The 57,671-nt window shown below is 40.6% G+C and carries 52 protein-coding genes and 1 pseudogene (1 of these 53 cut by a window edge); 27 read left to right on the top strand and 26 right to left on the bottom strand.

Annotation, left to right across the window (positions count from 1 at the left end; translation table 11 throughout):
• From FO442_RS02660 to sucD, 3 genes are all read right to left on the bottom strand, one after another.
• Positions 1–50 carry the start of a 7-carboxy-7-deazaguanine synthase QueE gene (locus FO442_RS02660; RefSeq protein ID WP_144331587.1) on the bottom strand. 565 nt of this gene lie to the left of the window's left edge, so 50 of the gene's 615 nt are visible here — the first part of the coding sequence; it begins with the start codon at positions 48–50; its stop codon lies beyond the left edge, outside the window.
• 80 nt (positions 51–130) lie between these two features.
• On the bottom strand, positions 131–1,072 hold the full coding sequence (locus FO442_RS02655; protein ID WP_144331586.1) for an ion channel: 942 nt from the start codon (positions 1,070–1,072) through the stop codon (positions 131–133).
• 142 nt (positions 1,073–1,214) lie between these two features.
• A complete protein-coding gene (gene sucD / locus FO442_RS02650) occupies positions 1,215–2,093 on the bottom strand; it encodes a succinate--CoA ligase subunit alpha (protein ID WP_144331585.1) in 879 nt (292 codons plus the stop codon).
• A gap of 281 nt (positions 2,094–2,374) precedes the next feature.
• Here sucD and FO442_RS02645 point away from each other — a divergent pair, with 281 nt between their 5' ends.
• Complete coding sequence (locus FO442_RS02645) at positions 2,375–3,271, top strand: hypothetical protein (RefSeq protein ID WP_186279845.1); 897 nt, start codon at positions 2,375–2,377, stop codon at positions 3,269–3,271.
• Positions 3,272–3,329: 58 nt separating this feature from the next.
• Entirely contained in the window at positions 3,330–4,256 is a 927-nt protein-coding gene (locus FO442_RS02640; protein ID WP_144331583.1) for a hypothetical protein, read from the top strand.
• Here FO442_RS02640 and FO442_RS02635 read toward each other — a convergent pair.
• From FO442_RS02635 to FO442_RS02605, 7 genes are all read right to left on the bottom strand, one after another.
• Positions 4,222–4,677: an FKBP-type peptidyl-prolyl cis-trans isomerase gene (locus tag FO442_RS02635; RefSeq protein WP_144331582.1), complete on the bottom strand. Its 456-nt coding sequence runs from the start codon at positions 4,675–4,677 to the stop codon at positions 4,222–4,224. The two genes, FO442_RS02640 and FO442_RS02635, sit on opposite strands and share 35 nt — an antisense overlap.
• Before the next feature lies 1 nt (position 4,678).
• Complete coding sequence (locus FO442_RS02630) at positions 4,679–5,524, bottom strand: TraB/GumN family protein (protein WP_144331581.1); 846 nt, start codon at positions 5,522–5,524, stop codon at positions 4,679–4,681.
• 1 nt (position 5,525) lies between these two features.
• On the bottom strand, positions 5,526–6,242 hold the full coding sequence (locus FO442_RS02625; RefSeq protein WP_144331580.1) for a class I SAM-dependent methyltransferase: 717 nt from the start codon (positions 6,240–6,242) through the stop codon (positions 5,526–5,528).
• Between the two features lie 91 nt (positions 6,243–6,333).
• On the bottom strand, positions 6,334–6,873 hold the full coding sequence (locus FO442_RS02620; protein ID WP_144331579.1) for a plasmid pRiA4b ORF-3 family protein: 540 nt from the start codon (positions 6,871–6,873) through the stop codon (positions 6,334–6,336).
• Positions 6,874–6,965: 92 nt separating this feature from the next.
• A complete protein-coding gene (locus FO442_RS02615) occupies positions 6,966–8,384 on the bottom strand; it encodes a CCA tRNA nucleotidyltransferase (protein ID WP_144331578.1) in 1,419 nt (472 codons plus the stop codon).
• A 30-nt stretch (positions 8,385–8,414) separates the two neighbouring features.
• Positions 8,415–8,972 (bottom strand): L-threonylcarbamoyladenylate synthase, encoded by a 558-nt coding sequence (locus tag FO442_RS02610; protein ID WP_144331577.1) that lies wholly within the window; start codon positions 8,970–8,972, stop codon positions 8,415–8,417.
• A 20-nt stretch (positions 8,973–8,992) separates the two neighbouring features.
• The gene (locus tag FO442_RS02605; protein WP_144331576.1) at positions 8,993–9,331 is read right to left on the bottom strand and encodes a winged helix-turn-helix transcriptional regulator; all 339 of its coding nucleotides are present in this window, start codon (positions 9,329–9,331) and stop codon (positions 8,993–8,995) included.
• A 233-nt stretch (positions 9,332–9,564) separates the two neighbouring features.
• On the opposite strand from FO442_RS02605, the gene FO442_RS02600 reads away from it, so the two are divergent.
• The 5 genes from FO442_RS02600 to FO442_RS02580 all read left to right on the top strand — a co-directional run bounded on the left by FO442_RS02600 (position 9,565) and on the right by FO442_RS02580 (position 13,460).
• Positions 9,565–10,248 (top strand): response regulator transcription factor, encoded by a 684-nt coding sequence (locus tag FO442_RS02600; protein ID WP_144331575.1) that lies wholly within the window; start codon positions 9,565–9,567, stop codon positions 10,246–10,248.
• Positions 10,245–11,612: a HAMP domain-containing sensor histidine kinase gene (locus tag FO442_RS02595; RefSeq protein WP_144331574.1), complete on the top strand. Its 1,368-nt coding sequence runs from the start codon at positions 10,245–10,247 to the stop codon at positions 11,610–11,612. Before FO442_RS02600 ends, FO442_RS02595 begins: the two co-directional genes overlap by 4 nt.
• A gap of 93 nt (positions 11,613–11,705) precedes the next feature.
• Positions 11,706–12,188 (top strand): adenine nucleotide alpha hydrolase family protein, encoded by a 483-nt coding sequence (locus tag FO442_RS02590; RefSeq protein ID WP_144331573.1) that lies wholly within the window; start codon positions 11,706–11,708, stop codon positions 12,186–12,188.
• Entirely contained in the window at positions 12,185–12,646 is a 462-nt protein-coding gene (locus tag FO442_RS02585; RefSeq protein ID WP_144331572.1) for a hypothetical protein, read from the top strand. Before FO442_RS02590 ends, FO442_RS02585 begins: the two co-directional genes overlap by 4 nt.
• Before the next feature lies 1 nt (position 12,647).
• Complete coding sequence (locus FO442_RS02580) at positions 12,648–13,460, top strand: YoaK family protein (RefSeq protein ID WP_144331571.1); 813 nt, start codon at positions 12,648–12,650, stop codon at positions 13,458–13,460.
• Here FO442_RS02580 and trmD read toward each other — a convergent pair whose 3' ends face one another.
• Entirely contained in the window at positions 13,461–14,153 is a 693-nt protein-coding gene (trmD, locus tag FO442_RS02575; protein ID WP_144331570.1) for a tRNA (guanosine(37)-N1)-methyltransferase TrmD, read from the bottom strand.
• A gap of 264 nt (positions 14,154–14,417) precedes the next feature.
• Here trmD and FO442_RS02570 point away from each other — a divergent pair, with 264 nt between their 5' ends.
• On the top strand, positions 14,418–14,621 hold the full coding sequence (locus FO442_RS02570) for a hypothetical protein (protein WP_144331569.1): 204 nt from the start codon (positions 14,418–14,420) through the stop codon (positions 14,619–14,621).
• 198 nt (positions 14,622–14,819) lie between these two features.
• Here the strand turns inward: FO442_RS02570 and FO442_RS02565 are convergent, their stop codons facing one another.
• Positions 14,820–15,695, bottom strand: a complete 876-nt coding sequence (locus FO442_RS02565; RefSeq protein WP_144331568.1) for an EamA family transporter — start codon at positions 15,693–15,695, stop codon at positions 14,820–14,822.
• A 301-nt stretch (positions 15,696–15,996) separates the two neighbouring features.
• Here FO442_RS02565 and FO442_RS02560 point away from each other — a divergent pair, with 301 nt between their 5' ends.
• Entirely contained in the window at positions 15,997–18,417 is a 2,421-nt protein-coding gene (locus FO442_RS02560; protein ID WP_144331567.1) for a TonB-dependent receptor, read from the top strand.
• A 41-nt stretch (positions 18,418–18,458) separates the two neighbouring features.
• On the opposite strand, the gene FO442_RS02555 is transcribed toward FO442_RS02560, so the two are convergent.
• From FO442_RS02555 to FO442_RS02535, 5 genes are all read right to left on the bottom strand, one after another.
• On the bottom strand, positions 18,459–18,944 hold the full coding sequence (locus tag FO442_RS02555) for a YcxB family protein (protein ID WP_144331566.1): 486 nt from the start codon (positions 18,942–18,944) through the stop codon (positions 18,459–18,461).
• A 130-nt stretch (positions 18,945–19,074) separates the two neighbouring features.
• The gene (locus FO442_RS02550; RefSeq protein WP_144331565.1) at positions 19,075–20,163 is read right to left on the bottom strand and encodes a methyltransferase; all 1,089 of its coding nucleotides are present in this window, start codon (positions 20,161–20,163) and stop codon (positions 19,075–19,077) included.
• A gap of 20 nt (positions 20,164–20,183) precedes the next feature.
• A complete protein-coding gene (locus FO442_RS02545) occupies positions 20,184–24,449 on the bottom strand; it encodes a T9SS type A sorting domain-containing protein (RefSeq protein ID WP_144331564.1) in 4,266 nt (1,421 codons plus the stop codon).
• Positions 24,450–24,481: 32 nt separating this feature from the next.
• Entirely contained in the window at positions 24,482–25,288 is an 807-nt protein-coding gene (murQ, locus tag FO442_RS02540) for an N-acetylmuramic acid 6-phosphate etherase (protein WP_144331563.1), read from the bottom strand.
• A 122-nt stretch (positions 25,289–25,410) separates the two neighbouring features.
• Positions 25,411–25,905 (bottom strand): phosphoribosyltransferase family protein, encoded by a 495-nt coding sequence (locus tag FO442_RS02535; RefSeq protein WP_144331562.1) that lies wholly within the window; start codon positions 25,903–25,905, stop codon positions 25,411–25,413.
• A gap of 199 nt (positions 25,906–26,104) precedes the next feature.
• Here FO442_RS02535 and FO442_RS02530 point away from each other — a divergent pair, with 199 nt between their 5' ends.
• From FO442_RS02530 to FO442_RS02520, 3 genes are all read left to right on the top strand, one after another.
• The gene (locus tag FO442_RS02530; protein ID WP_186279843.1) at positions 26,105–27,013 is read left to right on the top strand and encodes a toxin-antitoxin system YwqK family antitoxin; all 909 of its coding nucleotides are present in this window, start codon (positions 26,105–26,107) and stop codon (positions 27,011–27,013) included.
• Positions 27,010–27,513, top strand: a complete 504-nt coding sequence (locus FO442_RS02525; protein WP_144331560.1) for a hypothetical protein — start codon at positions 27,010–27,012, stop codon at positions 27,511–27,513. The genes FO442_RS02530 and FO442_RS02525 overlap by 4 nt, the downstream gene beginning before the upstream one ends.
• Positions 27,514–27,580: 67 nt before the next feature.
• Entirely contained in the window at positions 27,581–29,011 is a 1,431-nt protein-coding gene (locus tag FO442_RS02520) for a hypothetical protein (RefSeq protein WP_144331559.1), read from the top strand.
• A 181-nt stretch (positions 29,012–29,192) separates the two neighbouring features.
• Here the strand turns inward: FO442_RS02520 and FO442_RS02515 are convergent, their stop codons facing one another.
• Positions 29,193–29,693: a hypothetical protein gene (locus tag FO442_RS02515; RefSeq protein WP_144331558.1), complete on the bottom strand. Its 501-nt coding sequence runs from the start codon at positions 29,691–29,693 to the stop codon at positions 29,193–29,195.
• Between the two features lie 304 nt (positions 29,694–29,997).
• On the opposite strand from FO442_RS02515, the gene carB reads away from it, so the two are divergent.
• Positions 29,998–32,814 (top strand): carbamoyl-phosphate synthase large subunit, encoded by a 2,817-nt coding sequence (gene carB / locus FO442_RS02510; protein WP_144331557.1) that lies wholly within the window; start codon positions 29,998–30,000, stop codon positions 32,812–32,814.
• Positions 32,815–32,829: 15 nt separating this feature from the next.
• The gene (locus FO442_RS02505) at positions 32,830–33,102 is read left to right on the top strand and encodes a hypothetical protein (protein WP_144331556.1); all 273 of its coding nucleotides are present in this window, start codon (positions 32,830–32,832) and stop codon (positions 33,100–33,102) included.
• Between the two features lie 138 nt (positions 33,103–33,240).
• Here FO442_RS02505 and FO442_RS02500 read toward each other — a convergent pair whose 3' ends face one another.
• A complete protein-coding gene (locus FO442_RS02500) occupies positions 33,241–34,041 on the bottom strand; it encodes a hypothetical protein (protein WP_144331555.1) in 801 nt (266 codons plus the stop codon).
• Between the two features lie 183 nt (positions 34,042–34,224).
• On the opposite strand from FO442_RS02500, the gene FO442_RS02495 reads away from it, so the two are divergent.
• The gene (locus tag FO442_RS02495) at positions 34,225–35,559 is read left to right on the top strand and encodes an APC family permease (RefSeq protein WP_144331554.1); all 1,335 of its coding nucleotides are present in this window, start codon (positions 34,225–34,227) and stop codon (positions 35,557–35,559) included.
• 106 nt (positions 35,560–35,665) lie between these two features.
• On the opposite strand, the gene FO442_RS02490 is transcribed toward FO442_RS02495, so the two are convergent.
• The 6 genes from FO442_RS02490 to FO442_RS02465 all read right to left on the bottom strand — a co-directional run bounded on the left by FO442_RS02490 (position 35,666) and on the right by FO442_RS02465 (position 44,343).
• A complete protein-coding gene (locus FO442_RS02490) occupies positions 35,666–36,121 on the bottom strand; it encodes a hypothetical protein (protein ID WP_144331553.1) in 456 nt (151 codons plus the stop codon).
• A 21-nt stretch (positions 36,122–36,142) separates the two neighbouring features.
• Positions 36,143–36,556 (bottom strand): hypothetical protein, encoded by a 414-nt coding sequence (locus FO442_RS02485; protein WP_144331552.1) that lies wholly within the window; start codon positions 36,554–36,556, stop codon positions 36,143–36,145.
• 354 nt (positions 36,557–36,910) lie between these two features.
• Positions 36,911–37,264, bottom strand: coding sequence for a hypothetical protein (locus tag FO442_RS02480; protein WP_186279841.1), 354 nt, complete (start codon positions 37,262–37,264; stop codon positions 36,911–36,913).
• Between the two features lie 3 nt (positions 37,265–37,267).
• Positions 37,268–41,938 (bottom strand): T9SS type B sorting domain-containing protein, encoded by a 4,671-nt coding sequence (locus FO442_RS02475; RefSeq protein WP_144331550.1) that lies wholly within the window; start codon positions 41,936–41,938, stop codon positions 37,268–37,270.
• A 334-nt stretch (positions 41,939–42,272) separates the two neighbouring features.
• Positions 42,273–43,139, bottom strand: coding sequence for a type IX secretion system membrane protein PorP/SprF (locus tag FO442_RS02470; RefSeq protein WP_144331549.1), 867 nt, complete (start codon positions 43,137–43,139; stop codon positions 42,273–42,275).
• A gap of 4 nt (positions 43,140–43,143) precedes the next feature.
• On the bottom strand, positions 43,144–44,343 hold the full coding sequence (locus FO442_RS02465; RefSeq protein ID WP_144331548.1) for an alpha/beta hydrolase family protein: 1,200 nt from the start codon (positions 44,341–44,343) through the stop codon (positions 43,144–43,146).
• A 258-nt stretch (positions 44,344–44,601) separates the two neighbouring features.
• On the opposite strand from FO442_RS02465, the gene FO442_RS02460 reads away from it, so the two are divergent.
• From FO442_RS02460 to FO442_RS02420, 9 genes are all read left to right on the top strand, one after another.
• Complete coding sequence (locus FO442_RS02460) at positions 44,602–45,720, top strand: T9SS type A sorting domain-containing protein (protein WP_144331547.1); 1,119 nt, start codon at positions 44,602–44,604, stop codon at positions 45,718–45,720.
• Between the two features lie 61 nt (positions 45,721–45,781).
• Positions 45,782–46,654 (top strand): Dph6-related ATP pyrophosphatase, encoded by an 873-nt coding sequence (locus FO442_RS02455; protein WP_186279838.1) that lies wholly within the window; start codon positions 45,782–45,784, stop codon positions 46,652–46,654.
• 67 nt (positions 46,655–46,721) lie between these two features.
• Positions 46,722–47,558, top strand: coding sequence for a hypothetical protein (locus FO442_RS02450; RefSeq protein ID WP_144331545.1), 837 nt, complete (start codon positions 46,722–46,724; stop codon positions 47,556–47,558).
• A 176-nt stretch (positions 47,559–47,734) separates the two neighbouring features.
• Entirely contained in the window at positions 47,735–49,678 is a 1,944-nt protein-coding gene (locus tag FO442_RS02445; RefSeq protein ID WP_144331544.1) for a DEAD/DEAH box helicase, read from the top strand.
• Positions 49,679–49,832: 154 nt separating this feature from the next.
• Positions 49,833–51,632 carry a translational GTPase TypA gene (gene typA, locus FO442_RS02440; protein WP_144331543.1) on the top strand — a complete coding sequence of 600 codons (1,800 nt, stop codon included), beginning with the start codon at positions 49,833–49,835 and terminating at the stop codon, positions 51,630–51,632.
• Between the two features lie 124 nt (positions 51,633–51,756).
• The gene (locus tag FO442_RS02435) at positions 51,757–52,134 is read left to right on the top strand and encodes a hypothetical protein (protein ID WP_144331542.1); all 378 of its coding nucleotides are present in this window, start codon (positions 51,757–51,759) and stop codon (positions 52,132–52,134) included.
• A 234-nt stretch (positions 52,135–52,368) separates the two neighbouring features.
• A complete protein-coding gene (locus FO442_RS02430) occupies positions 52,369–53,259 on the top strand; it encodes a tyrosine-type recombinase/integrase (protein WP_144331541.1) in 891 nt (296 codons plus the stop codon).
• Between the two features lie 130 nt (positions 53,260–53,389).
• On the top strand, positions 53,390–54,412 hold the full coding sequence (locus tag FO442_RS02425) for a hypothetical protein (protein ID WP_144331540.1): 1,023 nt from the start codon (positions 53,390–53,392) through the stop codon (positions 54,410–54,412).
• A gap of 3 nt (positions 54,413–54,415) precedes the next feature.
• Entirely contained in the window at positions 54,416–55,315 is a 900-nt protein-coding gene (locus tag FO442_RS02420) for a hypothetical protein (RefSeq protein ID WP_144331539.1), read from the top strand.
• A gap of 19 nt (positions 55,316–55,334) precedes the next feature.
• Here FO442_RS02420 and FO442_RS18830 read toward each other — a convergent pair.
• Positions 55,335–55,478: pseudogene (locus tag FO442_RS18830) on the bottom strand (helix-turn-helix domain-containing protein); the annotation flags it as partial.
• Between the two features lie 139 nt (positions 55,479–55,617).
• On the opposite strand from FO442_RS18830, the gene FO442_RS02410 reads away from it, so the two are divergent.
• From FO442_RS02410 to FO442_RS02400, 3 genes are all read left to right on the top strand, one after another.
• Positions 55,618–55,806, top strand: a complete 189-nt coding sequence (locus FO442_RS02410) for a SymE family type I addiction module toxin (protein ID WP_144331538.1) — start codon at positions 55,618–55,620, stop codon at positions 55,804–55,806.
• A 606-nt stretch (positions 55,807–56,412) separates the two neighbouring features.
• Positions 56,413–57,177, top strand: coding sequence for a hypothetical protein (locus FO442_RS02405; RefSeq protein ID WP_144331537.1), 765 nt, complete (start codon positions 56,413–56,415; stop codon positions 57,175–57,177).
• A gap of 149 nt (positions 57,178–57,326) precedes the next feature.
• Positions 57,327–57,671 (top strand): Imm26 family immunity protein (locus tag FO442_RS02400; RefSeq protein ID WP_144331802.1); only part of this gene is annotated, 345 nt, incomplete at its 3' end.

Genomic DNA, 57,671 nt, shown 5'->3' with positions numbered 1-57,671 from the left:
GTGTAGAAATGTTCCATAACCGGGTACAAAGTAGAACTGTATTGTGCCATACTTCAAAGGTAATTAAATTATCAATTAGCAATTATCAAGTGCGGGAAGGCTTGATAATTTAATCATTGCTCATTGATAATTAAGAAAGTACTTCCAAATCGCTGATCTCGTTTATGTTGAGAACGATGGTACCGCTTTCATCTGCACTGAAGTTCTTTTTGAATTTGACCCCTGTTGCCCATTGATGTTCAGCATAAGAGTGTTTGCGGATCACTGTTTGCGAATAAGTCTCATCAAATGCCTCAATAATGATAAACAGCTCTGCCAATTTCCCTCTTATTTCCGATAAAGTCAGGTCGTACAAGGGAGAATCATCATTGATGCTGTGGACTAAAGTCCAGGTTAAAGGAAAATAACGAACAAAATCCACCTCCAGGGGAAGTGAATAATACTGTCGCTTCATCATATTGGATTCCGAATCCTCATCGACTAAAGAAAGGTTGACATGCACTTTGGTATTTAAAAGTACACTGTTACGTTGATTCACGATTTTAAACATCAGTGCCATGTTATCCTTATGAGGAGTAATAATGACATTGTGGGAAAATGCAATTTTGGTGGAAGGCCGGGAGAACCGGCCGTAGATCAAACCGGTTGCAATGGCGAAAGCGATCAAACCTACGAAGGCTTCCATGGCTGCAACGAAGGAGGTTAAATTCCCGACAGGAGCAATTGCACCGTACCCGACGGTTGTGAACGTTTGAGCGCTAAAATAAAAAGCTGCAACGAATTCATTTTGGTTTGGATTGATCCCATGAAGGTGTTCGGTTCCGATCCAGCAATAGATCGCGGCAAAGAAAAGATTAGCAGCCAGGAAACTACCCACGAGAAAGAAACCGAATTTCCAGGCATTGAGATCAACCAGGAATTTGTAAAAATCCTTGAGCATCCGAATCGTTCCGACGCGTTTGATATTGTAAGATCCGTCTTCGTTCAAAATACGTTTGACGGACTTTTGATAAGCAGTACCTAAACCCGGGTCTTGTGATTCGTATTGTTTGTATTTGCGCTGTTTGTCCATGTTTGTAATCGAATGATAACTTGAAGGTAATTAATATGATGATTTTTTTGGACGTAATTTTGCAATATTACATCCACCTTTCAAAAAATAAAAAATCCCGACTCGTTTGAGAATCGGGATCTTGTAGTATTAATTAGAGCGATTACGCTGTAACTCCTAAAATTTCAGCCATTTTCGAACCGATGTGAGCAGGGGAGTCCACTACGTGAATTCCACACTCGCGCATGATTCGTTTTTTAGCTTCTGCGGTATCGTCATCACCACCAACGATTGCACCTGCGTGACCCATGGTACGTCCTTTCGGTGCTGTTTCACCGGCGATAAACCCAACAACAGGTTTGGTACCGTTTTCTTTGATCCAGCGAGCCGCGATTGCTTCCAGGCTACCACCAATCTCACCGATCATAATAATTCCTTCTGTTTCAGGATCGTTCATCAACAATTCCACTGCTTCTTTTGTCGTTGTTCCGATGATCGGATCTCCACCGATACCAATCGCGGTTGTGATTCCCAATCCTGCTTTCGCAACCTGATCTGCTGCTTCGTATGTCAATGTTCCGGATTTGGAAACGATACCGATTTTTCCTTTTTTGAAAACGAATCCAGGCATGATACCCACTTTCGCTTCACCGGCAGTAATTACACCCGGACAGTTTGGCCCGATCAAACGAGCACCTGTTCCTTTCAGGTATTCTTTTGCACGTACCATATCGTTTACAGGAATACCCTCGGTAATACACACGATCACTTTAATTCCTGCATTTGCTGCTTCCATAATGGCATCGGCTGCAAATGCCGGTGGAACGAAAATAATAGAAACATCAGCGCCGGTTTTAGCTACTGCATCAGCAACTGTATTGAAAACAGGACGATCCAGGTGATATGCACCTCCTTTTCCCGGAGTAACACCACCAACAACGTTTGTTCCATAATCAATCATTTGACCTGCATGGAAAGTACCTTCACTTCCTGTGAATCCTTGTACAATTACTTTAGAGTTTTTATTAACTAGAACACTCATGTTTGAGAATTTAGATTTCGTTTTTAAAATGCGATTCAAAAATAGCGGTTTCTTTTCGTTTTAACAATGTTTTGAGTGATTTTATGTTTCGAATTACTGCTTTTTTTACGAATTTTTGAAAACACATGAAAATGAGCTTTTTAGAGTTGTTTAAAGCTGCTTTTTTGTTAGTGATAAAGGTAAATCAGCGTTGTCTTTACTCCTTATTTGGGATCGGGCTTTTGATATTTAAACACAATAAATAAGCAATTACGCTGTTAATCAGTCATTAAAATTAATTTATGAAAATCTGCATAGTTTTATTATCGGTGTTAATGTCTGGAATTGTTTTTTCCCAGCAAGGCGATTCGTTGAATACCAAAAATCCCCGTTTTATTGTCAAGATGACACATGGAATGGCAAACAGCGTTGTATTTGATTTTACGCGATCTCAATGGGATAAAATGACTCCGGGCTTTGAGATTCCGGATTCTTTGACGACCGGATTTAACGGAGTTGAGATCAAGGATAATATCCATACGACTTCCAGCAATCAATATTATCTATTTTCTTTTTCACTGATAAACGGAGCAGCTAAACAACCCGGGCGTAAATTCCTGGCAACAACAACATTTCATTTAGGTTACGGGCCGGAGTTGCGAGCTGAAAATCGCTGGTATCACGAAGACAGGGAGATTATTGATACGCTGACATCCAGTCAAAACGGACAAGAGTATTATGTTTACGGAAACAGGAACCAAACGATCGCAAAAAGATATACTTCGAAAAGTATTGTATTTGGAGTAGGGGAGCATATTGCAACCAATCCCAATCGTTTGTTCCAATTTGAAACCGGATTTGATTTGCTGTGTATGCTGAGTATTGTTAGTGAGGTTAGGGCATCTTATTTAGATAGTTACCTCTTGGAAGGATTACCGAATGAAGGTCAGGGATATGCTTATCCGCAACCTTTACTGAATGAAACCAAGGCTCAAACATTTTCAAATAAACTTACTTCCGGGGTGATCATGCGAGTACCATTGGAAATGAGCTTTAAGTTATCCCGAAAAAGTCCGGTGGCAAGTCGTATGCGTTTAGGCGCAGAGCTGAATCCGGGATTGGCAACTGTTTTTACAGGAGGTTTGATTACTACTAATTTCAATATTACCGGAGGAATGAATTTCCGTTTTGCTTTTTAACTAATCTTAAGAAGAGATAGAGATTTAATTTCTAATTTTGGAGCATTGTAACCAACTAATGAAAACCTTTATCTCTTATGCGTTCCTGTTAATCACAGGAGTAAGCTTTTCTCAAAAACAAGATTCCATTAAGGGGAAAACAATTTCCTATGTTTTTAAAGCCGGTACCGGTGTCATCAACGCCAATAAAATTGCTTTTTCAGATGATACCTGGGATCAATTAACTCCGGGGTTCCAGATTCCTGATTCATTTCTGATAAACCCGAATGGCACGGATTATTTAGGAACAAAAGTGGATGATGGTTATACTTTGTTTTCCTTTTCTTTCGTGAATAACAAAGAAAAACGGGCCGGTAAAAATTTCAGGTTCTCCACTACCATTCATTTCGGGTATGGACCGGAAGCACAGGTTTCCAGGTACTGGTTTCATGAAATCAAAACCATTATTGACACTTTAAATTCCAGCCAAACCGGGAATCCCTATTATGTAATCGGTAATAGGAGACAAGATATCCAAAAATATTACCGAGTCAAGTCAACCATGATTGGTTTAGGAGAACGATTTGCATTAAGACCGGATAGGATTTTCCAGTTTGAGACCGGTTTGGACGTATATTTCTTGTTTGCAAAACCTTCAGTTGTTCAGTCTCAAATCAGGGATAATTATTATGTGGAGGGTGTGAACGAAAACAATTACCAGTCACCGGTTCCGACACCTGTCTTAAATGAAACACAAACCACGGATTATACCGCGAAAATGGCTAAAGGGTTGTTGGTATCCGTGCCTTTTGACATTAGCTTTGCTTTGTCAAAGAAAAATAGGTTCTTCAAAAGAGTCAGATTGGGATTGGAAGTGAATTATGGAATTGCTTTTCAATTTACACCAGGGAAAACGAGCTGTAATTACAGCAAAAACGGGGCATTGAATTTACGATATGAATTCTTTGAATTTAGAAGACCTTTTCAATCGAAATCTCAAAAATAAGAGTTGAATTGGATGGTATTTTATCTAAAGCGTCATCTCCGTATCCCAAATGCGGAGGAACTATCATGCGCAACTTTGTACCTGAAACATGGCCTAAGAGACCTAGCTGAAATCCACCGATCAATCCTTTTAAATTGGATTGAAGTGGTTTCCCAGGTTCTGTTTGGTCGAATTTGCTGCCGTTTGTAAGTGTTCCCTTGTAGGTTAATTCCACTTCACTTCCCGATTGGATTTTTTCTGTTCCGGTTCCTTTTTCCAGCACTTCAACGACCAAGCCTCCATCGAGAATTTCGTAATTCCAGTGATGCTTTTTGGCATATTGTTCCGCTTTTGAAACAAACCCGCTTTTTTCTTCTTCCGAATAAGTATTACAACTTAAAACAATCGAACCGGTGAGTAAAATAATTAATAAATTGCGCATATTAATATCGAACAGGTGTTACTTCATATCCTCTTTTTCGAAGTAATTCGATTACTCCGTTTGAACCTCCCAAATGTCCGGCACCGACTGCAAAAAAGCACGATTTAGCTTTCATCAATTCTTCCATTTTGGGAATCCAGTTGTGATTTCGTTTATCGAGTAGTTCCTCGGCAGAACTGCCCAGTTCATCGCTTTCCAGGATTAAATTGGCCAGACTTTCCAGGTCCTGCTGGTGGTAATAGTGAACCATTTTCTGAAAGTTTTCTTCCCCTTCCTGCGGATTCCGTACTGTTTCCATAATAAAACCTGCGAGTTCTCCGGGTGGGATTTTGTCAAAAATAGACAATTGGTACTCAACCGTTTCAAGCCCGCTTACTGGAATTTTATTTTGCTGGGCTTTGGACTCAATTTCCATATCAACCATCCGGACTTTTCCCGATATCATCTTCTGAAAACTCAATTGTAACAGGGTAAAGGGTTTTCTTTTTTCAAAGCCTTTTTCAAATTGGTCGGGTTTAATACCCAAAAGATTTGCACCCCAATTCAAGACCGAATCTTTTTGCTGCGGAGTAAAGATATCGAAACAGGAACCTGAATCGAGCAGCATGAGTTTCATGACGGAACTCTGGTTCGAAAGATTGGCGATTTCAAGAATCACTTCATCCGATTTGGAAATGATTTTATCCAATTTTCCAGGGAAATAATACAGCGAATCCGGGATCATATGGATTGTTCCAAAAAGGTAAGAAACTTTTTTGTCCTTGCTCTTTACCTGGTATAAAAGCGAGTTGCTTTGTCCGAAAACAAAACCGGATAAGAATACGAAGATCCAGGTGAGAAAGCGCATCTTATTTTTCGAGTGTTAATTCTGCCAGGTAATGATCGTCTTCTTCCAAAACACGAATAGCTTTCAATCCGACTTTCTTGGCCGCTTGAAAAAGATTGTCGAAATCCACATAAAGCCAGTCAAACCATGGTCCTTTTTGCTTTTTGTATTTCATTTGAAAGCGGAAGTTTCCGTAGTATTCCGTATTCAGATCCACCCAAAGTGCTCCGTCTTCATCTTCATACAGAGAATGAATGTCCGAAGAATCACATAAAATCTTTCCTCCCGGATTTAACAAGGATTTTGCGTGCTCCAGGGTTTTTTCCAAATTGGACAGTTTTCCTGCAATTCCGATTCCGTTCATAAGCATGAGAATCGTATCGTATTTCCGATCTTTTAATGAGAAAAAGTTGATACGCTCTGCATTCAGATCGTTGCTTTTCAAATATTCTACGGCTCCCTCTGAAATGTCAATGCAATCTACTTTGAATCCGAGATCCTGTAAGTAAGTCGCATGAATCCCAGCTCCGGCTCCTACATCCAAAACGTGACCGCGTGCCAACGAAAGCGCTTTTTGCTCAATTTGTGGCATTTCATCGTGTTTTCGGAAAAGGACTTCCAATGGAATGATATCGTCTTCACAAATATTGGAGGAAACAATGATATCTTCCGGGCGTCTTTTGTCTGCGTATTCTTTGATTGCTGCCCCGATCGGATCGCCGTATTTTTTTTCGTTCATTTTTCTAGACTGTAGGACTCAAGACAATAGACTTAAGACAAATTGACAGTGAAACTGTCTTTAGTCTTTGGTCTTATGTCTATTAGTCTTGTTAATAATCGTATTCTTCGTAACCGGATAAATCATCTTCGTCATACCCATCTCCGAAATCTTCGTCAAATTCGTTGAAGTCTTCGTCTTCCTCTTCTCCGAAAAAAGCATCGTCCTGGATCATTTTTGAATCTTCGGGAGGAGCCGTTCCAACCGCTAATGCAATTTTTGGATTATCTAATGTTTCATTCGTACGTTCCTGTAATTCGATCAAAAAGATCCACATGCGAAGGAAATCGTAAACCAGAATAATTTTCTGATCCGGTACTTCCATGAAATCAGCCAGCTTTGCTTCAGACATCACGCTTGTTATTTCAGGATCCTCATCGGAGTAACTCATATCCATCAAACTGATCTCATGACCTTTGTCCCATTCATCATTCGACATAAAGAACGAACCGATCTCCTGTCCCTCAAAATTGAAGGAATTCAATATAACCCGATAGAAAGATTCAAAGTTGTCATCCTCATTGATCAGAATATCTCTGAATATTTCCTGATCTTTTTCGGAATCTAATAACACGCGAAATTTTAGCGCCATGCAGTTGTTTTTTTTACAAAGATAAGTTTTAATGCAGAATGTAGAATTAAGAATGCAGAGACATTTTGCTCTTAATGCTACATTCTTAATTCCTAATTGACTTTCAATCCCAGTTCTTCACCGATTTGCAGCATCAATTTTTTTGCCGTTTCAAAATCATTCGGAATTTCTCCTTCCAGAATGGCTTCCTTGATCCGGGTTTTAATGACTCCGATTTCACCGCATGGTCCGATATTGAAGGTCGACATGATCAATTCTCCGGAAATTGGCGGCTGGAAGTTCCTGACATGATCTTTTTCTTCTACTGCTTTTAATTTTTCAACAACCAGTTCGAAATTCTTTTTGTATTTCTTGACTTTAAACTCATTTTTCGAGGTGATATCTGCATTGCATAAGGTCATCAAATCGTCAATATCGTCGCCCGCTTCAAACAATAAACGTCTTACGGCTGAATCGGTCACATTACTTTTAACCAATGAAATAGGTCTTAGATGAAGCCGAACCAGTTTTTGGACGTATTTCATTTTATGGTCTAAAGGCAACCTTAATCGCGCAAAGATCTTCGGAACCATTCTTGCTCCCAACTCTTCGTGTCCGTGAAATGTCCAGCCAACTTGTGCATCGAATTTCTTGGTCGGCGGTTTGGCAATATCATGCAGAATAGCACTCCAACGCAGCCATAAATTATCGGAATGATGTGCAACGTTGTCCAACACTTCCAGCGTATGATAGAAATTATCCTTATGACTTTTTCCATCCCTGGTTTCAACTCCATGGAGGGCGATCATTTCAGGAAAGAATTGGTGAAGTAATTTGGTGGAGTTCAATAATTCAAATCCCCTGGAAGGCTTTTCAGCCAGGATAATCTTATTCAATTCATCCATGATGCGCTCTTTTGAAATGATTTCCAGCCTAGAGGCATTTTCAAGGATTGATTTCAAACTGTTGATTTCAATTTGAAAATCAAGTTGCGTGGCAAACCGGATAGCCCGCATCATGCGCAATGGATCATCCGAATACGTGGTATCCGGGTCGAGTGGTGTTCGAAGAATTCCTTTTTCCAAATCAGACAAACCATTGAAGGGATCGATCAGGTTGCCGAAAGTTGCTTCACGCAAATCCAATGCAAGTGCATTGATGGTAAAGTCCCGTCTTTTTTGATCGTCACTCAATGTCCCGTCTTCAACTATGGGTTTCCTGGAATCTCTCTGGTATGATTCTTTTCGTGCACCGACAAACTCGACATCCAGGTCTTTGTAATTAAACTGTGCCGTCCCGAAATTCTTAAAAAGATTGACTTTTTTTACACGCAACTTTTCTCCCGCTGCTTGTGCCAATTCCATTCCATTGCCCACAACTACAATGTCAATGTCCTTGGATGTCCGATCCAATAATAAGTCACGTACAAACCCTCCGATCACATAAGCTTCCAAGCCTTTTTCGGAAATAATCTGAGAAACAACCTTAAAAACAGGGTGTTTGAGTTTGTGTGCGAAATTTTCTGTTTGCATGCGGGTGCAAAGTTACTGAATTTAGAATAATCAGCTTCTGATAACCTGAATGGAACTGTCCAACCCAATTTTAATGATTTGCGAAGGACTGGAAAGCAGTTCATCTGTTCTTAATTCCAAAATGGCATCCACGCGGTCTTTAATTTGGGGATCAATGCTGCTGAAATTGGTTGGAAATGGTTTTCCGGAAATATTTGCTGAAGTAGAAACCAGGGGCTTGCGGATACCTCGGATCAATGAAAGACAAACAGGATCTTTTGTGAGCCGAATTCCAACGGAACCGTCCTGAGCTAAAACACTGGGAGCCAATCCTTGGGCATTCGGATATATAATGGTTAAGGGTTTATCAGACAAATCAACCAAATCATAACACACATCCGGAAATTCAGGAATGTACTTTTCGATCATTTGAAAGCTATCTGCCAAAAGAATAAAACTTTTGTTTTCCGGTCGCTTCTTAATCTCAAGAATTCGTTGACATGCTGCTTCATTCGTAGCATCGCAACCGATTCCCCAAATGGTATCAGTAGGGTAAAGTATCGTTTTGCCTGCTTGGAGGGCTTCAATGATCGTTGGATCGAGAACCATGAATTGAATTTTTCGCAAAGTTAATCCAGAAGACTCAAATGATAGGCTTTTTTAGGTTTGAAATCGAATAATGTTTCCAGTTTTCGATACATTTCTATTTGTTCTTGCGTGATTTCGACGCAAAGTGAGTGAGGGAAATAGCTGACATTGATCAAGCCTGCGTCCCAAAGCTTTGTTAAATGATCATGAATAGTCGATTTGGACAAATGAAGCCTTTCTGTTAATTCCCTGTTGGTTAGTTGAGGATTTTTGATGAGTAATTCAATCATTTTAACTCTGCATGGATGCGCAATAGCCCTTCCTACAAGAGAAATTGAAATTTGTTTTGGGGTGTAATCAAGAGGTTTTAATGTTGGCATAACTTGTTGTTAATTAATTAAATAAAGGTGTTTTTTATTTAAGTTAATAAAAATGATGATCTGGAAAAAGTTTTTTTGGAAATAATGAAATACGGGAATTTGGAAATTCGGGTGTTCCCAAAGATACGAACAGATTTATTTTTAATTATTTGATTTTTAATTGTTTAATGTTTTGTCTGGCGCTTATTTCGATCAATTCTTTTTTCTTAATTTTATCATCCAATCGGATTTCTGTGAAAAAAATATTGATAATTGAAGATGATCCCCAAATCAGTGCGCTGGTTCAAAAAGGTTTAGCCGAAGAAAATTTCAATACGAAAGTTGCCAATAACGGACTGAAGGGATTGGACGAGTTTCATTTTTGGAATCCGGATCTGATTATTCTGGATATTATGCTTCCCGGATTGAATGGGATTCAGGTTTGCTCAAAGATCAGAGAAACCAGCCAGGTGCCGATTTTAATGCTTACGGCACTGGGAACTCCCGAAAATGTTGCGATTGGATTAGATTCCGGAGCTGATGATTATTTACCCAAACCATTCAAGTTCATTGAGTTGAATGCACGGGTCCGATCACTGCTCAGAAGAATTGAAAGCCAGGTTTCAAATACGCATATGCTCTTTCAGTTTGATGATTTGGTTATGGATGATGATCGAAAAACAGTTACGCGAAATGGAAATCCCGTGAGTCTCACTTCAACCGAATACCGCTTATTATTGCTCTTTATTATGAATCCCGGAAAGGTGTTTTCCCGCATTGATATCCTGGAAGATGTTTGGGGAGTCGATTTTGAATCCGGGACAAATGTCGTGGACGTGTATGTTAATTACCTTCGTAAGAAACTCACGCAGTTCGGCGGATCTAAACTGATCCATACCGTGATCGGAATGGGGTATGTAATGCGCGAGGAAGAATGAAAATCCGTACCCGCATTATTTGGCTGTTGAGCAGCACATTTGCCGTGTTGGTGTTCCTTTTCGGCGCGATAGTGTATGTCTTGTCTTCCAATTATGTGTTCAATGATTTTTACGATAGGTTAGAAACACGAACAAATACAACGATCCGAATAGAACTGGATCATCGCGGAGACAAAGAGTTTGTAAAAGAATTCAAACAGGAATACCTGGAAAAACTTCCCGACGAGAAAAGTATTGTGGTGGAATTGGATGAGTTGGGAAACCCAATTCTGAATAGCAAACAGGCGAAAGATGATGCCCGTTTCATTCAGAAGGTAATACAACATAAAAATGCGCAGGAAAGGAAGGGAAATCTCCTGAAATATGGAAAATGCTATGTTTCAAAACAGGGGAGAAAGTACGTTGTCTATACAACTGCCCGGAACATGTACTACACAAAGTATAAAAATTACCTGGGTGGCTTGCTCATTTCCCTGTTTTTTTCAGCAGTGTTTTTAATTATTATGGTTTCCCTATGGCTTTCAAAGCGACTGATCAAACCTATTAGTGATTTGAGTACAAGTGTACATACTATCGGAACGGAAAATTTGCATTTCAGAATTGAAAATAAGCAGGAGGGCGATGAACTGGGGGAACTGATTCGGACAATGAACAATATGCTGGACCGCCTGGAGACCAGTTTTGAGACCCAAAACAATTTTATAAGCAATGCTTCACACGAGTTAAATACACCGCTTACAAGTATTATTGGGCAAGCGGATTTAATGCTGAGTAAAGACCGGAGTACGGAAGAATACAAAACGGCATTAAACCGCATTTTGGAAGAAGCAGAGAAATTAAATAAGAAAACCAAAGCATTATTGTTTCTGGCTCAAACGGGCTTTGATGGCAAAAAAATGACCATTGAAAGTTTGCGGGTCGATGAGCTTATTTTTGAAACAATAGAAACGGTGAATCGGATTATTCCGGGAAATAGGATCCGGTTTGATTTCGGAAGTTTGCCCGAGAACCTAGACGTACTGGAAGTAAAAGGGAATTCACAATTGCTCCAGTTGGCCTTATCCAATGTACTTTTAAATGCCAGTAAATACTCTGAAAACCAGGAAGTAAGAATTTACCTGACATACAGTAAGGAAAGCATTTCTATTCATGTTCAGGATCATGGAATCGGAATTCCTCCCCAGGATTTGGGGCATATTTACGATCCGTTCTTTCGGGCTTCCAACACGACATCTTTTGAAGGTTACGGAATCGGGTTACCTCTTACACGAAACATTATGCGTCAGCATAAAGGTAAGATCATTGTACATTCGGAAGAAGAAAAAGGTACCTTGGTAAGTCTTGTCATTCCCTATAATTCTTAAAGAAACGTTAAAACTGAAATTCTAATCCCGTTTTAATCCGGTTCTTATCCCGTCCTTATACGCGCCCGCTAACTTTGTTCAAAACAAATAAAGATGGGAACAACAATTCTGATACCGACAGACTTTAAAGAGTCTTCATTGGAACCACTTAAAGCATTACTTCAATTTCAAACGGAAGATTCGATAAATGTACTCTTAGTGCATGGGATCTATCTTTCCAATTCGGTTTCGGACCTGCTTTTTTTTGATCAGAGTGATTTGAAAATTGAAATGGCCGGAAAGGAATTTTTGAAAAAACTATACGATTTGGAAAAAGAACTGGGACCAAAGGTAGCCTCCATTCAAATCGTTTTCTTCAGCGGATTTACTCAAAGCTCGTTTGAACAGTTTACCGAAACCAATAAGATCGACCGGATTATCATTCCGTATGAATTAAGGTTCGACTGGTCTCACAAAAAGAGCATGGATGTGATCCCGTTTTTACACAAATCAAAAATCAAAAAACAGCTGATTGCCTGGGATACGAATCAGTATTCCAATAAGTCCAACAAAACGTATATAACCGCTTTAACATGAAACGGAAATTAGTGCTGTCAGCATGTCTTGTAGTAATCACCCTGAGTTCATTCGGATATTACGTATTCAGTCATTCCGATTACCCGGAAGTGGCTATTGTGGGAGAATGGAGGGAAGTTTCATGGGTCTATGACAGGAACAATCTGGACGAGAAGGTGAAGCAGGAAATTGGTTCGGATGAACGGGTAGATATTGCGAATCATCTGGTCATTCACGAGTTTGAAAACTGGACTTTCAGAAAGGATTACAGTATCAAATTACACGAGCGTTCGGGGAAAGAACATTTCGCAAAATGGCGTTTGAAAGACCGGGGAAGAATTCTGACCCTGCTCAATGATGATGAGACGGTTGAGGTTTATTCGGTTGAATCCTTAAAAAAAAATGAATTGGTTCTTCATTTCGACACGGATGTGCATGCACGCGGAATAGTGAAGATTACACTCAAAAAAATAAAGTAGTATGTTACGCAGATTTAGCAATAGCAGAACTTTCCAGGATAATTTAAGATTGGGAGTTTTTACAGCACTGATCGCCGGCATGGTGAACGTCGCTTCGTTGGTGTTATTTTATTCTTTTACGTCCAACTTAACCGGGCATTTTGCCATTCTGGCCCAGGAGATTGCAGATGGAAAATGGTTCCAGATGCTGGTGGTACTGTTTTGGATTGTTTTGTTCTTCTCTGGGAGCTTCCTGTCAAACAATCTGATTATTAACAGCACGCGGAAAAATGCCTTTGTATCGCACAGTATCCCGATGGTACTTGAAATCGGGTGTTTTATATTTGTGGGGATTTACGGACAGTTTTTTTACGCCGAAACACTGACTCAAACAGAAATTTTGGTCGCCGTGCTTTTATTCTCCATGGGACTTCAAAACGGGTTGACAGCGAGTATTTCCAATTTCCAGGTAAAAACAACACATTTAACAGGGCTGACAACCGATTTGGCGATTCATTTATCTTTATTGACCAAGAAGAAATACCGAATGAACGCACAGGTGGTAGAAAAAACAAAATTAATGGCTGCGATTATGAGTGCTTACCTGGCGGGAGGCGTTTTCTCGGGATTGATTATTCAATCGGTTCATTTTCAGGTGTTCTATTTTATTTCTGCAGCTATGCTGGGAGTGTTGACTTATGATTTTGTCAAAACCTACGTTCCGTTCTATGTGAACAAGAAGAAACACGATATGATCCTGAAAACCAGGTTGGAGAAGATCCAAAGCACGCTCAAGAATACGGCAAAGAAAAACGGGGTGTTGGAGAGTAAATAATCAGGCTTCTCCGGTAAACTTTTTGTACAGATCAGGTCTTCGGATTCGCGTTCGTTCGATAGCCTGCTGTTCTCTCCACTGCTCAATTTTTCCAAAGTCCCCGGATAACAGAATGTCGGGGACTTTCCATCCGTTAAATTCCGGCGGACGCGTATAAACTGGGGGCGAAAGCAGGTCGTCCTGGAAACTGTCTGTTAATGCAGAAGTTTCGTCATTCATAACACCCGGGATTAATCTCCCGATGCTGTCAACCAACACGGCTGCAGCCAATTCGCCTCCTGTCAGAACGTACGACCCGATTGAAATTTCCTTGGTGATGTAATGTTCCCGAATGCGTTCATCTACCCCTTTGTAATGTCCGCAAAGGATCAGGATATTCTCTTTCAGACTCCAGGAGTTACTGTGTCGTTGTTCCAGTAATTCTCCGTCGGGGGTCATGTAAATGATCTCATCGTAATTGCGTTCCGATTTCAATTTCTCAATCAGTATAACAATCGGTTCAATAGCCATTACCATTCCGGCTCCGCCACCGTATTGGTAGTCATCCACATTCTTATGCTTATCGGTAGAGTAATCCCGGATATTGTGAATATGGATTTCCAGGAGTCCGCGTTCCTGTGCACGCTTCATCATGGAGACATTGAAAGGACCATTTAAGAGTTCCGGAAGTATGGTGAGAATATCGAATCGCATGAAGCAAAGTTAGTGAAATTCACCTGACCGGCTATTTTTTCTTCGCTTTAAAATAGGTGAAAATGCCCCTTTGAATCCAGTGAATAATATTCGTTATGGCACCAAAAGCTTATCGACTGGAGGAAGACCAGCAAAAAAGTAAACAGGTAGCGCACTGCACTTCAGTTTGGGTTTGCTGAAAAACACAAAAAACGAATTGAAAATGAATGAATTGAGTATATTCGCCAAATAATTGAAACTATTTACGAAAACCGAACTGTTCACATGAAAACCCTTTTTGCCCTTGCTCTTGCGTGTTGTTTCTCCTCCGGAGATGGAACGGTCTATGTTTGTGACTCACCAAGCTCTGTTGCCTATCATTATAAACGCGATTGCCGCGGACTCAATAACTGCAAACACGAAGTGAAGAAAACGACTGTTTCCGAAGCCGAAAAATTGGGGTTGAAATTATGCGGTTGGGAGGATTGATTATTTCTTCTTATCCTGCGTAGATTGAATGTGAAGACTTTTATAGTAATCAATTAGTGGTTAGCACCCTGTTGACCGGTAGGTACCATCAAAATTTGTGCATTTGCAGTAAAAAGAAAGAGCTATACCGCAAGTGGAGATCGTGATTATGTATTCCTTTTGCGTTCCATTGTGCATCTGTGTGGGAATAAAAGGGGGTTAATTCGTTTTTCTGGCATTAATCACCACAACCGTTGCAATGATGATCCCAACTCCCAGCCATTGAATACCTGTTACGGTTTCACGCAGGATTAGCTGTGCAGAGCAGATCGAAACAGGGATCTCGATTGCGGCCAAAATTCCCGCTAATCCCAAACCGGTTTGCGGAATCCCGATATTGAACAGGATAGGAGGGATTACTGTTCCGAAAAGTCCCAGTATAATTCCGAATTGAAGAAAAATCACCCAGTCCCAGTGTTCCCAGATCTGGATATTCCAATAGACCGTCACGGTAAGCAAACTTCCTACGATGAGCCAAAAACTGCGTACCACGCTGGATAACTGCGTTTCAATGTGGTTGGAAGCATGCATACTGACTGTGTACGACAAGGCTGCCAGCAACCCGTAAATGATTCCTTCCATCGAAATGTGTACATCTTCTTCCATCAGATTTGTAGCCAGGACGGTTCCGCCCAATACGCAGAAACTCCCCACAATCTTAAGCCAGTGAGCCATTTTTTGTGTTTGAATCATTTCCCACACCACGCTCATCCAAATAGATTGCATCAATAGGATAATCCCGATGGAAACAGAGATTGTTTGGATGGCGATGTAGTAAAAACAGCTTGTCAACCCCATGGATATGCCGAAAAGGATCAGTTTTGATTTGGATTTTAAACTTGCTTTTACCGGAGTTTGCTTTGTTTTGGCAAATTGCATCAGAATAAACAAAACGATTACTCCGGTTAGTGATTGGTAAAATGTAAGAATACTGGTGTGTGCGTCCTGGTTGTTGGCATACTTCACAATGGTGGCAAGAATTCCGTAACTCGCTGCTCCAAATCCTACAAATAATGCGCCTCTAAGCTTGCTCATAAATCTCTTTGAAACCTAAAATTACTCCTTTTTTCGACCGGGATTACATGCCTGTTCAGCTAAAGCGATATAGTAATCAAATTAATTTTGATCGCAAAAAATAAAGGAGGTAATGCGTTTAAGTTCGCCGGATCCCGATAAGGTTATTTTATCGGTTTGGATCATTATAGAACCGATTGTTTCAACGTTGGACTTATTCTTTCATCCGCACAAAAAACCGCTCAGCAATCACTAAAAACAGCTGGTAACAAATAAATAATTGATAAATCAATTAAGTGGATCTTTGTTCAAATCAATTTCAATGAAAACAAGACTGCTTATTTGTTTGCTCGTTTCTTTTCAATCCTTTTCACAGGAGAAAGCATGGATAAAGGGCCGCATTTTCAATCCCGAAAATGAAAGTGTGGCAGATGCTGTATTGTTTATCTATTCGGCAGATTCCACCTTGTTATCTATGGCGGTCTCGGAAGAAGACGGGCATTTTGAGGCGGATGTGATCCCGGTGGATACTGTTTTTATTCGTGTAACTCACGAGAATTTTACAGAGTTTACTACGCCGGCGATTCCATTTTCAGCTGCATCCGAACTCAATTTGGCTTTCCGGAATAAGACCAGGCAGGTAGAAGAGGTGACGGTTTCCGCTTCAAAACCAATGATCGAACGCAAACCGGGTATGATGGTACTGAACGTGGAGCAATCGTTGAGTGCAACAGGTTCTTCCGCTTTTGAGATCCTGGAAAAATCGCCCGGGGTAAGTGCCAGTTCGACAGACAATATCAGCCTGAACGGAAAAAGTGGAATTATTGTTCAAATTGACGGAAAAGCACAGCCCATGTCGGGAACAGATCTGGCTAATTATTTAAGAGGAATTCCTTCTTCAGCGATCGACAAAATTGAACTGATCAGCAATCCTTCCGCAAAATACGATGCGGCAGGTTCGGCCATTATCAATATTCGTTTGAAGAAAGATACGCGCCTGGGTACGAACGGGACAGCAACAGTTAATTACGGCCAAGGAGTTTATCCGAAGGCCGGGGCAGGAATTTCGCTGAATCACCGGAATAAAAAAGTAAATATTTTCGGGTCGTATAATTATGCTTACCGGAAAGGCTTCAATCACCTGATCCTGGAACGGCGGTTCTATCAGCAGGATACTTTTGTTGGAGCGTATATCCAGGATAACGATCTAAAATTCCCGGTTTCCAATCACAGTGCCCGGTTCGGAATGGATTTCCAGTTAAACATGAAAAATGCGCTCAGTTTTGTGGTAAACGGAATGAGTAATGCCTACACGATAGACGGAATCAACAAATCGGATGTACAAATGCAACAGGATGTCAATTCTTCCCGTTTTGAAACCACCAATGACCGAAAGGAAAAATGGTTCAACGGTTCTGCGAATGTGAACTACAAGCACGTACTGGATTCTAGCGGTTCCGAGGTGACGGCGGACTTGGATTATGCGGCTTATCAGAATGAAAACAATCAACGCTTCCATACGGGATATTATGACTTAAACGGAACTCCTATTCAAAATGCGTATATTCTTACAGGTGATTTGAACGGAAAACTGGCGATTCATGCCGCCAAAGTTGATCTGCACAAAGTGCTGAATGTGAAAAATTTCCTGGATGCGGGAGTCAAGTCCAGTTATGTTATTGCAGATAACGACCTGGAGTTTTATGACCGAAGTACCGGTACACCTGTTTACGACACCACGAAAAGCAATCATTACATTTACAGGGAAACCATCGGAGCGGGGTATCTGACCTGGAATTACGAAGGGAAAAAGTGGTCTTTTCAATTGGGAGCACGTGGAGAGTATACCCATGTAAAAGGAATCCAGAGAACGACCGATGCTGTTTCCGATACGGGCTATTTTCAATTGTTTCCAACAGCTTATTTAGGTTTCAATCTCTCGGAAAAACAGCACTTTGAACTAACGATGAACCGTCGAATCGACAGACCAAGTTACGATCAGTTGAATCCGTTTAAATTCTACCTGGATCCGTCTACTTATAGGGAGGGAAATCCTCATTTGCGTCCACAGACAACCTATACCTTTGAATTGGGGTATTCCTTTAAAAATGTACTGTTCGTGAATGCGGGAATTGCCACGACCAAAGATAACATTACCGAGGTCATTGCTCCGCTGACACAAAATCAGAACGTAACGGTTCAGACAAATATCAATTTGAGCAGGGCAGACTTGGTATATGCCAATATTTCTGCGCCGGTTCAAGTAACCAAATGGTGGAACAGTGTGAATAATATCAATGCATATGTAGCGCTTTATTCCGGGAATGTGGCACAAACGAATCTCAAAAACCGGGGTTCGGGAGTGTTGATCCTGGGTACAGTGAATACATTTACCCTGAAAAAAGATTGGTCGATTGAATGGAATGCATCGTATCATACACCTGAAATTTATGCTTTTGATCATATTAAGGAGATTTGGCATACGGGAATAGGCGTCCAAAAGAAAATCCTGCAAAGCCGCGGAGTGATCAAATTTGCTTGGACAGACATATTCTATACCAATTATATCCGGGCAAATGTTTCTTTCACGAATTACAAGGAATATTTTGATGTGAAACGGGATACGCGTGTTGCCACTTTAAGCTTTACCTACAAGTTCGGGAAAGCGAGTGTTGCCGGAAGCCGAAGAAGAGGAACCGGTGCAGATGACTTGAAAGGACGTGTCAATACGGGTGGAGGTTAGTCAAAAAAGCAAGTCTAAAAGTCAAAAAATAAATGATCTATTCAAAAATTCGATGGAACATTTTTTTTCCGAATAAGGCTTTTGATTTCATCCAGTTGTTGTGGAGTTACATCCTTTGCCGAGATCACATTTGCGACCAGTTTGTTCTGCCAGATTAAAATCAATCCCGCTTTTTTGCGAATGCGGATAATCTCGTTCCATTTAATGGTGGAAGAAAAGCCTTCTTTCGCAATTAAAACACCTTTGTCAGAAAAGTCATAAGTCGTCTCCTGCCGGATGCGTGGGTTGTTTTGGTAATGTCGCTTGGCATTATTGAAAATACTGAATGCAAATAATCCCAAGAATACGACTGCTACAAACACCAGCATGTATGCATCCTTATTGTGAAAGAAAAAGATAGCGATTAAGGCTCCGATAATTAATCCCAAAACTGCCAGAATGAGAAAAAGAACCTGAAGTCTTTTGAGTAATAAAATTCCGGTAAGTTTCGCGAATTGGGATTGTGTGAGTGTTGTTTTGATTTGCATTTTTCAAAATTACGAATTATGAATTGTGTAAGACAGACATTTTGGTTCTAAATTCGTTCTAGGGTTTATAACCCTAGAAGGGTGATGTCAAAAAAAAGAAGTATATTATTGTAGCGCGCGCGAAATGATCTTAGCGTCTTTCATTTAATTTCAAAATCCAACACTCTACAAATTCTTTCTGGCGCCAATTTATTTTGCGTGTTGTCTTTCCGGATGCCGGTGCAACTTTTTTTGTCGTTTTTTCAATCAAAACAAATCTGTTCTGCTCCAATTCCTGTTCAACCGGGTGAATAAAGCCGGGGTCCATCAATCCGGCGAGGTTGGAGAACAGAATCACCACTTGTCCATCCGGTTTTAAATGTTTGGAGGCTTCCTTAAAGAATCTCGGAAACAATTCCTGATCGTAATAAATCGCCAGGTCAATCCCCGAAACCTCTTTTGGAAGCGGAATCCACGGCGGATTGAAAGCAATAACATCGGATTGGATGCCCGATTCAGCAAACAGATCCCCGAAATACAAGCTTATCGGTTGATGTTCTTCGTGCTTTGACTCCCGGAGGATCCCGATCAATGCATTTGGGTTAATATCCGAAGCGTGAACTTCCTTAAAATCAAACTGATGGAATAATTTACTTAAAATCCCGCTTCCGATTCCAACATCAAATGCACGGTCTTTTTTACCGGAATAGTTCTTCAGGTAAGAAACAAATAACTCAATGTGTTCAAAACGGGTGGGGAAATAGGTTCCGTAAAACGGATGCAGCATTTGGTTTAGTCCCGGAATGCGAATTCCCTTTTTATACCACTGCCACGAACTGTTTAATCCCTGGACATCCGTGAATGGAAGAAAAAAATCCGTAAGTTCAGGATAAAGGATTTTGATCCAGCCAATTTCAGGAGCTTTCCGCACATGCAGTTGGTGATCCGAAATTTCAATGAGTAATAACTGAGTTGCTTTTCTAAAAGTTTCGCGATAGGTGCGCTGGGATTGAAAGGAATCAGTAATTGTTTTTTTTGAAAGTCGTTTTTTCAAGGCCTCAAGCACTGAAATTCCACTGCTGAACTGATCTGCGATTAACACATAATTTCCTTCCATCAAGGCTTCAACTGCGTATTTCGGATCAATGTTCTTCGAATATTCCAGTACCGGAATGTTTTCCGTTATCGGTTCCGGACGATTGACTGTTAAGTCCCTTGTGTGTTTGATCAATCGTCCCATTTCATGCTTTTAATAGTGCTCTAATTTTTTACAAGAATAAACTCCGATTGGTTGTTTTCCTCTGTTCTGATGCGAACAAAATAGGTTCCTTTTTCAAACGGACTCAGATCCAGTTCATACTGTATGATCCCTTCCGCCGGTATTTCAAGGATTTTTCTTCCGTCACCGGAATATACTTCAATATTAGCTGATCCGATAATATTTTCAAAAGTAATCAATGCTTTATCGGTTGTCGGATTCGGGTAAACGGAAATAGATTGGTCCAGTTCGTTGATGGAAAGATTCGTATACAGGAAACAAGCTGATGTGTCGCTGCATCCGTTATCTGTGACGATGACTGCATAATTTCCATTTGCTGTAGGAGTAAAGACTGGCGAAGTTTCTCCGGGAATTGCAGCAAAGTTTGCATTACAATTAACCCATTGAAAGGAAGCTCCGCTGAGATTACTGGTGTACAGGCTATTTCCCGAGAGCGTAATGTCTGTGTTCAATGCTGCAACCTGCATTGCAACACTGACTAAACTATCACATCCGCTAACACTTTGAAGTGCAATGATAACCTGTTGGCTTGTTTGAACATTGGTGATAATACTTCCGTCGGGGAGTATGACATTTTCTCCCTGACAAGCGGATATAAAGTGAATGGCTGAAGCGGCAGGAGGCGGAGTTACAAAGAAGTGGTAGTGTGCAAAACTATCACAGGCATTCGGGGAAGAAATGATTTGAGTATATGAATAATTCGGTTGAATTCCTGTAAGTATTGTGTCATTGGGAATTTCGTATTCTCCTCCCTGACAGATCGTAATATAGTGATCAGATTCATGATTTAAAGGTACGGATACCTCATATCGGATAATGCTGTCCATCCCGTTCAATGCTACCAGGGAATCAATGTGCACGAAGGGTGCAGTTACATGAGGAATTTCACTTCCGTCGGGGAAAGCGTATGTGTAATTGTAACAAACGGAATCAATAACCAACTGGAAATAATGCGGATTAAATACTACACCCTGTTCCAGTTGAAACTTCATATGTATGCCGTTAGTATGTGGAGTATAATTTAAGGAATAACCGAAATCAGATCCATTTGGTTGTAATGTATCCGCATTAAATAACCAGATAGCTTTGGTCATTAAAAAATATCCGTCATCCAAACGAATTAGATTTGAATTACTGACCGGTGTTAAGTCAAATCCATTGTAGGCACCTGTAGTCTGACTCAGGTAAACGTTTGAAATATTTCCGTTCAGATCATACTTTGAAATGAAATAACATAAATCATCTGAATTTATTGGAACAGACAAGCTGTTTTGTCCCAGCATTTCACACTGAACAAATGAAGTTCCTGAGGTTGTTGAATTGTTAAAGACACTTCCCAGGACAAATAAAGTGTCCTCATCCAGCAGAAGATCCAGTCCCCAGCCATAATAACTGTTGTAATTTCCGTTGATCCATTGGGTAATTCCATTCGTGTTTACTTTTGCCACAAAGAATTGTCCACCGGTGAAATTACTGACGCTATTATCAGCGTTTATAAATTGCATGTTATTTTGAAAAACCGGATTGAAGGTATTGTTCCCGGTGAAATAAAGATCTCCCAGCGCATCAATTTTTAATGTTGCAATAGAATTCTCTGCATTTACACCTGAAGTTGAACCGGAAAATCTCCAGAGGTAATTTCCTGAAGGATCAAATTTACAAATAAACAATTGGCTGTTTAAGTAGGTAGTATTTAGCATGATCGTATCTATACCGGAAGGTTCGTGTATCACGATATTGGATTGTCTGCTTCCCCACAGATAAAGATTATTTGCAGAATCAAATGACAGTTTTGCTCCAAAATTACCTCTGCTTTCAATCATAAAGTCAGATAGTGTTGTGCCGGTTTGGCCATCCAGTTTTAGGATTACATTTTGTCCCATGCAATCACTACAAATATGATCACTGTTTGTGATAGTCTCGACAAGCAAACCGTTCAAGTAAAAAGGTGCAGAAAGCAATTGAACAGGTGTAGTATAATTTAAGAAAGTAGTTGAAATGTATACATCATCGTTGGCGTCAGTTTCCATAGAGTATATTCTCAAATCATAGAAAAGTGAAGTGCCCCGGTACCAGATCGTATTTCCAAGTGAGTCAAGCTTTACCACAAAAGATTGATTATTCGCTATTGAATCCCCTTTGTTGTCAACTAAAACTGTCGGGTTATCTCCGATCATCAAAATATTTCCCTGGCTATCTTCTTTGATACTGCTGTAAATTTCAGAAAATCCACCACCGGAATTACCAAATGAAGTTGTTCTGACACACCATTTTAAGATTCCATAATTGTTGTATTTCGCAAGATAACCTCCCTTTGCAGGAAGACTCAATGAATCCCCAATACGGGACTCCAGGATTCTGTCGACATAATTTCCTAATACAAAATAACCTCCATTCCTGCACTTGATCATTTTTTTGATATCTCCCGGAACAGTTTGGCTTGGCGCCGTAAGCGGGGTAACTATTTTATTTCGGAATATCCACGAAGAATCTGTTGAGTAGGGCTGGTAAATAAACGGTCCGCGAACGGTTGTGGTATCGTAACAATTATTAGCTGTTCCTGCAATCAGGGTAACTTGTGAAGAACCCAGTCCTGTAAATGAATTAACGGGTGTTGGATTATTCGAAGTTGTTAGTACAGGGCTATTTGTAAACTGCCATTCAAAATTACTGGCATTTACACAGCGTTGGTAAAAACGTACATCTTCATTGACTTCCGCATTGATGATATCGAAATAAACGCGTGCAACAGGTTTCTCTACAGTTATTGAAATGGTATCCGTGAAATTCTTGTAACAGGCAGGCACATTGGAATTAGTTGCACGCAAATAGAAATTGCTGGCCTGGTTGAATGTGATGGACTGGAAGTTTAAGTCGGTTCCGTCTCCATTCCCTGATGTGCCGTAAATAGTTGGACTTCCGGTTTTTAAAAGGGTATAAAAAATCCCGTTCTCAGAATTGTGTATCGTAATATCCAGATTTCCCTGTTTGCAAAGGATCGTATCCAAAACATCGGTTGGCAAATTAATTTGGGGAATAGCAACTATGGTAATCGTTTTGGTAATTGTTTTGGAATAGCCTCCGTTGGAAACCACCAGTTTGATGGTATGCGTGCCGGGAGTTGAAAATGTATATCCATAATTGGAACAGGTCGAGGTAATAAGCGTGTTATCGACATAATTGGAACAACTGCTAACCGTTCCTTTGGTAGAAGAAATGGATTGTGGAGTATCCAGACATCCTCCGTTGTAATCGATCTGAGCATATGGCTCAACTGTGCCTCCCAAATCTGTTGTGAAAAGAATGGTTCCGTTATTTCCGCAAGCCAATAAATTTGTACTGGTCACGTAGGCAATATCGTAAATGGTGTACCCTGTTGAAGTCGGTTGAAACTCCATGATATTGCTGGAAGAATACGACTTGTAAATGCCATTATCCGTTCCGATATACACCTGATTGGTGTTGTATGTGACCGAATTTCCCATTAAGGAATCCCGGTAATATTGATGTGCTTCTGTTATTGTATTACCACTTTGCGTGCGGGCATAATTTTTCCCCACGGCATACATATTGAATGAGCCAATTTGGATCACATCCCGAAAATTCCTGGACGGTAAATAGTTTTGAGAAAATGTAATGATATTGGGAGAAATGTTATCGATTGTTCCATTTATCAGGTAATCATCTGCTCCGATTAGTAAGGTGTTTGTTGCAATACTTATTGATTTTAAATCAAATGAATAAGTAGTTGGAATGTAATTAACAACAGGATTTGATTCACTGAAATAGACGAGGATTCCATTATTTCCCACCACATAGATATGGTTGGTGTTTGGTTTGCCAGTGATCTTATAAAATTTGCTTCCACCGGTATGGACCAATTGAAGGTTGTTAGTGCCTATATTGTAACGAAAAATCACACCGACTGAGCTGACAGTGTCCTTTCCGCAGAAGTATATAAAATTATTGGAACTCATGTTGGCTCGCACCGACGAATAAAATTGACTATGATTGTAAATAACGGAATCAGACGGATTGACAAAGTTTTGTATTCTTGTCCATGTGCCGGCAGTTGCGCCTACATTCGTGGACATGTACGCACCTTTCTTTCCGGTCATGAGTCCTACATTACCTTTGAAAGAAATGCTGGTAAAATCGTCATTAATACCTGTATTTACCGGGTTCCAGCCACAAAATACCTGTGAGGTAAATAACAGAAAAGAGAAAATAGCCAAAAAAGTTTTCATATACTTTGATTTAGGTAGTGTAAAGATATTGATTATTTGTTAAATGCTTCCACAGCAGCTCTCACAGAACCGTGTTTCAACAACAATTCGTTTGCTTTTACTTCGTCCAGTCCGGTCGCATCCATGACCATTTTTGTACCACGATCAACCAGTTTCTCGTTGGATAATTGCATGTCCACCATACGGTTTCCTTTCACACGCCCCAAACGGATCATAATAGCAGTGGAAAGCATATTGAGTACCAATTTCTGGGCAGTTCCGCTTTTCATACGGGTACTTCCGGTAACGAATTCAGGACCCACAACAGGGGTAATGGCGATATCTGCCAGCTGACTCAATGGTGAGCCTGGATTACAGGAAATTCCACCGGTTAAAATGCCCTTTCGTTTAGCCTGTTCCAAAGCTCCAAGAACATAAGGAGTCGTTCCCGAAGCTGCAATGCCTACTACAATATCTTTTTCTGCGATCTTAAATGCTTCCAAATCTTTCCAGCCCTGTTCCCGGTCGTCCTCTGCAAATTCAACTGCCTTGCGGATTGCCTGGTCTCCGCCGGCAATAATCCCGATGACCATTCCATGGGGAACTCCGAATGTGGGAGGACATTCACTTGCATCTACAATTCCAAGACGACCGCTTGTGCCGGCGCCCATATAGAACAACCGACCTCCGTCACGCATGCGCTCAACACATTCGTCAACCAATTTTTCAATTTGCGGAATTTCTTTTTCTACTGCCAATGGAACAGTGTGATCTTCTTCATTGATCCCGATCAGCAAATCTCTAGTGGACTTACTGTCCAGGTCGTGATGATTGCTTTCGGATTCTGTTATTCTTTTCATGCTGAAAGTTCAAAGTTCAAAATGCTTGCGCTAAAGCTTTCGCATCGGCGCAGAGTTCAAAAGTTTAAAAAGTCATTGTCCGGAATGGAGGTTGAACTTTTTGAACCATTGAACTTTTTTGGTTATACCAAAAAAGCCTCAAGCGAACCATTCGAGGGCATCACCTCCACGCGTTCACCCAAAGTGGTCGTTAATGTCATTCCTACAAAATCACATTTGATAGGATATCTGCGGTGCATCCTGTCAACAAGGGCAACCGTTTTTACACTGCGTACAGGCTGTTCCAGAATTTTCATCACACCATACTGCATCGTGGTTCCCGAATTGATCACATCATCTACCAGAATAACCAGTTTCCCGTTAAATAAAGCCGGGTCAATAGAGCAACGGATGCTTGAGTCCAGCGGATGATCCTTATCCAATTCGATTTTAAAGTAAGTAACTTCCTGCGAACTGTTCCTGCGAATGATTTCGGTGATTTGTTGTGCAAACGTTTCTCCGTTCCCAATAATCCCGCCAATGAATAATTCCGGAATACCGTATGTGTTCTCTAAAATTTCGTGCGCCAGGCGCATGATTTTTTGCTCAATCTGATGCTGATTTAAAACCAATTTCATGGAATCAATAATTTGGTATAAAAGTAGTCAATTTTAAGAGAGTTCAGGGGGCTGACGTGTTCAAAAGTTTAAAAGCTCAAGAGTTCAAAATGTTCCACAGAGTTTAAATTTCATTGTTGAAATAAACTTTGAACCTTCTTTGAACCTTTCAACTTTGTTTGAAATGATTAATTTTGATCAAAATGAATTATCACCTGAAATGAAACTCAAATTAACACTTCTTTTTGCCGTTGGATTTACACTGAATTCGTTGAGCCAAAATCTGACGTTTGTCATGGACAGCATCATGAACGTTTATATGAAAAACGGTTATGCAAATGAGCATTTCAGACCTAAAGGAAAGGAGGATTCAAAGGGAAACAGACAGGGAAACTGGAAAGACTACGAAGTCAGTGAGGATTTTATGTATCTGACTGAAAATGACATCCCGATACGGTTGGTTGGTTTGTACCTGCTTTACGGGGAAGGGAAGTTTGTAGATAGCCTGCGGGAAGGCCCCTGGAAGTTTTATGTACTGGAGGATAAAACATTTCGGAAGATTCTTCAAAAAGAAGTGACATATACCAAGGGGAAGAAAACAGGAGCATATACCTACTTTTTTCCAAATGGAAAAGTAAGTATGACGGGTAGTTTTGATGAAAACAAAATGACGGAGGTCAAGGTATATTATGAAGATGGTAAATTGTTCAGAAGTACTTTCGTGCTTGCAGGAAAGCGGACAGGAAAATCGACTAATTTTTACCCGGATGGAAAGCCAATGCTGGAATGCACGTACATGAACGACACCTTAAACGGTTCTTTTCATTCTTATTATCCGAATGAAAAGGACGAAGAAGTATCCTTTTTTAAAATGGGCCAACCCGATGGGACCTATAAGTACTATCATGAAAACGGGCAGTTATGGATTGAAAAGGAATACAGTAACGGACTTTTGCTGAACGTCAAATGCAATTACGATGAATCCGGGAAGCTGCGTGATCCCGGAACATTGAAGGATGGGAACGGAACTATTTACTATTATACAAGAACTGGCTACGTTTACAATGTTCAAACCTATAAGAATGGGGTCATGATCTCGGAAGCCGCCAAATCGGAGTTTGACCGATGAAAATAATCGGGAAATGTTCACTTAAGCTGATCATCCTGCAATGTCTTTCGCTTTCCTTGTTTGAGGTGGTGTTTTTCCGGTTTCACACGTTTTTGAATGCAGATCTTTACGAATGTTTGATCAGGAGTAAGGGAGATCCTTCCACAGGATGTTTGGAACAATTTATGGGAACAGATGTAACGATAGGCCAGGTAATGTCGCAGATGTTTTATTCCCTTTTCTATGGATTCTGTTTTGGTGTTGTTTCGGTAATCGTGATCAATTTGATCCGGAAAAAATCAGTTTGGAATACGGTTTCAGTGGTATTGTTGTATTTGATTTTGTTTTTTACGGGCGCTTTCAAAAACAGGATTTTGGATTCCCTGATTTATTCCTTTGGAAGACTTTTTTCGGAGAAAATAGGAATTTCTAACTTAATTACATCACAGGTGGCTCTCCTAATTGCTTTGGTATTACTTTGGTTGAGTGTAAAAGAAAAAGAGCGGGTTTACAAAAATTGACAAGGAAATCGAACGATTGACGTCACTTTTCTGAAAAAACAGACACTAACCTTATTAAATTAGATTTATGAAAAAATGGCTTATTCTTACTTCCCTTTGTTTGTTGATACAACCGGCATTTGCCCAAAATATCGGTTTTCAATTTAAGATCAGCAAACCGTATTGCATTTTCAATTTCTTGGAAGCGTCGATTTACAGTCATACCACTTCACGGACATTGCAGCAGTTTATTGATCAGAAAACAGCAGGGGATAAGGAGTTTGCGCAACTGGCAACAGACTTCAGTCACATTCAATTGGATTACCAGTTCAAAAGAGAGGAGTTTCCGGCACTTCGACGTCAGATTCGCTCAACGTATGATCTAATTGATATTGCTTTGGTAAATTCGTCTACGATTGCTGAATTCAGGGATCGGATCATAGGAATACTTCCCAACAGCGAACTGGAAAAGTTAATTACGATTATGCAGTCGGCAGAAACCTATTACGATCGTATTATCTGGAAAGACAATGAAGCAAAATTGAACGCACAACGCATTGCTTTGGAAAAATATGCTGCTCAATGTTCCGAATCATTTACAAAGATCAACCGCTTTTACAATTCCTGCTGGATTAAAGAAATGCCATTTGTAGTGGCTCTTTATCCGATTCCGGGAGCAAGTGGAAACAGTACTGCAACACCGCACGCAAACAGTTTATGTATTGGAGTGCTCACGGATGAAACGGATCACGTGGGAAGAATCGGGGTGGTGTTGCACGAAATGTGTCATGTACTTTACGACGAACAACCAAGCGATTTCGAACACAAACTGGAAGGATACTTTGCAGAGAACAAATCGCCGTATAGCCAGTTTGCATACAATTTCTTTGATGAAGGGTTGGCCACTGTGTTAGGAAATGGTTGGGCTTACAAGTATTTGAGTGGTGAATTGGATCCGAATCCGTGGTACGATAATGAGTATATCAACGGTTTTGGAAAAGCTTTGTATCCGATGATTGAAGAATACATTGCCGGAAATAAGCAAATCGACCAGGATTTTGTGAACAAGGCAATTGATTTGTTTGGGAAGACTTTCCCGAATTCAATTACCGATTATGGGATTCTGTTAAACCGGGTGGCTATTTACAACGATGCAGATTCCGGTCCGGCGATTGATGAGGTAATGAATGGAGTAGGGAAGTATTTTCAATTAACCAATTCGCACTTTTCCTCTCCGATTTTAGATCCGATTGCCCTGGAACAATTAAAGACCGGAGATCAAACACAACTAATCATTGTTGACCGCAACCATCAGGCAACGCTAAAAGAATTAAAGAAACTGTTTCCTGAACTTTCGAAAGTGAAAATGATACCGAATACAATCTATGCTTTTTTTGATCGAAAGAAAAGACCGGTGATCATGCTGTATGCAACAGATAAAACCAACCTTGATTCGCTGTTGAAAGAAATGAAAACCAGGAAGTACCTGGATCAAACAAAAATCATTCAGAATAAATAGAGTATAGCAAGAGGGCTGGCGCGCAAAGTTGACTGCAAAATCAATATGTTTTTGTGTCGGCACGAGTACTGAGGTGTGAACGTTCAGCGGAGAAAAAATGCCGGATCTTTTAATCCGGCTTTATTCGTACAATGAGTGGTTTCAGATTCGTATCGCAATTCGTTTTCAGAAAGTGGCTGGATTAATTCACCTTCAAGCTCTCTTTTGAGATATAACGCCGTACAAAATTACTGTTTGTCATGATCAGGAAACTGATGAATGCTTGTGAAGAATAAATAACAATGTCTATCGTTTTTGAACCCTGATCGAATAAATAGAGACTTTCGACCAGTTTTGGAACTGCTTTTAAAAAGAGAATTCCCCCGATAAGAATAATGACGATCTTCAGTAATTTGTCGTAGGAAATGGTGAAATTAATCCGGATTTCCTCAAAACCTTTTTCAAGTTTTAAAAAATCAACTGTCCGCTGTGATTTCAAAATCAGGAACTGAAGAATGAGAAAATAAAAAACAAGAAGCGAAGTTAAATAAGCTGTTTCTACAATGACGTAGCGCCAGGAAAAAGAATCGGTTAAAACTGCCAGCACACTATGGATTGTTACGGGTAAGGAAATAATGCTGTTGATAATCAGCCACATCCCAAGTGTTTTTAAGGCTAGGTGCCAAAAGGTACGCATTTTCATGTTAAGTGTTTTTGTAGTGATCCGAAATTGAATAAAAATAATGAGTAATCCAAATTAAATTTTGACTAATCTTCGTTAAATAAGATTGTTAACTCATTGAAAGAACTCAGGATATGGGACATTCAGGAGGCTTGCAGATATCAAAACGCTGTTAATAACTCCGTAAAAAACAAAATCGGTTTTGTACAAATCCGGATTTATTTCTGTAAATTTGCGCTCAATTTGTAGTATAGGTAGAGCCATTTACCGTGTTGCAAAGATTTGATTACAAAAATTACAAATTGAACTCTTAAAAAGCGCATAAATGCCGAAAAACAATTCCATTAAGTCCGTACTAATTATCGGTTCAGGTCCCATCGTGATTGGTCAAGCATGTGAATTCGATTATTCAGGTTCCCAAGCCGCTCGTTCGCTCCGCGAAGAAGGTATTGAAGTAACCCTGATCAACTCGAATCCGGCTACGATCATGACTGATAAGGTCGTTGCTGATAATGTTTACCTGCAACCGCTTGAACCGGAAAGCATCATCGAAATTTTGAAAAATCACCAAATCGATGCCGTGTTGCCTACAATGGGAGGACAAACTGCCCTGAACCTTGCCATCAAATGTGATGAAATGGGAATTTGGGAAGATTATGGTGTAGCCATTATCGGTGTTGACATTGCAGCAATTGAAATTACAGAGAACCGCGAAGCATTCCGTAACCTGATGGAACAAATCGGTGTTCCGATGGCCCCGCAGGCAACTGCAAAATCCTTCCTCGAAGGAAAAGAGATTGCACAGGATTTCGGGTTCCCGCTTTGTATCCGTCCTTCTTATACCTTAGGAGGTTCCGGTGCATCCATTGTATATGATCCGAAAGAATTCGACGGATTATTGGAGCGCGGATTACAATTGTCCCCGATCCATGAGGTCATGATCGATAAAGCATTGCTGGGATGGAAAGAATACGAATTGGAGCTCTTGCGCGACGCAAATGATAATGTAGTCATCATTTGTTCCATTGAGAACTTCGACCCGATGGGAATTCATACCGGTGACTCTATCACGGTTGCTCCGGCAATGACATTGTCAGACACTACTTTCCAGCGAATGCGCGATATGGCGATTATGATGATGCGCTCGATCGGGAATTTTGCCGGGGGATGCAACGTTCAGTTTGCGGTATCACCGGATGAGAATGAAGACATCATTGCAATTGAGATCAACCCGCGCGTATCCCGTTCATCGGCACTGGCATCAAAAGCAACGGGTTACCCGATTGCGAAGATTGCTTCGAAACTGGCTATCGGATACCACTTGGATGAATTAAGCAATCAAATTACAAAAACAACTTCCGCACTGTTCGAGCCAACCTTGGATTACGTCATCGTGAAAATACCGCGTTGGAACTTTAATAAATTTCCGGGAACTGACCGCCGAATCGGACTTCAGATGAAATCGGTAGGTGAAGTAATGGGAATCGGTCGTTCATTCCAGGAAGCCCTGCAAAAGGCGTGTCAATCGTTAGAGATCAACCGCAACGGATTAGGAGCTGACGGGAAAGAATTGACGAACCAGGATGCAATCCTGCACTCCCTGGAAAACCCGAGCTGGAACCGCTTGTTCCATGTATACGATGCAATCAAGCTGGGAATTCCGTTCAAAACGATCTTTGAAAAAACGAAAATAGATACGTGGTTCCTAAAACAAATTGAAGACCTGATCAAATTGGAACGCCGTATTGAGAAGTACCATTTGGGAAATATCCCGAAAGAATTGATGTTCGAAGCGAAACAAAAAGGATATGCTGACCGGCAGGTTGCACACCTCCTGCGTTGCCTGGAATCGGAAGTACACAACAAGCGCTCCGAAATGGGGATCAAACGCGTGTTCAAACTGGTAGATACCTGTGCGGCAGAATTCGATGCAAAAACACCATACTATTATTCCACGTTCGAATTTGAGAACGAAAGCTCGGTGAGCGACCGCAAAAAAGTGGTGGTGCTGGGTTCCGGACCGAACCGTATCGGGCAGGGAATCGAATTTGATTACTCCTGCGTGCATGGTGTATTAGCCGCGAAGGAATGCGGTTACGAAACGATCATGATCAATTGCAACCCGGAAACAGTTTCTACCGATTTTGATACGGCGGATAAATTGTACTTCGAACCGGTTTTCTGGGAACACATTTACGACATCATTCAGCACGAGAAGCCGGAAGGAGTAATCGTTCAGTTAGGCGGACAAACAGCTTTAAAACTTGCAGAAAAGTTAGAGCGTTACGGGATTAAAATTTTAGGGACGAGTTTTGATGCCCTGGATTTGGCTGAAGACCGCGGACGATTCTCTAAACTATTGGAAAAGAACAATATTCCTTTCCCGAAGTACGGGGTGGTGGAAAGTGCCGAACAGGCGATCGAGTTGTCGAAAGACCTTGGTTTCCCGCTATTGGTTCGCCCTTCGTATGTATTGGGAGGACAAAAAATGAAAATTGTCATCAATAAGGAAGAATTGGAACATCATGTCGTGGATATCATCAACGAAATGGGAAGCAATCAGATTTTGCTGGATCATTTCCTGGGTGGAGCGATCGAGGCGGAAGCAGATGCCATTTGCGACGGAAAAGATGTATACATCATTGGAGTCATGCAGCACATCGAACCGGCTGGAATTCACTCCGGTGATTCTTATGCCGTACTTCCTCCGTACAACCTGGGAGATTTTGTGATGCAGCAAATTGAAGACATTACGAAGAAAATCGCGGTCGAATTGAAAACAGTCGGATTGATCAATATCCAGTTTGCGATCAAGGACGATAAAGTATATGTAATCGAAGCGAACCCGCGTGCTTCCCGTACAGTACCGTTCATTGCGAAAGCATATGACGAGCCGTATGTTAATTACGCGACAAAAGTCATGCTGGGAGAAAAGAAAGTGAAAGATTTCAATTTCAACCCGAAAAAGGAAGGTTATGCGATCAAGATCCCGGTATTCTCCTACGAGAAATTCCCGGATGTAAAGAAAGAATTAGGTCCTGAAATGAAATCGACCGGTGAAGCGATCCGTTTCATCAAGAATTTGAAAGACCCGTTCTTTACGAAGATCTATTCGGAAAGAAATATGCATTTATCTAAGTAAGCATTAGAGATTAAAATGAATTCATTAAATCCTGAAATAGTACAGGCTAGTTTACCCGGTTTGTTTAAAACAATACTGATAATCCTGGGAGCATTGGTTTTGCTTCGGTTTCTGGGACGTGTCATGATTGCCAAACGAAACCTGGATGAAGAGCGGGCAAATTTGGCGCGTGAAAAGGAATTTGTTCGGGAACGGAACGAGAAACTGAAGAATTTCGGGAAAGTTTCTGTCTCCAAATCAACTCCCAAAGGCGATGTTCAGGATGTGGATTACGAGGAAATAAAATAAAGTCAAAAAGTTTAAACAGTTCAAAAGGTTCATTGATATTTTTCAGTGGACCTTTTGTTTTTTGAACCTGACATATCTTCCATTCAATGTCTATTCCGCTTCTAATCAGCTTTTTACCTGGCTGTAAAGTGGTTTTTTTCATTCTCCGATGGCGAAAAAATCATAGAACAATTCGAGCAACTCTTCTTTTACTTCCTTGTCTGTTTGTTCGGGTGGTTCGAACAGGGTTACGTCCTGGATCAGCAGCTTCAGGTTTCCGTTTTTTTCCCTTACGGCGATGTGCATGGTTTCAATTATGAATGAATCTGCTATTTCAAAATTGTACAGGGTATAGTAATGATAATCGCCCGGTTTTTCAGGCGGAGCGGCATTGGTATTCTTTTCCGCCTTCAAGTTGCTGAGTGACAAATATTCCAGGAACTCCATGAAACTTACTTCTTTGATCTTAAAGGATTCCTGGAGGTTATAGGTACGGGTATTGCTATAGACACCCGGGTTCTTTGCTTTTGAAGTTGCTGCAATGGCAAAAGCGCCAAGCAATAAAACCGGAACAACCATCTGTTGATGCATACACCCGATTTTAACTGGTTTGTAAAAATAAGCCGGAACAAGAATGACCAGGCAGAATAAGTCGGTATAGTCAATGGTCCGCTGGATTGGGTAAAAACCAAACAATTGATTCCAGCTGTCGATAAAACCGGTGCTCAAAGCGGATTTCCACCAGCAAAAAAGAAGGGCCGTTGAGAGGAAAATAACGGTTTTGAGACGATTTCCGAATAAGAAAGTAAAAAAGAAAACGAAGACGATGATGCCCCATAAATCAGAAAGTTTTCCACTTAAAAAGGACGGAGATACAGCCTTCAGGAAGAAGTCGTTCAGCAACAGGAAGAATAGTGCGAGCAGAAACACCCGGTTCAATAAGTAGTCGCTGTTTTTCATAAAGTTAAGATAAGAATAATTGCGAATTACGGATAATTGTTTTCGGGTATTTATTTTATCGTGTTGGTGTTTTGGTACGAGTGTGGGAAAAACAAAAGAAAAACCTGTTTTGAGGGGAGGCATATATGCTTTAATGTTTCATCAGTGGTATGATCTCCCTAAAAATAAGTATCTTGAAAGGATATGGAATCTAAAAAAAAGGAGAAAAAAGCACTTGGATTGGCAGAGTTAGTGGCCATTGCTTTAGGAGGAATGGTTGGCGGAGGTATTTTCACTATTTTGGGTGTTTCCGTTTCAATTATTGGATTTATGACCCCTGTGGCAATTTTAATCGGGGGAGTTTTCGCGCTTTTAGCGGCTTATTCATATGTGAAATTGGGAGTTTACTATAAAGACGAGGGAGCTACGTATTCTTTTTACAAGCGAACATACCCAAAAATTCCGTTTTTATCTTCAATGATTGGCTGGTTTGTGATTTTTGGTTATATCAGCACCATTGCACTTTACGCGTTTACTTTTTCATCGTATATGATCAGCGGAAGTGACCTGGCGGAAAGTATTTGGGCCAGAAAACTGATTGCAATCGGGGTAATAGCTGTTTTTGCTTTGATCAATGCCTGGAGTGTGAATGGGATGGGAAAAACTGAAGATTTCCTAGTCTATACCAAGTTGCTCATTTTGGCAGCCATTGCATTCATTTTTTTTCAAAACGGAACGATGCCGGTTTCAGAATTCTTTGGTAAGCTGCAGGTAGATTGGGAACAGAGTCATGTCATGAGCATTCTGATTGTATCTTCCTTAACCTTCGTTGCGTATGAAGGCTTTCAGTTAGTTATAAATGGTGTGAATGAAATGTCGCAACCGGAGAAGAAAATTCCCGGAGCAATTTACATTGCCGTATTCCTGGTGATCCTCATCTATGTGGTCATATCATTTGCGGCTATGTTAGCAATTCCATCGGAAGAAATTATTGCCAAAAAAGAATTTTCTTTGGCTGCCGGGGCAGGTAAAATTATCGGGATATGGGGAACCCGATTAGTTATTGTCGGTGCAGTTCTGGCAACAAGCAGTGCTATTTCAGGGACTTTATTTGGTTCTTCCCGGCAAATGGCTGTTATTGCCGGGGATGGTTTTTTTCCACGCATTTTGGCCCGGCGGAAGAATGGAATTCCCCGAATCGGAATTATTACGATGGCCGTTACAGCAAGTACTTTGATTTTAGTAGGAGGATTGGAATTAATCCTGGAATTTGGGAGTGTTACCTTTTTAGTGGTTTCTTTATTGATGGCAATAGCCAATTTCCAAATTAGAAAGCAGACGAATTCCTCTACCATTCTTACACTTCTGGCAATTCTTTGTCTGGCGACCGGAACGGTGCTCATTTTTTATTACGAATACACACACCAATGGGAACAATTACTATTTATCGTTTTCATTTACGTCATTTTGACTGTTTTTTCGTGGTTTTTTTCAATAAGAGAAAAAAGGCGTTTACACCGGGAAGAGTTCCCCAAGTGATTGCCTGATAAAAGTCTGCCGCTCTAACATAGAAAAAGAAAATGTCGGTTTTCAATGGTTTGCAATGAATATTTGTATCGGCTCATTAAAACCTGCTTGGATTCAATTACTTTTTCTTGGTACAGGTAAATTTTACTTCGGAATAGTAAGAGGAATTGTTGTTGTAATGAATATCCCCGTTAGATAAGACAAACGATTTTTTATCCCACTTCCAGGTTAGTTTTAAATCGTCGGAAGCTGTCGGATCGGACTCGGAATAAAAGTGTATCAGTTCGGTACCGGCCTCTAATATATAAGTTTCTTCTTCGTAAGGGTATGCAAATCCATTGTAATAATCAACTCCTCCCGGCACAACCATTTTTCCTTTCCCCTTTTTGTCAAATTCGACCGTAGCATAATGATCTTTTTTCGTGTAAGAAGGAGAAGAATTACTTCCATTGTACCAATGAGTAGATTCCATAAGTACATCCCATTCTCCTTTAAGGGATCTGTATGTTTGTTTTTCCTTACTGCAACCTAAAAGAAAAAGCATGGAAAAAAGGATGACAAAAGCATGTTTCATAACAAATTGATTAAGTGATTTTTATTTTTTCTTGCAGACGATTACATTTACAAATCCGGCATGTCCTATATTTTGACTTAAAGTCATTTGTGTTTTTTTGATATTCCAGGTTAAGTCATAAACCGCGCCCTCCCCATCAATAAACAAAGTCACAATATCTTTTGAGTTGGTGTAGGTAAACTGGAAACTACCGCTTGACTCCGGATCAGAGATTGAAAGTGCTCCCGAACCATCTTTTTTAAATTCAATAGTACCGCAATTAGCGCACAGGAAAATATTTTGACTGTTTACTCCTACAGGAGACCAGAAGTAACGTTTATATTCAATGATTTCCCATTTACCGCCCCCAAAATGTAATTTTCGTTTGATTTTAGCGGCGTCGCTGCAGGCGTAAAATAAAGTGCTTATTAATAGCAGTATTATGATTCTTTTCATGGTGATTGTTTTTAGATTAATTGCGGCAAAAGTACAAAAAAAAACAGGACATCAATCCGTCGGAAAAGATTTTGTATGACACCTGGAGTAATAGAGCACAGGTCGGATATGGTTAAGAAAAAGCGATAGCTTTGAAGAGTAAATCATGACAAACGTTAGTGCGAAGATGAGTTAGGATTAATGAAAATGTTATGGTTTAACACATGGTTTTACTGGGTTTCATCTCTTTTTGGATCAAATCCGAGGAGGTGAAGACCTTAAAACCGGAGTTTTAAAAAGTTCAATACTTCTCAAAAATGTGCAATAAATAATTCTGTAATCTGAAGCACGAGCAATTGAATTTTCTGAGGATGATTATAAATCGATCTGCGGGTCGTAACCATATTTCGTATCCTTTACCAATGAACTGTTCTCCAGTCTGATTGCGTTTCCGGGATCATGGTATTTCCAGCCCAATTGAATAGCTTGTTCAATAAGGGGACGGATCATTTGTGGAGTCACACTTTTAGGTGATTCGTTAAGATAACCACCATAAGCCCTGGTAAATCCAACAGAAACAAATAAAACCTGACCGCCTGAAATATGTTGTACGGGAATGGCATATACGGTATTATGTGCTTCGTTATGGGAAATTTTCTTCCGGATCTTCCAAAGGAAAATTTCTCCATTCACCATTATTTTACGCATTCTCTTTAGCGAAATGGCCATTTCTTAATCCTTTCCATAAACATGAATAAACCCATGCTTCACATATCCCGGTTCTTTCATTCCTTTGGGATAATAGATGTAAAAATAAACCCCGTCAGAAGCACCGCTTCCATCCCAATTGTTCAGGTAAGGACTCGCTTCAAACATCTTATTCCCCCAGCGATTGATGATGATAATCGCATTTCCCAATTGGGAATAGGCATCGTCAATAATGAAAAAGTCGTTGATCCCGTCACCGTTCGGTGTAATGATATTCGGAAGTTCATCGTCGCAATCTACCGCGTGGACAACCAGGGTGTCAGATCCTTCACAGCCGGCCGGAGTAATCACATTCAGGATCAGTTGCTGGTCAAAAGTGATCGGGATACTGGTGCTGTTTCCATAAGTAGTCCAATAGTATGTATTGTCGTCATTCGGGAAATAAAAAGTATAAATATCGTTGGCACAGAAAACCGTATCCGGCAAAATATCCAGGTTGGGAACCGGTGATAGGGGAATGAACAGCGTATCCATGTAAACACAACCCATATCATCCCAGGTTCTTAAATAAAAGTTACCGGAATTTTGCTGGCTCAAAGTAAAGGCTAGCGGATTGCTGTCAGAATTTCCGAATGGGGTGATCCACAATACACTGTCCGATGTCGTGTTGGCCGTCAGGTTTCCACTGGTTCCAGGACAATAGTTCGGGAAGTTGATTTGAGGGTTAAGATTATACGTAGAAGTGTGGACAATCAAAGTGGCAGTTTGTGTCTGACAACCGAATTCATCTACGGCACTGACCGTAATAGGTGAATAAGTCAGGTTTCCGTAAACAGTCAGTTCGTCATCGGTAATGGTCCCGAAAGTTCCGGTCCAGACAACGGAGCTCAGGTTATTGTTTGTCAGGTATGCAGTTTCGGAGTCAAAGAAACAAATATCCAGCGTGTCATCGGCAAGCTGCAGAACCTCTGGTGTAATAATGGCAACGCTATCCGTTTGAGTAAGACTGAAACACACATTGGAAATTTCGACTGAGAAAACCGGATTGGCGTTCAGTATTGCGAAGGGAATGGTAATCGGATTGGCGGATCCGAGTGAAACCCCGTTAGAGAACCATTCGATATTGTCTGTTGTGTTGACATGAAAAACTCCGTCTTCGTTGATGCATAAATTGGAATCACCGAGAATAGCAGGCAATGTCGGAGGAACAGAAACCGTAACCGATACCAGGGAGTAACTGAAGCCGCAAATGCTGTTCGGAGCAGTTTGTGAGATCAGGAAGCTGGTATCTTGCTGTACATTCGTCAGGGTGATGCTTGTACCCGTATAAACAGGTGTAGTGTCCAGGGAATACCAGATAATGGTACTTGCATTCGTGAGTGTGATATCATCTCCGGGGCAAATGGTTTGTGAGGCAATACTCGGCGGAGAACTTCCCGGAACCGTTGTCACGCTGATCGAATTGGTCTGTGCAGTACAGCCTGCACTGTTTGTAACCAATGCGGAATAAGTTCCGCTGTCAGTGGTCGAGTAGGAGTTCCCGGTAACTTCCCCGTTCATCCATTCGTAACTTCCGCTCGGATAAGATCCTGTAAATACTGCGGTATCTCCGAAACACAATACGGAATCGCTCACGGAAATAGAAGCTGTAAACGAACCGTTGACGATCACAATCGTGTCTGCAGCAGTGATACCACATTGGGTAATTTGGACAATGTAAGTTCCAGGTACATTGGTTGAAATGTGATCACTGGTGGATCCGGTGTTCCATTGGAATACCGCATTTCCGGAATAACTGATTTGGATATCGACCGTTTCATTGTTGCAGATAAGTGCATTTGGCACCACGGATAGGGAAGGTGTCGAGTACTCAAACACTTCAAAAGGAGGAGTTGTTAAAACACAGCCTTCAGCATCGGTTACATTGCAAACATAACTCCCTATTTCGGCTGTATAGCATTGCGAAGTGGTGGATAAGGTATCTCCGTTCGGACCGAACCACATGTATGAAACAAAGGTGTTCGGAACCATCATCAGTAAGGAATCAAAAGGGCAGATCACTGCATCTCCCGGAGAAGTAATATTCGGAGCGATTTTTACTCCCAGGTAATGGTTAAACGACATAAAAGAACTACAGCCGGTTACCGAATCCAAAAGTGTTCCGGTGTAATTGTACCAGCCCGGTGCATTCACTTCGATGCTGTCAGCATTATTGCTCCACAAAATATTGGAACCCGTCCAACTCAGATTCGGATTCGGATTGGAGGCTACCAGAAAAGTGGACTCATTCGGGCAGATCAGGCTTCCCCCGGAAATGGTCGTTCCCCAGGTCGGATTCGGATTGACGGTAACGTAAAACTGCCTGGTCGCAAAATAAACTGTCGTATCTAAGCCACAGATATTATCAAATCCTTTGATTACCTGGATGGTTACCGTATGCCATCCGCTGGAGGATGGATTGAAAACAGTTGCCGCAGTATCGTAATTGATATGAGAAACTCCGTCAATGGTCCAGATTACGGTATCGATCGGCGGATAAACGGAAGGATAGAAGTTTCCGCTTGGGTTGATGATCAGGTCTATCCCGTGAAATTCAACCGGGGTGTTTTGACATATAACAATAGAATCACCTGTAGGGCAGGTGGTATTCATAGCAATTGAAAGGGAAATGCTGTCAGGCGGATCGGCGTGATCCTGCTGAAAGGTAAAACTCCCGATGTTCATACAATATTGATTGGTAACCTGTACAAAGTATTGGTATTCCTGGTTCAACGTATGAGGTCCGGGGCCGTTGAAGGTAACCGCATTCCCGATTGTGGTTAAAGTCGTTCCGGGATCCAGGTTGGTGAAGTTAATAATGGCACCTTCGGGATAACAAAAATGATAGTTGTTGTATTGAGGACCCGGATTGTTCACATTAATTCCGTGGTCATCTGTCAGCAGGGGAAGAGTGGGGGTTTGTTCCTGGATGGCATAGATGGAATCCATGTCCATAAAACATTCATCGTCACGTTCATGCTGAACCCAATAGGTTCCTGTGGACGAAATGGTATTGATCGGGTTCTGGCTTCCGTCGTACCAGGTGCTGGTATAACTTGGTCCGAAATGCGAGTATGTCAGGGTTTGATAGAACAAATCCGCATTGCTGCAGAAATGGACCGTGTCCCCGATAACAGTGACATAATGAGCCGCTTCATTGGCATGGATGAAACCTACCAGCGAATCGGAAGCAGCACCGGCGAAATAATTATAGTTTCCGTATGTTCCGTTTACATGGTTCGTTAAAAAGGAATTCCGGCTTTGATCTCCTACCAGGTAAACATGATATGGTTCCAGGGCAAGGAAAGGATTGAAGGTAAAATTGTCATTTCCCAAAACAGCCGTTGACGGAACAAAGTTCAGATCGGAGGTATAACTTCCGCATAGTAATGGTTTGTCGGTCAGTTTAACTGCAACACCTTTTCCTTCGTCGTCCAATTTACCCCCGAATTGTTTGATGTACGTGCGCGAACCGCCATTGGATAATTTCATCAGGTAAGGATCTTTGAATCCAACTGAATTAAAGAGGGATTCCGTGCTATCCTGGATTTGTGAAAGATCACATTTGAAATAACCGGTTACAAAAATGTTGTTTCCCGGATCAATGGAAAGTGCCCTGGCAGAAAGTTCGTTTTGAGATCCCAATGTCTGGTTCCAGGTATACTGTCCGGTGTTACTGGTTTTCAAAACAAAGATTTGCTTATCATAAGGGTTTTGAATGGAATTGCTTCCATTTTGGTCATAATAAAGCATGTTTCCCAAAAAGTCACCTACGACAACGGCTTCATTGTTCAGGTTTATTTCCACGTCATAGGGAAGCACATAACCGGCCTTCATTAAATGCAGGAATTGTACCTGTCCTGCCGGATTCAGTTTACAGAGAAATCCTACATTGATTCCATTGTTGACATACGTGTTGGATGCAAAAGTCAGGGTGTTGGAAAACTGACCGGTGAAGAAGATATTGTTGGAAGCATCCACGGCAACAGAAAGTCCGCGGTCATCAAGATCCGCTGATCCGCTCAATGACCAAACCGGTGTTCCTCCTGAATCATACTTGGCAATGAATAAATCAAAAGAACCATTGTTGCTTGTAAAGGTAGTTGCACCGATTGTTGCCGTTCCCTGGTATTCACCGGTTAAAAGAATGTTGTTGGAGTTGTCTATTGTCACCTTGTAGGCGTTGTCAGGAGAACTTCCGCCTTCTTTTCTTGCCCAGAGTACGTTTCCTGCAGGATCCAGTTTGACAATGAAAATATCCTTTGAGTTTGAATTGGAAACCAAGGTAGTACTCCCGAAAGTGACACTTCCGAAAAACTGTCCTGTAACGACAATGTTCTGATCCGGTCCGACTGCCAGGTCAACAGCTTTGTCAGCGGCGAGTCCGCCGAATTGTTTAACCCAAAGCAAAGCTCCGGAGGTGGTATACTTCGCCACGTAAGCATCCGTATTTCCTTGGGAAGATGAAAGTGAAGTAGACGGGCCGAATGAGGTTTGTCCTGAAAAATAACCGGCAACATAAGACTCATTCAGACTATTCAATTCAATATCGGCAGCTTCATTTGTTGTTTGGCTAAAGGTACTGGCACCCCAGGTCTGTGACCATGTCCATGTGACGGAAAAACATAGGGAGCAAATAATGAGGATTAGCTTCATGGGAATAGGTATTTACCAGGTTAAGACGAGAAAAGAAACAAAAAGTTGGATGGACGAAGAAAAGGTTTTTCAACGCAGTTCTTGATTCTGGTCGCACAATCTGAATAATTAATTCTCAACTTTCTGTAATTAAATCCGTTAGTTTCTGGAAAAAAGGAAGGAAATAAATGGAACAGGTGTTTTTATTATTGCTAGTTTATCGGAAAGATAAGCATTCCACCTGCAATAAAAAAAATGCTTTGTTCAGAAAATAGCATCAATGATGAAAATCTGACGGATCGAAACGGTTTGTTAGAAGAATCACAAAGTAATTTAATCATTACTCTTTTTATCATTAAAACCGATATGCCAATAAGATATCCATGTTGTAATCGCTATAAATGATCGAATAATCAAAAGAAGCTCCGATTTGGAAACGTTTGAGGAAATTTCCCCGGATAGCAAAGATGTTTCGTAATTCCAGAACGCGGATCGCATAAGAAATACTGACTCGCTGAAAAAGCCCCAGGTTGAGTCCTGCATCCAGGTTGAAATTCCGTTCACTGTAAAATAAAAAGAAGGGGGCCAGCTCCACTTTTCGTTTAAACAGCCCGAAATTGTAAGAGAGGTTTCCATAAATTTCCCGCTGATCCTTGATCAGGTCCTGTCCGTCCACTTTCACCGAACTGGCAAAAAGATTTTTAGTGGATACGCCGATTGTCAATCCTTTCACCTGGTATTGGATCCCCAAATCGAGGTCTGCATTGAATTTCAGTTTCGAAGAAGGGTGCGAAGCGAGCTGACCCAATTCATTCCATTTCATGGCATTGAAATTCAAAACAGCTCGTGCGCCGAGATTTAACCTGCTGGATCTTCCCCATCGGAACATGCGTGTATATCCCATATAAACAATATTCCGGTTGTAAAAGGAATACCCATCGTAGATATATGACATATTAACCGAATTCTTGGAGTTCAGGTTGTATATGTGATTAAAATACAGGTTGACCGGTTTTATCCAGACATCTTCATTTTCCACGGGTACAAATTTGTATTTCGCATAAGCACCAAATGACATGCGTGAAGAAGTGTCTTCTATTCCCGCCGCAGTATTGTAATAATGCATGTTCTGGAAATAAATGTTCGGACGCAGGGTGTTTTGTGCGATCAGATCGAAGCAACATGGTTTCAAAAAAAACAGGAGTAACAGGAATCTTCTCATGTCTTTACTTTAATGCGGTGAAATCTGCCAGGGTATTTCGGGTAAAACCCTCCACATCCGATACATGTGTGCCGCCCAGGTAAGTGTATAGGGTTACATCTCCACCGGCTGCTCCAAGATCGTTCCAGGCATCAACCGAATTGAAGTAGTAAACGATCTGATCCGAATCACCATGATGAAAAAATACTTTTCCCACCGGTGTCCATCCATGACTGAAAGTATTCCGGTTCAGTACCTGGTTCATGGCGGTATCTGATCCGTCGATAATGTGTGCCAGGAAATATTCCCTCAGCGTTTCGGAGGGGATTTTGGACGGAGGAAAAATAGCAGCATATTGATCATAGACCGGATAAGAGTATAATTGATCGGTAGGCCGCCTCAATTCAGGGCTGAATTTATTTAAACTGTATAATCCCCAGGAGAAAATATTGTTGGTTAAAAGCTCTTCGTCTTTTTTGGAAAGAATATCATCGATGAACTTTTTGAAATTATAAGGACCCGCCAACCCCGAACTGGCAACGACTGTAAAATCGGAGGCATATTGTTCCTGGATGAATTTATGACTGGAAAGACAGGCGCCCGCACCCTGAGACCAACCTGCAAGGAACAGACGATTGTCGTAGGTCATCCCTTGTTGTGATAGAAATTGTTTCACGGCCAGTAAACCGTCGATGTTGCTTTTGAATAATTCATCGTATGCCAGGTAAGGATGCTCTTTGTCAGCCGTTATACCGAACCCGATATAATCCGGCAGGAAGACGGTAAAGCCAGCTGAGGCCCAAGCCAATGCGATATCACGTGTTTCAAGGAAATGGTCTGTTTCACCACCGTAATTGGAAGGTGTTTCGAATTTGGATTCGTAGAACAGGCTTAAATTGATCGGAATCTGCGTTCCATGAAGGTATGCGATCAGGAACACCGAATCAGCATTATCCGGTACGAGAAGCAAGCCACGGGAATTGATCTGTTTTCCTTCGTAAATAGTACGGTAGGTAATAGCGTAATAGGTAACACCGTTCTGAATGATATCATCGGCAGCATAATCCATCTTACTCGCAACGTCGTTTTTGGGGATATGGCCATTGTTGCGATACTCTATTAACGTTCCGCGGTCCTTGTATTCAAGTTCCGACAGTTTCTTTTTACAGGATTGAGCTCCTACCAGGAAAACGATCACCAATAAGTGTATTGAAAAAGATCTCATATGATACGAATAGTAATTCCTATTAAAGATAGGACATCACGGCTTCGAATGCAAGTTTAATTAGGAGATCGGCAAAAGTCAATTTAACAAAAAGTTAATTATAGCACAGTTTTTCAGGATCTTAAACTCCCAACTTTGCGATCCACAGGAAGTTAATTGGTGACTTTTTGGACTAAATATTTACCCGGGTGAATTTTAGTTGATAAATCAATCCGCTTGAACGTTATTTTTAGTTTGTTTGTCGAAATTAAAAATAGAATGCGTGCACAGTGTTATATCTTTGCCGGGAAATTCTACAACAACACAACGAACTTTATTCGTAAGAACCTTACTTGTATTAAGGGAGCTCTTCTGAGCTTCCTTTTAGTTACCTTTTTTAGCTCTAATTCCAACGCGCAATGCACTGTGCTCTCAGCTACAGGATACACGGTGAATGTTTCCATAACACCCAAAAGTATTGCCGTGAGTTCATCCAATTGCCCATGGGGTTATAACTACAATGTGAATTTCGATTACAACATCAGCATTACAGGTCCAAATGCAAGCGCATTGTATACACTGCAGGCATTGATCTATTGTGTGAATTCACAAATTAACGGGGCTTACCAGTTGCCATTGAACGGAGGATCCGGTTCTGCAACTACAACAACGAATCCTTCTATTCCTCATAACGGAAGTGCATACGGATACAATGCACCTTATGTGAGCTGCACGAATGCGACGATCGCTACCATGCAATGTAATGCAATTGACATCATTATTCAGGGTCCCGGAATTCCGTATCAGCAGATCCATTGCAATAGTGTAACTACCCAATTGCCTGTGGAGTTTTTATTCTTCGAAGGTGAGAAAAAGGAAAATGGGAATTTGCTCACATGGGCAGTAGAATCGGAAATGCGAAACGATTATTTCACGATCGAAACAAGTGCGGATGGAATCGACTGGAATGAATTTTCGAAAGTGAAAGGGGCAATCAATTCAACGGAAGCGAAAACATATACTTTCATGGATACCAAGAATTCAAATGTGTCGACTTATTACAAGTTGAGCCAAACAGATTTGGATGGAACAAGAAACGAACTGGCTTTAAAATTCATCCCGGCCCGTGATTTTGAATTCAGGGTATATCCGAATCCTTCTTCTGACAGCAAAGTTCATATTGATTTCTCCACGATCTCTGATGATGCAACAGTTTTAATGCTAAGAAATGAACTGGGGCAGACAGTGTTTGAATACAACCTGGAAGCTGTCTCAAAATCGGGAAAAACAACGTATTACAGTTCTGACCTGGATCTGGCACAACCTGCAGGAATGTATCTGGTTGAAATTCATTCGGGAAATCAATTGGTAGACCGCTCGAAGCTGGTGATTCGTTAATAGCAGAACCTTGACTCTCGTAGTCTTGCCTCTTGCCTTCAAAATGTCTAATTTCGGCTCAATGAAACAAAAAGCGATTGTACTTTGGTCGGGAGGAAAAGACTGTAACCTGGCGATGCAGCTGGCAAAAGAAGCAGGGTATGAGCTGATTGCTTTGGTGACTTTCCATTCCAAAACCACAGAATTCAGGGCGCATCCGAAAGCATGGATGGATCTGCAGTCCAAATCTTTGGGGATTACACATATCTTACTTGAAATTGAGGAACCATTTGCCGAGAATTATGAGATCGGGTTGCAGAAACTGAAAGACCAGCTGGGAATTTCAGCAGTTGTTTCGGGCGATATATCGGAAGTGCACGGAAACGCGAACTGGATTACCGAACGGGCTTCTGCAGTGGGATTGAAAGCATTTCTTCCTTTGTGGTACAAAGACAGGGAAGAGGTGATGGATTTGTTATTGAAATTCAATTTTGAAGTTGTTCTTACCATGGTAAAATCTCCTTGGCTGGATGAATCATTCCTTGCCCGGAAAATAGATTCGCAATTGATAGGGGAATTCCAACGGAAGGGAAAAGAAAATGGGTTGGATTTGTGCGGCGAACAGGGAGAATACCACACAATGGTGACGAACGGTCCGGGATATCGTTCTCCTGTTTTAGTGAACAGCTTTCAAATCTCACAGTACGAAGAATCGCTCCATTTGTCGGAAATAACGCTTTCCTTGGATGGCAATTACGAAGTTCCCACACTTGAAAAGCATAAAAACTGTATCTCGTGCGGAATTCCGTTTTCCTGCTACACACAAGGCTGTTGGTGCGCTGAATTGCCGATGATTATGCCGATGGAAAACATCACGGATTGTTTATGTCCGAACTGCCTGAAAACCGCAATCAACAAAAAGCTGGTTGAAAATAAGCTGAAACGGGTTGAATAGAATATTTTTTTTGAAAGGAAGATTTAGTTTGTTTTTTTAGTTTTACCTCCCTTAAATCTATTTCAAAATGACAATTCTTTTCGGCTGGAACCGTTTCCGACTTAAATCATTCACTTTCCAGGAATTAAATTTACCCGAACTGGAGCAATTCCCAAATGCAACCTTTCAAGTAGCACAATCCTATTTTCACTTGTTTTATATTCCGGTTTTTCCAATGGGGAAACGCTACGATTTGGTAATGAACAAACAATTGTACCATGTTCCTCCAAGTATCATGAAAATGGTCAATCCCGATCAAATCAAGGTTCGTGGAAAGTGGTACGCATGGTCCTTACCAATACTGGTTCTATTGATAATGCTCGGTCTAAAAATAAATAACGCGGTTAAGAAAAGTCAGGACGAAGCATATGCTATTGAATTGGCACAATGGGATCTGAAATTTTTCGATAATCCCGCGGTTGGTGATCATATTTGGTTTAACGATGGCGATCAGGTAAATTTTGATGCGGAAGTCTTCAAACTAGAAGAGAATAGAGTGATCTTGTTCGTCAATTTAATGAACAAGTTAGATAAAGAGCTAATGAAAAGTGCGCTGAACGGAGATGCTGAAGTAGATGCTGATTCCATGATGGTACTGATTAATGACCGGGACGAACTGGTTACAAGTTCAGCATTCAATGATTCGTTATACGAAGAGCATCCGGATCTTCCTGTTTTTCGAAAAGTACTTATGTTCCAATTGGAAGAGTATCCGATTGATTATGAGTTTGTGAAAATGTCGCTAAAGGATTATAAAGCGTTGAAGAAATCCCTGGGAGACGGTTATACGAAAAAAGCGAAGAAAATTAGGGTCCCGGCCTTTCACGAGATTACTGATCAGCCACTTTTTGTAAATCCGGATTAGAAACACCACTTATTGGCTGTAAATCAGTGGTAAATGTTATTAAACAGTGGGTGTACGATTAATCGCATACCTACTGTTTTCACCTCCTAAAATCATTAATTAACAATAACTTGCAACTTTATTAACAAACATCGAAAAAAAGGTCGTACCTTTGCGCCAAATTTTAGATTTATTTTATGACCTTTAAAGAACTCGGGTTAAGAGTTGAGGTTCTGCAGTCGATAGAAGCAATGGGTTTTGCAGAACCAACTCCGATCCAACAAAGTGCGATCCCGCACTTGTTACAATTAGAAAGCGATTTTGTCGGACTCGCACAAACAGGGACAGGGAAAACAGCCGCATTCGGCCTACCGTTAATTCACAAAGTAACAGACCGCCCCACTGAAACACAAGGTTTAGTCATCGCTCCAACGCGTGAATTGTGTTTACAAATCTCCAAAGACTTAGAAGCATTTGCTCAGTTTGATCGTCAGATTAAAGTAGTAGCCGTTTACGGTGGTACGGATATCCGCAAGCAAATGAGTGATATTAAGCGTGGCGCAACAATCGTTGTCGCAACACCAGGGCGTTTGGTTGATTTGATCAATCGGAAAGCAATCAACTTGAAAACAGTTGAAACAGTTGTGCTTGACGAAGCTGATGAAATGTTGAACATGGGCTTCAAGGAAGACATCGACGCCATTTTGGAAGCTACTCCTGAAACAAAGAATGTGTGGTTATTCTCTGCAACAATGCCGAAAGAAGTGGCTGCAATTGCGAAGAATTACATGACAGATCCTTTGGAAGTGGCTATGGGCCACAAGAACCAAAGTAACGAAAACATCGAGCACATTTACTACACGGTAAAGGAGCGCGATCGTTACGATGCATTGAAACGATTAATCGATGCCAGCCCGGATATTTTCGGATTGGTATTCTGTCGTACACGTAATGAAACGGCTACCGTTGCTGAGAAACTGGCAAAAGAAGGATATAGTGCCGAACCGTTGCACGGAGATTTATCCCAGGCAATGCGTGACCGTGTAATGGACCGTTTCCGTGAGCGTTCAATCCAGTTACTGGTTGCAACGGATGTTGCTGCCCGTGGGATTGACGTAGACAATATTACACACGTAATCAATTACAACTTACCGGATGATATCGAGAACTATACGCACCGTTCAGGCCGTACAGCTCGTGCAGGTCGTCAGGGTAAATCATTGGTATTGATCAATACCCGTGAGAATTTCAAGATCAAAGCAATCGAACGCCAGATTCGTACCACGTTTACGGCAGCATTGATCCCGGAAGCTTCTGAAATCTGTGGAATTCAATTGAATAAATTGATTTCGAAAGTAAAAGAGATCGAAGTGAAGGAAAATGATATCGCTCCGTTCCTGCCTGCAATCATGGCAGATTTCGAAGAGTTGTCAAAAGAAGAAGTGATCAAAAAATTCATTTCAGCTGAATTCAACCGATTCATCGAGTATTACGATCGCGCAGGTGATTTGAATGTAAGTTCGGGAAGAGGTGACCGAGAAGACCGCAAGGAAAGAAGAGGTGATGACCGTTTTGACCGCAAGGATCGTTTCGAGAGAAGCGAGCGCGCTCCGAGAGGGGATCGCGACAATGCAAACAGAACCCGTTTCTTTGTCAGTTTAGGAAAACGAGACGGATTGAACCCAGGTGGTTTATTACGCGTGATCTGTGACTCTACCGGTTTGAAATCTGCTTCTATCGGAAGAATTGATGTGATGCCGAATTTCTCATTTTTTGAAGCGGATAAAGCGGATGAAGGAGCCATTCTTTCAAAAGTAAACGGTTCTGATTACGAAGGACACACAGTAAATGTGGAAATCACTCAGAAGAAAGAGGGCGGTGAGCGCAGAAGCGGTGGAGATCGTGAGCGCAAAAGCGGATTCGGTGGAGGAAAATCCAGTGGATTCGGTGACCGTAAATCATTCGGAAGCAGTGAACGCCGTTCTTCAGGAGGTGGTTTCAGAGGAAACTCCAGCTACGGAAAATCGGATAGTGGAAGCGGAGAACGTCGCTCAGGCGGAAGTGACCGCAGAAGCAGCGGAGGTTCAGATCGCCGTTCATCGGGTGGTGGACGCAAATTCAGTTCAAGCAGCTACAAATAATTGAAAATTGAAAATGGAAAATTGAAAAGGAAGTTTCCGGATCAATTTGAAATATTCAGTAAAGCAAAATATAAATAGTTCGTAAATGCGAAAATTGGAAAGCTTAAACAAGCTTTAATCTTTTCAATTTTCAATTTTACATTTTCAATTCAAAATAATGGAAATTAGAAACATCGCAATTATTGCACACGTTGACCACGGTAAAACAACATTGGTTGACAAAATGATTGAGGCAGGACAAGTAATGAATGAACGTGATCGCCCTACAGGTGAATTGATCATGGATAACAATGACCTGGAGCGTGAACGTGGAATTACCATCGTGTCTAAAAACGTTTCTGTTACTTACAAAGGAACAAAGATCAATATCATCGACACTCCCGGACACGCCGACTTCGGTGGTGAGGTAGAGCGTGTATTGAACATGGCTGACGGAGTTTGTTTGTTGGTGGATGCTTTTGAAGGTCCGATGCCGCAAACACGTTTCGTATTGCAAAAAGCACTTTCAATGGGAATTAAACCATTGCTGGTGATTAATAAAGTGGACAAAGACAACTGTACACCTGACGAAGTACATGAGAAAGTATTCGATTTGATGTTTGAATTGGATGCAAACGAAGAGCAGTTGGAATTCCCTACAATCTATGGTTCCGCAAAGAACGGTTGGATGTCAACAGACTGGAGACAACCGAAAACGGATATTTCTGATCTGTTGGATCAAATTTTAGAGTATTTCCCACCACGTAAAATCGAAGAAGGAAATACCCAAATGTTGATCACTTCTTTGGATTTCTCTACGTATGTCGGACGTATCGCTATCGGTCGTTTACACCGTGGGAGCTTGAAAGAAAATCAGCCGATCGTATTGGCAAAACGCGATGGATCTCAAGAGAAACACCGCGTGAAAGAATTGTTTGTTTTTGATGGGACTGAGCGCAGAAAAGTAGAATCGGTTGATGCCGGTGATATTTGTGCGGTTACAGGAATCGAAGGTTTTGAAATCGGTGACGTCATTTGTGATGTTGAAAATCCGGAACCATTGGCATCGATCTCTATCGATGAGCCTACGATGAACATGTTGTTCTCGATCAACGATTCACCATTCTTCGGGAAAGAAGGGAAGAAAGTAACTTCACGTCACATTTCTGAGCGTTTGACGAAGGAATTGGAGAAAAACCTGGCAATGCGTGTTTCTGAAACCGATAAAGCAGACAAATGGATCGTTGCAGGTCGTGGTGTATTGCATTTATCCGTTTTGATCGAAACCATGCGCCGTGAAGGATACGAGTTGCAAGTAGGTCAGCCACAAGTAATTATCAAAGAAATTAACGGAGTAAAATGTGAGCCGGTAGAGGAATTGACCATCGACTTACCGGAAGAATTCTCCGGAACAGCGGTTGAAGCAGTAACAAAACGCAAAGGAGAAATGACCAATATGGAGCCGAAAGGTGCTCGTATGGTAATCCAGTTCCAGATTCCTTCCCGTGGAATCATCGGGTTGCGTAACTATTTGTTGACACAAACTGCCGGTGAAGCGATTATGACGCACCGTTTCTTAGAATACCAACCATACAAAGGTGAAATTCCGGGACGTCAGAACGGATCATTGATTTCATTGGAATTGGGAACTTCCATTCCTTTCTCCATGAACAACTTGCAGGACCGTGGTAAATTCTTCATTTTCCCGAATGAAAATATTTACGAAGGACAGGTGATCGGAGAAAACTCACGTGCAGGAGATTTGTGTGTGAACGTTACGAAAACCAAAAAATTGACAAACATGCGTTCATCCGGAGCAGACGACAAAGTACGTTTGGCACCGCCGAAAGTATTCTCTTTGGAAGAATGTTTGGAATACATCCAATCAGATGAATACGTGGAAGTAACTCCTGAAAATTTGCGTATCCGTAAGATCTTGCTGAAAGAAACGGACCGTAAGCGAGCGGGGAAATAACAATTGAAAATGTAAAAGTGAAAATTGAAAAGTGAGATTCTCTCAAACCTTTTCAATTGTTGCATTCTCAATTTTACATTATAAAGCGGGGCTTAGGTTCCGCTTTTTTTATACATGAAAGAACATGATCGAATCAAAACTCACATTAGACATTATCACCGAAACGCTGAAAGGTGAGAAGTATGAAGAACAAATCACCAACCAGTTGGAACACCTGGAAGAAGTGGAATACGAGCATACGGATACCGGTTTGCTGATATTCATTGAATACCGGAAGGCTGCCAAAGAATTTTGGTTAACGGATGCGCAGTTATACGAAGTATTCGGGGAATCGGACCATGAATTGTCGAAAGTTGAATTGATCAATGAGGAATTGAATATCCGTGCAGAAACATCAGTCCATTTCAAAAACGGGCTCATAGAGCGCGTGGAGATCTGGAACCAACAGGGCGATTACCCGGAGGATGATTTGGAGACGTGGGAGTTGAGACAGATTAATTAGCAATGATCAATTACTAAATTATCAGGTAAGCATTCATCATTGAAAAGCGGATTCCATCGGAGTTCGCTTTTGTTGTTTTGGCGCCCATTTCCGGCTATTCGTTTTATTCCCGACTAAAAGCGTCGGGAGATACCGCTGCTATCCGGGGTCGGATTAAATCAGTGTTCAACTAACAATTTTGCACTTGCTTCAAGTGATCTTTTTGTTTAACTTAAGGAATCTGAATCAAATGAAATGAATAAAAATCAGAAGAATATTCCTGGATCGCACGTGACACCGCTCTCCACTGAGCAACTAAAAGTTATAAATTCATTCGAAGACTATTTACGTAGAACGCGGTATAGTGAATCGACAATAAAGACATATTGCGATAGTTTATATCAGTTCCTGAAATTTTGTGGTGAAAAACCCCTTGCATTATTATCCAACAGTGATTTGCATGATTTTAATACACAGTACATTATTGCAAAGAAACTTTCTGCATCGTATCAAAATCAGGTGTTGAATGCGGTAAAATTATTTTGTAAAGTTCAATTGGGAACACAACTTAATCCAGAATTAGTGAAGCGTCCAAGACGGGCAAAACCATTACCGAATGTGTTAAGTCAGCTGGAGGTAAAAAATATTATTGAGTCGCCTAAAAACACAAAACATCGAATGATGTTGACATTAATTTATGCTTGTGGATTGAGAAGAAGCGAGTTGCTTAATTTAATACCAACAGATATTCAATCGAATAGAAAAATACTATTAATCAGAAATTCAAAAGGAAAAAAAGACCGTATTGTTCCCATAAGCGAAGCGTTGATAACGTTGCTGCGTAATTATTACAAAGAGTACAGACCTATGAAATGGCTATTTGAAGGTCAGGTTCGTGGAGTTCAATATTCAGCAAAAAGTTTGGAAAGCGTATTAAAACAAGCACTGCAGAAAGCAAAAATTGGAAAGCCAGTAACATTACACTGGCTTCGACACAGCTATGCCACACATTTATTGGAACGTGGAACAGATTTACGCTACATTCAAGAATTGTTAGGACATTCAAGTACTAAAACAACAGAAATTTATACGCATGTCAGTACACGATCTATTCAAGAAATTCGTAGTCCGTTTGATGATTTGTAAAAGATAATTACATTTGAAATAAAACCTGACAAAGATCAGACATAGCACCCCACATTATTCCGCTAAAACTGATAAAACATGCATGTTGTCAGGCATATAAATAAGTTAGGCGTAATTATAAAATTCAAACATGGAAATATATTCAGTAGACAAAGACAAAGTTATCAAAGCCTATTTTCTGACAGGCAGGATAACTTATCAATATGCCCTGGACCACCTGGTCGGCCTAATTGACAAACTTGATATACAAAGACGCTTTCAGAACGAAACGTTTTATAAAAGACTTGAAATTGACTTTCAAGAAGGCTGTATAACCCCCGCGATTACAATAGCGTTTATCAAACCCGTGGACTTAGATAATGTTCCGACTATTCCAGTCTTACAAGGGGAAATTACACAAGATATTGAGCATGCCTTCGTTTTGGACGGCATCCAGAGGCTTAACACGTTGAAACGGGTGGCGGCAAAAGAAGGAAACACATTGAATAAGAATAGCTACTTGTACCTCAATATTATTATTTGCCCCTCCAGAGATAATCTTTTGTATCGCATGGTGACTCTTAACAATGGGCAAAAGCCAATGACTGCTCGACATCAAATTGAAATTCTAGCTGAAAGTATCTATGACTTTTCCGCTTATTCATTTAAGATTTTCACGGAAAAAGAGAATGCCGGGAAGAATGAAAAGGCATACAAAAAAGCGGATATTTTGAATTCTTATATTTCCTTTTTAAGCAATTCTACGAATCTCGACAATAAGAAAATTATTGAAGACAAACTTGACGAATTGGTTGCAAGAAAAATAATTGAATCAAAAATTGCGAATGAAACCGTAGACTTCAATAAAATTCTTTCTCTTATGGATCGAATGACAGGTTCAGATAAACTATACAATTGGTTGAAAAACGGAAATAATCTAATAGGGTTTTGCGTTGGGCTGAGGACCTCGTTCACTCAAGTAAATTCTTATAACAACGAAGAACTTGAAACCGCTATCGATACTTTCGAAAAAGCCTTCAAGAATATCAATGTTTCTACTATCAAACTAAGTAGAGAAAGAAGAAGATTGGCGTCCTTTTATATTTCTAAAATCGGTGAATTAATTGAAAAAGATGCGGATGAGTTAACTCTGTTGTTGGCAGAACAAATTTAGACTATGAGCCTGCATCTTTTTGACTTCAAAGAGGCCATTGGCCAAAATTACCGTTCTGCTTTGCCTACGGAATTTAAAATAAGTGCAAGTACCACTTATGATATTCTTGTCATGAGAATATTGACCTCAAATATTGATGTTCATTGTAAAAAGAATAATAAAACAATTAAACTGAGTGAGAATTTTACACCCTTTCCTCTTCATCTGGTAGGGCGGAAATCCTCAAAACAGTTGAAGACACTTTTACATCCTTTTAGCCTTAATGACTATGTGAAATTTTCCAAGAAATATTACGGACGAAACATCATCTTTTATCACAATCTTTTACAAGAGTTGGCCTTCTACTTCCATTATACAAATGAAAAAAACCACCAAGCGGCTTTTGTTAACTTGTATAGGATATTAGAGTATGTTTCTTACAGTTTCCCTCTTATTCATTCTTCCCACTTTGGAAACTATATAGGTTCATTTGAGGCGTTCCGTGCTTATTTCACCGATGTAAAAACCAGCGAAATAGGTTTCTTTGAGAAGTTTACTGAAAATTTGTTCCGCGGAACGGGATATTTATCTTACACCACGGATTTCGATTTTTCTCATGCGGACATTGCTGTTGCGAATAATTGCTACGATGCATTCCACAAGTTAGCAAAGAGTTCGGATTGGATAACGGCCAACCGAGCTACGCATGCACTTTCAATCGAAAATAAAAGGTTGATCAGATTATTTAAAGACACGAGGAATAGATATTTTCACTTTGCAGTTGGGGGACAACGAAACATTCAAAATACAGACCTTAAAGACCCAGACTTTTTCTTTGAAAAAATTAATTCCAAGTATCTAAATTGGATTGGATTTATTTATGGAACGGTAATACGGGAATCGTTAGACAATGCTCTATTGTAAAGCTTTACGCAACAGCATCCTAAGACAAGTCAACCAACTTGGACAAAGAAATCTCCAAAGCGTTAGCAATTTTCATTAAAGTACCCAGGCGAGGGTTTGTTTTACCGTTTTCGATCATGTGTAATTGAGTTCTACCAATCTCACAATCAAAGGCGAAGGCTTTTTGGTCAAGCCCCTATTCCTCTCTCAATTCCTTAATCTTGGAACCTAATTTTTTGAAATATTTTTCTTCTTTCGTGTTCACTATAGCGAATATCCAAATATTATTTCTACCTTGTGTTCGGTTTAGCAAACACAACACAATGAGTCTATTCAGGAAATTAAAAATTCATAGTAAGTTCCGCACCAGACGGTGGGACAATACTACTGTGCCTGAAATCAGACTTGAGGGAAGATGGTTGGAAGAAGTGGGGTTCAAGGAAGGAGAACGTGTCCAAATTCAAGTAGAAAAAAACAAGCTGACCATTACGCTTGACAACGGACAGAAATAACTACGCCTAACAGCGGTTTGGCACAAGCGGGGCAGAGGTGCTTCGTATGACAGTTTTTCGTAAATTCGAGTTTTCGGCTTCGTAGCAAGTTTGGTGGTAAAATCCCCGCCTGCGCCAAGCCGCAAGCCGTTATAAGCTGTAAACCATTTCCAACCAAACACTAAAAATTTTGATTTTAAGCTCACAATTTTCAAACCCTGACTGGAACAATGTGATGATCACAGGAAGTATCATAAGTTTTGGCGGCAGCTTTTTAGCAATAATGATTGCCTCTATTTGTTACTTAAGTATGGAAAGAACTTTGCGACATCTAAAAATAATTTCAATCTGGGATTATCTATTACCATTTAAAATTGTAAGTGAGTATAAACAGTTATTAAGGCAAAGAAAAAACAACAGTAAACTGAACTATTTGGTTGTTATGTACTGGTCGTTAATTACAGCACCTGTGATATTAATGATTGGTTTGTTAGTAATGGTAATTGGGAAAAGCTTATAACACCAAATAAACAAAAGCGCCAAAAAGATTATATTTGATAAGGCGCCTTTGCCTATTTGGAAAACGTTATGTGCAAGTAATAGAACACAATCAAAACACATTTAACCATGAACCAAACTGAAATTTTCGAAAATGAAGTTGAGAAATATGAAATTTCTGGGACTTATATAGGAACTGGAAATCCTTACAGCAAAATTCTAATTGTAGGTAAAGAAACTGCGACTGATGTTGAGAATAAAGCAGGTCGAGACGAACATTATGTTAGATTCCAGAAAGAAGCACTTGAGGATTTTAAAACAAATGCTGAAAAATGGAATAGAAACATTAAGAATCAAATTAGTTCAGAATCGTTGCCTAATTGGATTGGAGGAAAAGATTCCCCTTTGAGTTCAAATCCCTTATTTCCTTTTAAAAGTTTACATTCAAAACAATTGAAGGAAGGGCAAACTTGGCGCAAGTATCAAAAACTACATGATTTAATTTTCTTGAATGATATGTCATCAGTAACTGAGAAAGAGATTGATTTTCACAATAATTTCTTTTTGACAGAAATGAATGATTCACCAGCTAAATTCACTAATGAGGCTGACAAGTCGGGAATTCCGAGTCGTAAACTTTTATTCAAGGAAAGTAAATTTTTTCAAAGCTTCCCAGTGGTAGTCTTGGCTTGCAGTAATTATATAAATGGAAGTGAAATTGAAGATATTTTCAATGTCACCTTTGACAAGCAGTATGGTGACAATAAACAATTATTCTGGACTCATTATAATTCAGATAGGTCAAAATTGGTAATTCATACCCGTCAATTAAGTACAAACGTTTCTGATCAGTTACTAATCGATATCGCGAATGAGATTCGGAACTTTATATAAATCATTTTGAATTGAAACCAGCACATAACAGCAAACAAGCTCAAGCGGCAAACGTTCGCACGTGTTAGCCGCCTGCGCCTGTTTGCAAAACGTTAGTAGCCATTTACCTAGTACAAAACTACCTGATTATATAATTTTAAAAATAGAATATGAGAAAGAGAGCAAAACCCGGTGACATATTTGTGGAAAAATTAAAAACCGGACATTATATGTTTGGCAGAGTTTTAATGGACATTAAAGAACAATGCTTCAAAACCAAACTTGTCGAAAAGGATGTAACTAATTTGAGACATGTAAGTATTTGCTATTTAATTGAAGCATACGATACAATCAATGATACTTCGGAATTACCGACTGATTACAATATTGTCATAAAAGGAATTTGCGTTGATGACATGGCGTTTGAAGATGATGTTTGGCAAGTCATAGGAAACATTCCTGTTGATCCTTCAACCATTGATTTTGAAGAGCAAATATCATATTACAATAAAGAG

Origin of the sequence: Fluviicola chungangensis, assembly GCF_007558725.1 — a bacterium.
In the GTDB taxonomy this organism is placed as follows: Bacteria; Bacteroidota; Bacteroidia; order Flavobacteriales_D; family Crocinitomicaceae; genus Fluviicola; species Fluviicola chungangensis.
The sequence above is the reverse complement of the archived record's forward strand: the minus strand, read 5'-3'. Positions and strand labels throughout refer to the sequence as shown.

Coding starts and splice junctions, on each gene's coding strand:
- FO442_RS02655 (WP_144331586.1), bottom strand. CDS start 1,072: ATGGACAAACAGCGCAAATACAAACAATACGAATCACAAGACCCGGGT.
- sucD (WP_144331585.1), bottom strand. CDS start 2,093: ATGAGTGTTCTAGTTAATAAAAACTCTAAAGTAATTGTACAAGGATTC.
- FO442_RS02645 (WP_186279845.1), top strand. CDS start 2,375: ATGAAAATCTGCATAGTTTTATTATCGGTGTTAATGTCTGGAATTGTT.
- FO442_RS02640 (WP_144331583.1), top strand. CDS start 3,330: ATGAAAACCTTTATCTCTTATGCGTTCCTGTTAATCACAGGAGTAAGC.
- FO442_RS02635 (WP_144331582.1), bottom strand. CDS start 4,677: ATGCGCAATTTATTAATTATTTTACTCACCGGTTCGATTGTTTTAAGT.
- FO442_RS02630 (WP_144331581.1), bottom strand. CDS start 5,524: ATGCGCTTTCTCACCTGGATCTTCGTATTCTTATCCGGTTTTGTTTTC.
- FO442_RS02625 (WP_144331580.1), bottom strand. CDS start 6,242: ATGAACGAAAAAAAATACGGCGATCCGATCGGGGCAGCAATCAAAGAA.
- FO442_RS02620 (WP_144331579.1), bottom strand. CDS start 6,873: ATGGCGCTAAAATTTCGCGTGTTATTAGATTCCGAAAAAGATCAGGAA.
- FO442_RS02615 (WP_144331578.1), bottom strand. CDS start 8,384: ATGCAAACAGAAAATTTCGCACACAAACTCAAACACCCTGTTTTTAAG.
- FO442_RS02610 (WP_144331577.1), bottom strand. CDS start 8,972: ATGGTTCTCGATCCAACGATCATTGAAGCCCTCCAAGCAGGCAAAACG.
- FO442_RS02605 (WP_144331576.1), bottom strand. CDS start 9,331: ATGCCAACATTAAAACCTCTTGATTACACCCCAAAACAAATTTCAATT.
- FO442_RS02595 (WP_144331574.1), top strand. CDS start 10,245: ATGAAAATCCGTACCCGCATTATTTGGCTGTTGAGCAGCACATTTGCC.
- FO442_RS02590 (WP_144331573.1), top strand. CDS start 11,706: ATGGGAACAACAATTCTGATACCGACAGACTTTAAAGAGTCTTCATTG.
- FO442_RS02585 (WP_144331572.1), top strand. CDS start 12,185: ATGAAACGGAAATTAGTGCTGTCAGCATGTCTTGTAGTAATCACCCTG.
- FO442_RS02580 (WP_144331571.1), top strand. CDS start 12,648: ATGTTACGCAGATTTAGCAATAGCAGAACTTTCCAGGATAATTTAAGA.
- trmD (WP_144331570.1), bottom strand. CDS start 14,153: ATGCGATTCGATATTCTCACCATACTTCCGGAACTCTTAAATGGTCCT.
- FO442_RS02570 (WP_144331569.1), top strand. CDS start 14,418: ATGAAAACCCTTTTTGCCCTTGCTCTTGCGTGTTGTTTCTCCTCCGGA.
- FO442_RS02565 (WP_144331568.1), bottom strand. CDS start 15,695: ATGAGCAAGCTTAGAGGCGCATTATTTGTAGGATTTGGAGCAGCGAGT.
- FO442_RS02560 (WP_144331567.1), top strand. CDS start 15,997: ATGAAAACAAGACTGCTTATTTGTTTGCTCGTTTCTTTTCAATCCTTT.
- FO442_RS02555 (WP_144331566.1), bottom strand. CDS start 18,944: ATGCAAATCAAAACAACACTCACACAATCCCAATTCGCGAAACTTACC.
- FO442_RS02550 (WP_144331565.1), bottom strand. CDS start 20,163: ATGGGACGATTGATCAAACACACAAGGGACTTAACAGTCAATCGTCCG.
- FO442_RS02545 (WP_144331564.1), bottom strand. CDS start 24,449: ATGAAAACTTTTTTGGCTATTTTCTCTTTTCTGTTATTTACCTCACAG.
- murQ (WP_144331563.1), bottom strand. CDS start 25,288: ATGAAAAGAATAACAGAATCCGAAAGCAATCATCACGACCTGGACAGT.
- FO442_RS02535 (WP_144331562.1), bottom strand. CDS start 25,905: ATGAAATTGGTTTTAAATCAGCATCAGATTGAGCAAAAAATCATGCGC.
- FO442_RS02530 (WP_186279843.1), top strand. CDS start 26,105: ATGAAACTCAAATTAACACTTCTTTTTGCCGTTGGATTTACACTGAAT.
- FO442_RS02525 (WP_144331560.1), top strand. CDS start 27,010: ATGAAAATAATCGGGAAATGTTCACTTAAGCTGATCATCCTGCAATGT.
- FO442_RS02520 (WP_144331559.1), top strand. CDS start 27,581: ATGAAAAAATGGCTTATTCTTACTTCCCTTTGTTTGTTGATACAACCG.
- FO442_RS02515 (WP_144331558.1), bottom strand. CDS start 29,693: ATGAAAATGCGTACCTTTTGGCACCTAGCCTTAAAAACACTTGGGATG.
- carB (WP_144331557.1), top strand. CDS start 29,998: ATGCCGAAAAACAATTCCATTAAGTCCGTACTAATTATCGGTTCAGGT.
- FO442_RS02505 (WP_144331556.1), top strand. CDS start 32,830: ATGAATTCATTAAATCCTGAAATAGTACAGGCTAGTTTACCCGGTTTG.
- FO442_RS02500 (WP_144331555.1), bottom strand. CDS start 34,041: ATGAAAAACAGCGACTACTTATTGAACCGGGTGTTTCTGCTCGCACTA.
- FO442_RS02495 (WP_144331554.1), top strand. CDS start 34,225: ATGGAATCTAAAAAAAAGGAGAAAAAAGCACTTGGATTGGCAGAGTTA.
- FO442_RS02490 (WP_144331553.1), bottom strand. CDS start 36,121: ATGAAACATGCTTTTGTCATCCTTTTTTCCATGCTTTTTCTTTTAGGT.
- FO442_RS02485 (WP_144331552.1), bottom strand. CDS start 36,556: ATGAAAAGAATCATAATACTGCTATTAATAAGCACTTTATTTTACGCC.
- FO442_RS02480 (WP_186279841.1), bottom strand. CDS start 37,264: ATGGCCATTTCGCTAAAGAGAATGCGTAAAATAATGGTGAATGGAGAA.
- FO442_RS02475 (WP_144331550.1), bottom strand. CDS start 41,938: ATGAAGCTAATCCTCATTATTTGCTCCCTATGTTTTTCCGTCACATGG.
- FO442_RS02470 (WP_144331549.1), bottom strand. CDS start 43,139: ATGAGAAGATTCCTGTTACTCCTGTTTTTTTTGAAACCATGTTGCTTC.
- FO442_RS02465 (WP_144331548.1), bottom strand. CDS start 44,343: ATGAGATCTTTTTCAATACACTTATTGGTGATCGTTTTCCTGGTAGGA.
- FO442_RS02460 (WP_144331547.1), top strand. CDS start 44,602: ATGCGTGCACAGTGTTATATCTTTGCCGGGAAATTCTACAACAACACA.
- FO442_RS02455 (WP_186279838.1), top strand. CDS start 45,782: ATGAAACAAAAAGCGATTGTACTTTGGTCGGGAGGAAAAGACTGTAAC.
- FO442_RS02450 (WP_144331545.1), top strand. CDS start 46,722: ATGACAATTCTTTTCGGCTGGAACCGTTTCCGACTTAAATCATTCACT.
- FO442_RS02445 (WP_144331544.1), top strand. CDS start 47,735: ATGACCTTTAAAGAACTCGGGTTAAGAGTTGAGGTTCTGCAGTCGATA.
- FO442_RS02435 (WP_144331542.1), top strand. CDS start 51,757: ATGATCGAATCAAAACTCACATTAGACATTATCACCGAAACGCTGAAA.
- FO442_RS02430 (WP_144331541.1), top strand. CDS start 52,369: ATGAATAAAAATCAGAAGAATATTCCTGGATCGCACGTGACACCGCTC.
- FO442_RS02425 (WP_144331540.1), top strand. CDS start 53,390: ATGGAAATATATTCAGTAGACAAAGACAAAGTTATCAAAGCCTATTTT.
- FO442_RS02420 (WP_144331539.1), top strand. CDS start 54,416: ATGAGCCTGCATCTTTTTGACTTCAAAGAGGCCATTGGCCAAAATTAC.
- FO442_RS02410 (WP_144331538.1), top strand. CDS start 55,618: ATGAGTCTATTCAGGAAATTAAAAATTCATAGTAAGTTCCGCACCAGA.
- FO442_RS02405 (WP_144331537.1), top strand. CDS start 56,413: ATGAACCAAACTGAAATTTTCGAAAATGAAGTTGAGAAATATGAAATT.